Consider the following 56,854-nt stretch of genomic DNA (forward strand, 5'->3'; position numbering starts at 1 on the left):
CATCCGACCGTAAAACGGTGCTGCCCCGAGAATTAACGCGGGTAACGCAGCCGTTGGTCCTAAGAAGGAACCGACGATGATTTTCGTAATCGGGATCAATAAGATCAATAGAATGATGAACGGAATTGACCGGAAAATATTGACTAAAAAGCTGAGCACGGAATACAGCGCACGATTCTTAAACAGCAATTCTTCGTTTGTCGCATATAACAACAGACCGATCGCCAGTCCAAGGACAAACGTTGCGAGTCCTGCAACGGCCGTCATATAAACGGTGCTGCCGGTTGCTTCCCAGACCATATCCCAATCCACATCTGCAAAAAATGTACTCATCGGTGATCCACCTCCACTTCAACGTCACTCGCTTGAAGTTTGGCGATGACCATTTGTGCTTCCTCTTCCGAACCGAGCAACTGAATGAACAGCGTTCCGAGTGCTCCGTCCTGCGTCTGTCCGACGTTTCCGCCGATGATATTGAATAATAAGTTCGAATCTTTCATGACTTCGGCAAGGATCGGACTTTCCGCCGTCGAACCGACGAACGTCAGCTGGACGATTTTCCCGGTCGGATACCGCTCGCGTAATTTCGCAAACGTCAATTCGTTTTCAGACGGTGACGTCAATTGTTTGACGAACTCTTTTGTCATCGCCTGTTTCGGGTGACGGAATACTTCAGCAACCGGTCCCTGTTCGACGATTTTCCCGGCTTCCATGACGGCTACCCGGTGACAGATTTTTTGAATGACATGCATCTCGTGTGTGATCAAGACGATGGTCAGTTTCAATTTTTTGTTGATGTCGACGAGCAACTCTAAGATCGAGTCCGTCGTCTTCGGATCCAGTGCACTTGTCGCTTCGTCACAGAGTAAGACGTCCGGATTTGATGCCAGTGCCCGGGCAATCCCGACCCGTTGTTTTTGTCCGCCTGACAGTTGCGATGGATAAGCCCCTTCGCGTCCGTCGAGTCCGACAAGCTGAATCAGTTCGGCAACCCGTTCTTTACGACGGGCCTTCGGATAACCGCCGAGCTCAAGCGGGAACATGATGTTTTCTTCGACTGTCCGTGACCAAAGCAGATTAAAGTGTTGGAACACCATCGAGACATTTTTACGGACACCCCGTAATTCTTTTGGTTTGAGCGTCGTCATTTCGACACCGTCGATTTGAATCGAGCCGCTCGTCGGTGCCTCAAGCATGTTCAGCAAACGAATCAGTGTTGATTTCCCTGCACCTGAATAACCGATTATTCCAAAAATTTCACCGCGTTCGATTGATAAGTCGACATTGACGACGGCTTCAACCGATCCGCGTTTCGAGCGATAAATCTTTCCTACATCCTGTAAGCGAATCACTACTGTCCCTCCTAAACATAAAAAAAGTGCGCACGTTTTAGAGCAAACGCGCGCACTTTTTCAGTACACAAAACCATTTGCTCTCATCTTGCAGACAAATGTCTGCTGGAATTAGCACCACTTCGGAATAAATTCCGCGGTTGCCGGGTTTCATCGGGCCAGTCCCTCCACCACTCTCGATAAGAGTTATCGGTATTAAGTTATTTTTAATATAATCTGAATATTAGCAGGGGTTATTTTGCTTGTCAAACAGTTTTTTCTGAAACCGGTTGGAGCAGACTGAAAGCACGTGCCAAATCTTCTTTCAAGTCTTCCGCGTCCTCAAGACCTACTGAGATCCGAACGAGACCATCTGTAATTCCGAGTTCTGCGCGACGCTCTGCCGGAATCGACGCATGCGTCATCCGTGCCGGAACGGAGATCAAACTCTCGACCGCTCCAAGACTTTCAGCCAATGTGAAGAAATGTGTCGCTTCGACGAGTTTCTCTGCATTTTCTGCTGAACCGACATCAAAACTGATCATCCCGCCGAAGCCGGTCGCTTGTTTCTGTTGTGTCGCGTGACCCGGATGTGATGTAAGTCCCGGATAGAAGATGTTTGAGACGACGTCCTGTTCCTGTAAGAACTGAACGAGATCGTGTGATGTTTCTTCGATTGCATCCATTCGAATACCAAGCGTCCGTAATCCACGGACGAGCAGGAAGCTGTCCTGCGGTCCAAGAATACCGCCAGTCGAGTTTTGGATGAAGTGAAGATCTTCTCCGAGCTCGTCGCTGTTGACGACGACAAGTCCGGCGACGACGTCCGAATGACCGCCGATGTATTTTGTCGCGCTGTGCAGAACGATATCTGCACCGAGTGCGAGTGGTTGTTGCAAGTAAGGTGTCGCGAATGTGTTATCGACGACGAGTTTCAAGTTGTTGCGTTTCGCGATCTCAGCAACTGCTGCGATATCTGTGACTTTCAACAACGGGTTCGTCGGTGTTTCAACATACAACATTTTCGTGTTGTCTTGGACCGCAGCTTCCGTCGCTGCGAGATCCGTCGTGTCGACGAATGTCACTTGGATGTTGAACTTCGGTAAGACGCGTTGCATCAAACGGAACGTTCCGCCGTAGACGTCATCTGTCATGACGATGTGGTCGCCTGATTCGAGCAGGTTGAACACTGCGTGAATCGCCGCCATCCCTGATCCGAATGCAAAACCGCGTGCGCCGCCTTCAAGATCGGCAATCAGACGTTCGATGCTCGTCCGTGTCGGGTTCGCTGTGCGGGAATACTCATATCCTTCTTTTAACTGACCGATTTTTTCCTGTTTGTATGTGCTTGTTTGATAAATCGGGGGTGTAACGGCACCTGTTGCTCGATCGACGCCTGTTCCTCCATGAATCAATGCTGTCTTTTTACGCATGTGTCTCGTCCACCTTTTCAAAGATTTGTTGGCTTAAATACCGTTCGGCACTGTCCGCGAAGACGGTGACGATGGTACTGCCTGGAAAACGATGTGCCAGATCAAGTGCTGCAACGAGTGCTGCGCCGGCCGAACTGCCGACGAGCAACCCTTCACGGGCCGCCAGTTCATGGACTTTCGTGAAGGCATCATGATCGGAAATCGTATGAATTTCATCAACTAAGTCACGGGAAACGAGACTTGGCCATTTAGCCGTCCCGATGCCTTCCGTCTTATGCGGTCCGGCTGGTCCCCCGTTGAGGACTGAGCCTTCCGGTTCAACGATTGCACCTTTTGTCCCGAGACGTTCTTTTAAATACGCCGCTGTTCCGGCAAACGTTCCGCCTGATCCGCATCCGGCAACAAACCAATCAATCTGATCCAGCTCCGCCATCAGCTCAGGACCGAGTGTCCGCTGATACGTAACCGGATTTTCTTCGTTTTCGAATTGAAGCGGAACATAACTGTTTGGAATCGTTTGTCCGAGTTCTTTGGCTTTATCGATCGCACCTTGCATATCGAGCTCAGTCGGTGTGTTGACGACAGTCGCGCCGAGTGCCCGCATCAACGTCTGTTTCTCCCGGCTGAACTTTTCCGGAACGACACAGATGACTTGAAGGTCATATTTTTTAGCGGCGAGCGCCAAACCGATGCCGGTGTTGCCGGCAGTCGGTTCGATGATCGTTCCGCCTCGTGTCACATATCCCTGTTCGATCGCGGCATCAACGAGTTGAATGCCCAGGCGGTCTTTGACGCTGCCCCCAGGGTTCATCCATTCGAGCTTCGCCAAAATCCGCGTACCAGCAGGCAAATCGAATGAAGTAATCTCGTAGAGCGGCGTATTTCCGACGAGGTCGCGGACTGATTTCGCGATCATCCGAAGACGATGTCCCATTCATCACGACCGGCAAGCATTTTCTCGGCATAGTGCTTCGCTCCTTTAAGGTCGTGGGCGCTTGCGAATCCGCATTGGACTTCGTTTTGCGCTGGAATTTCTTCTGCTGCTAAGACGTCTTTTAATGTTTTCTCAACGAGTTCGCTCATTTTTTCGACCGAATCGAAGTTCATCATCGCCATGTAGAAACCTGTTTGGCATCCCATCGGCGACACATCGATCACGTCATCCGAGTAGTTACGGATATTTTCAGCGAGCAAGTGCTCGAGTGTGTGCATCGCACGCATCGGCATTTGTTCCACGTTCGGTTGTGTGAAGCGGATGTCGTATTTGACGACTTGGTCGACTTTACCGTCTTTGTAACCGGCAACGCGGATATAAGGTGCTTTGACTTTCGTATGGTCCAGGTTAAAGCTTTCTACGTTCATTTTTTTGAGTGTCATGATTTATTCCCCCATTTTCTCGGCTTCTACGAGCCAGACGAAGTGATTGTATTGCGTAAATGAAACATCGAATCCGCGTGATGCAAAAATCTGTTCCATCACCGGAATCAGTGGATAAAACTCGCGTTCCAAATCTTCGGCGAGTCCGTTAAACCCTTGGGCTTTCGCTTCAGCGATTGTCTGTAAACGCGCCTCTTCCGACACGAACATCGTATCGGCATAGACGATTTTTCCGTCGTGCGGCAAAATCTTCGCCATCAAATCAACGGCTTCTCCCTTTTCCTCATCCGTCAGATGATGAAACGCATAGGTCGAAACAAAACTTTTCGCATGGTCTGCCGTAAACGACAGGAAGTGTCCGTCCTGCACCGGAAGTTCCGGAATCTTGTTGATGAGAATATCCCGCATCTCCGGACTCGGTTCAACGGCAAGGACATGATCATGTCGCTCAAGCAACCGCTGTGTCAGGTTGCCGGTCCCGGCCCCGAACTCAACGACCGGTGAGACAGCTTTCGTTGCGACTGTATCCAATATTTCTTCATAACGACGAAAGACTTCTTTGTACTCCGGATCATGCCCCGTTACCGTGTCGTCGTATGTTGACGCCCACTCTGTAAAAACATCCATAAAACGTACTGTCATGCCTGTTCGTCCTCCGTATCTCTCTTTTAATTCCGACTAATCGGATATGAATTAAAGTAATTTACCTTAATCGCATTGTAGCAGGGAGATTTCCGAATGGCAAGACGACTGCTTTAAATTTTTTGGAAAACAAAAAAAAGGCGTTGCCGGAGAACCGGCAACACGAATAATGTGGTTAGAAATGCCACGAAGGAAAACCCAGCTCTGACACGAACTTCTTCGTTCGTCGTATCAGAGGACGGCGCCTTTTCGACATATCAGTTGAACTGGACTCCCATGACAGATCTCCTGCTCGAATCCCGAATTGTTTCCTTGCGCCGCTTCGTCTTTGGGGGACGACTTAAGGGGAGACAACCAAACAATGGAGGATTTTTTTGAACGGTTCTGGAATGAAAAGCAACAGCCAACTCATATCTCTGCCAGACTTCCTATAAAAGCATTTCTAGAAGTTGATATGAATATACCATTCATAATTTAGCATTGTCAATGAATTATTGTAAATATTCCGACAATTTAGCGTAAAGAGAAATCTCGGATCGATTCCTCTTCTTACTCAGCACAAAACGCAAAGACATTTTGAACCGATTGAAACGCATAAAGCCTTGATACGACTTGATTTTCTTCAATCTTTAACAATGCCGGCACACTCATGACCTGCGCCTGCTCTAAAAATTCCGGAATGAAGTTTCCGTTTGCCTGCATGATCCATTCTTCGTCTTTTGTCGCTTCGACGACCGCAAGCATCCGACTAGCGATGGCACACGTCCCACACATCGGTGCATAGACATACAAAAAACCGTTTTCCGGGACTTCTGTGACTTCTTTCATCCGTTCCATTCCCCCTCTGTTTTGTCTTATCTTGTGCCAGTATACAGAAAAAAAGACGACGAGGAAACGATTGCGTTTCCTTGCCGTCTTTTCGGTAAGTATTACTCGTTGATCATTGATTTGTAAGCAGCTGCATCCATCAACGCTTCTACTTGGGCATCATCTTCGATCTCGATATCGACCATCCATGCACCTTCGAATGGTGATTCGTTGACGAGTTCCGGGGAATCAGACAGTGACTCATTGATAGCAACGACTTTCCCTGAAATCGGTGCGTACAATTCAGATACCGTTTTGACCGATTCAACTGAACCGAACGGCTCGTTGGCAGAAATCGTATCGCCGACTTCCGGTAATTCCACGAAGACGATATCGCCAAGTTCGTGTTGCGCGAAATCCGTAATCCCGATTCGTGCCTTGTTTCCTGTTACTTCGACCCATTCATGCTCTTCCGAATAACGTAGATTGTCTTTGACTTGACTCATTTGCGATTCCCCCTGTGATCTATAGTGGACTAACGCATTCAGTATACCAAATGAACTAGCCTTCTTAATACCATTTTCCTTGATAGAGTTCTTCTTTGAAGCCGATGGTCACGTCTTGCCCGTCCGTGACGATCGGACGCTTCAGCAACATCCCGTCACTTGCGAGCAATTCGTATTGCTCCTGTTCGGAAAGTTCCGGCAAACGGTCCTTGATTCCTTGCGACCGGTACGACTGGCCACTCGTGTTAAAAAACTTCTTCAGCGGTTCGCCGCTCTTTTGATGAAGTTCCCGAATTGTTTCGGCACTCGGTGTCTCGTCGACGATATGCTTGTAGTCGACTTCGACCCCGTTCGTTTCCAGTGCTTTTTTTGCTTTGACACACGTACTGCATTTTGGATAACCGTACATTGTTACCATTTTTTCATCACCTCTGACTTCAGATTAGCAGATGCATCAGTTTCGTTTCAAGCGCGCCAATGCAGCATCAATTTGATCTTGATGGTGGTGGTCATGGGCAATGAAGGATTCGACAAACGCTTTCGGCTGAAATGTCCCTTCATACGTCCGCTCATACTGTTCGTCCGTCAGCCGGTCGAGGAGCGTGACCAGTTCCCGGCGTACACCGATGGCTTTTTTCAATAAGGCGAGAGCATCGATATGATGGGCATATTCGACCGCGAGGCGGTTGAACTCATCATAGTCGGTTTGAACAAGCGTCAATCGTTCATCCGGTAACTTCGAGACGGCATGATCGAGATAATACCGGTCCCACAGGAACAGATGACTGACACATTCCTGAACGGTCCATTTATTGACGGCAAGCGGTAATTCCCATTCTTCCCCGGAAAGCCGTTCGAGTGATTTGTAATAGTCGATGGCAAACTGGAGTTCTGTCAATTCGTGTCGCATGTTTGCTCCCTCCTTCAAAGAAAAAATTCGCCCTTACAGAGATTTTCCCTGCAAAGGCGAATCAGTAAACCTGACTTAGACCGTATATTTATTTGATTCGATCAAACGTTTCGCAATCTGGCGTTTCGTTCCGATCGAATTGATCGGTTGGTACCGGCTGAACTTCTTCAATGCCGACAGCAGCATCCGGAGTTCATCTCCGCTTGCAGCAGCATAAAGCGTTTCTTTTGCGTCACGCTCGACGCCTTCGAATGCTTGTTGTGCGAAGACTTCCGTATAACGGATTTTCAATTCGTTTTTCTCGACGCCTTTCGCGGCAATCGCTTTTTCCGTCCGGACGATTGCTGACTCAAGCGCATAAATCGCACTCATGATGTCCGCTGTGTTCGCAAGGATTTCCTGTTCGCCCTGCAATTTGTCCTGATATTTCTGGACCGCTGTTCCGGCCGTCAACAGGAAGATTTTTTTCATCATCGCGAGCAGATGACGTTCGCGGTCAAGCGGCTCCGATCCGACTTCTGTTGGCATGAAGCTCATGACTTCCTGTTGCAGACGTTGTGCTTCTGCGAGGAGCGGCAAGTCGCCTTTCATCGCTTTCTTCAGCAACGTGCCCGGTACGAGCAGACGGTTGATTTCGTTTGTTCCTTCGAAGATACGGTTAATCCGTGAATCACGGTACATGTTCTCGACTTCGTATTCCGCCATGAAGCCGTAACCGCCGTGAATCTGGACCGCTTCATCGATGACGTAATCAAATGTCTCGGACGCAAAGACTTTATTCATCGAACATTCAATCGCGTATTCCGCGATGGCATCCGCAATTTTCTTGCCGTCTTTGCTTTCTTCGTCCGACAACTGATCGAGGCTGTCCTGGAATAGACCGCCTGTCCGGTAAACCGAACTTTCCATCGCATACGTCTGCGCTGCCATCGTTGCCAGTTTTTCCTGGATCAACGGGAACGAACTGATTGGTGTCTTGAACTGTTTACGTTCGTTTGAGTACTGAACCGCGAGATCAATCGCCCGTTTCGATGATCCGACCGCACCGACCGCAAGTTTGTAACGACCAACGTTGAGGATATTGAAGGCGATGACGTGACCACGGCCGATTTCTCCGAGGACGTTATCAACCGGTACTTCCGCGTCTTCAAGAATCAACGTCCGCGTCGACGATCCTTTAATTCCCATCTTTTGTTCTTCGAGTCCTGTCGAGACACCCGGATACGAACCTTCGACGAGGAAAGCCGTGAATTTGTCACCGTCGATTTTCGCGTAGACGACAAACAGACTGGCGAAACCGGCATTCGTGATCCATTGTTTTTCCCCGTTCAGGATGTAGTGCGTGCCGGCTTCGTTCAGGACAGCCGTCGTTTTTGCACCGAGTGCATCCGAGCCTGAGCCCGGTTCAGTCAACGCGTAAGATGCGATCCACTCACCGGAAGAGAGTTTCGGCAGGTACTTATGCTTTTGTTCTTCGTTCCCGAAGAAGACGATCGGCAAGGAACCGATTCCGACGTGCGCCCCATAACTGAGGGCAAACGAACGACCGCGGGCAAATTTCTCCGTGATGATCGACGACGAAATCTTGTCCATCTGATAACCGCCGTAGGCTTCCGGTACATCCGCACCGAGCAGACCGAGCTCACCGGCTTCACGCAGTAAACCGACCGACAGCTCGAACTCATGTTTTTCGATCCGGTCAAGAACCGGGACAACACGGTCTTCGACGAACTTCGCCGTCATGTCACCGACCATTTTGTGTTCTTCCGAGAAATCCTCCGGTGTAAAGAGACGTTCCGGTGCCAACTCGTCTAATACAAAACTTCCACCTTTGATTAATTCGTTTGTCGTTTGGCTCATTGTCCTGTTCCTCCTTCAACTAGTTCGAATACGCCGGCTGCACCCATTCCGCCGCCGATACACATCGAGACGACACCATATTGTATGTTCCGTCGTTTCATTTCATGCAAGAGTGTTAATGTCAGTTTCGTTCCGGTACATCCGAGCGGATGACCGAGCGCAATCGCGCCGCCGTTGACGTTGACGATTTCTTCGTTCAGTCCGAGTTCCCGGATGACACCGAGCGACTGGGAAGCAAATGCTTCGTTCAACTCGATCAATCCGACGTCTTCGAGCGTAATACCGGCGAGTTCCAGTGCCTTCGGAATCGCGACGACCGGTCCGATTCCCATGACTTCCGGACGGACACCGCCGACTGCAAACGATTTGAACTTTCCGAGAATCGGCAGACCCTGGCGTTCCGCTTCTTCGCGTTCCATGATCAGCACAGCGGCTGCACCGTCTGACGTCTGCGACGAGTTGCCGGCTGTGACACTGCCGCCGAGGCGGAAGGCCGGACGGAGCTTCGCCAGTCCTTCCGGTGATGAATCAGCGCGGACACCTTCGTCATGTTCAACGACCCAGGTCTTTTCTTCAATCTTCAACTCATCGTTGACATACTGTTCCGTGACCGTCACCGGCACGATTTCGTCGACGAATTTGCCGGACGCAATCGCAGCGGCTGCTTTTTGATGGCTTTTTAAAGCAAAGGCATCCTGATCTTCGCGGGAGACGTGATACGTCGTGGCGACTTGTTCCGCCGTGTGCCCCATGCTCATATAATATTCCGGTTCTGTCTCGACGATTGACGGATTCGGCCGGACGACATGACCCGGCATCGGGATCTGGCTCATCGATTCGAGTCCGCCGGCGATGACGGCCGTTGCTTGACCCGTCATGATTTTCATCGAGGCATCGGCAATCGACTGGAGACCGGACGAGCAGTACCGGTTGATCGTAATCGCCGGTACTTCGTGCGACAGTCCGCCGAGGACGGAGGCGTAACGGGCAATGTTCATCCCCTGCTCCGCTTCCGGTAAGGCACATCCGAGAATGACATCATCAATCGCTCCCGTATAATTCGCGCGTTTCAGCGTTTCCTTGATGGCGATGCCTGCGAGTTCATCAGAACGCATTGATTTAAATGATCCTTTTTTTGCTTTGCCGACCGGTGTTCGTGCACCGGCGACGATTACTGCTTCCTTCATTCGAATCCCCCCAGTCATCAGTTACGAAGCGGCTTGCCTTTGACAAGCATATGTTGCATCCGTTGTTGTGTTTTCAGTTCGCCGATCAAACTCAGGAACGCTTCCCGTTCGATATCGAGCATGTACTGCTCATCGACGTGTGTGCCAAACGAGACGTTTCCGCCGGCAATGACGTGTGCGAGTTTGCTGGCAATTTTTAAATCGTGTTCCGAGATATAACCGCCGTAGAACATTTCACGGGTCGCGAGTTCAAGCGTCGCTTTCCCGGCGCGCCCGACGACCGGAATCTTCGCATGGGCCGGTGCCGTATAACCGGTCCGGTCGAGCTCAAGGACCAGTTGTTTTGCATCAAACGTCAGGTGGTCACGGTTCATCGAAATCTGATCGACGTTCCGGACATAACCGAGTTCCCGTGCTTCAAAGGCTGATTTCGAGACTTTCGCCATCGCGACGTTCTCAAACGTTTTCTGTGCCGCTTTTTCAAGATTGACAAGTCCGTCCGGTGTGTTCTCGAGCAGACGACGATAGGTATTGACGTTTCCGCCGCCTCCCGGAATCAGACCGACACCGACTTCGACGAGTCCCATGTAGGTTTCAAGACCAGCCTGCATCCGGGCTGCCGGAAGTGAAATCTCCGTTCCGCCGCCAAGTGTCATCCCTTGCGGCGCGACGACGATCGGACGGGACGCGTAACGGATTTTTTGAATCGACTGCTGGAACTTGTTGATGATCCAGTCGAGTTCGAACCAGTTCTCATCTTCCGCTTCCATCAGCATCATCGCGAGGTTCGCCCCGACGCAGAAGTTTTTGCCATCGTTGGCGATGACCAGTCCGCGGTGATTTTTTTCAACGAGATCAATCGACTGCTCGATCATCTGCATGATGTCGACGCCGATCGCATTACTCTTCGACGTAAATTCGAGGACCGCCACATCGTCTCCGAGATCCATCAGACGGGCACCGTTGTTTTCAAGGAGAACACCGTTTGATTTGCGGACGTCGCGTAATCGGATTTCCTTCGGATTGACGGTACTGCCGACGTATTCTTGCGTCTTGGCATCGTAAAACTGACCGTCTTCGTTATAGAAGCTCGTCACGCCTGCTGCCAGCATTTCATCCACCCAGGAAGGAACGTTATAGCCGTCCTGTTTCATCTTCGCGACTGTCTTCTCGACACCGAGTGCATCCCATGTCTCGAACGGTCCCATCTTCCAGCCAAAGCCCCATTTCATCGCTTCATCAATCGCTTTGATATCGTCCGCAATCTCGTGTGTCAATTGCGCCGAGTAGAGCAATGTTTTCGCATGTATCGGCCACAGTAAGGCACCGACACGGTCTTTTGCAAAGACGACGGCTTTCAGTTTATTTTTTGCGCCCGGAAGAGCTTTTGCCTGACCAATCGACGGTTCGGTAAGCGCTTTCTTTTCGACGTATTCAAAAGTTGCCAGATCGAGTTCGAGAATCTGCTTGCCGGCTTTTTTATAGAAGCCTTGACCCGACTTCGCCCCGAGTGATCCTTCGTCAACCAACCGTTTCATTTCCGCCGGTACGGCAAACGTCTCTTTTTCCGCTCCGTCCGGTAACTGGTCATAGACGTTGTTTGCGACATGAACGAATGTGTCGATCCCGACGACATCAAGTGTCCGGAACGTTGCCGAGCTTGGACGACCGAGCAATGGTCCGGTGACGGAATCGACCTCCCCGATCGAGTACCCGCCTTTTTTCATCTCATCCATCGTAACGAGCAGACCGTATGTCCCGATCCGGTTACCGATGAAGTTTGGTGTATCTTTTGCGATGACGACCCCTTTACCGAGACGCTCTTCGGCAAACTGTTTCATGAACTGGACGACTTCCGGATTCGTATCACGTGTCGGAATCAGTTCAAGCAGCTTCAAGTAACGTGGCGGGTTAAAGAAGTGCGTGCCGAGGAACCGGGAATTAAACGACTCCGACCGTCCTTCGCGCATCGCTTCAATCGAGATCCCCGATGTGTTGGAACTGACGATCGCATCTTCACGTAAAAACGGTTCAATTGTCGCAAACAGTTGTTGTTTGACATCCAATCGTTCAACGATGACTTCAATCACCCAGTCGGCTTCTTTGAGACGGTCGAGGTCGTCTTCGAGATTTCCGACTTCAATTAACTCGATCAATTGTTTGGAAGCGAGTGGTGCCGGATTTTGTTTCAGCAGCTTTTGCCGGTTGTCGCGGGCAATTCGTGAGCGGACTGCTGCATCATTCAGCGTCAATCCTTGTTTCGTTTCCTGCGCCGTTAATTCTTTTGGTACGATATCAAGCATCAATGTCCGGATTCCCGCGTTCGCGAGGTGTGCGGCAATCCCTGCCCCCATGACCCCTGAACCGATAATGACGGCGAATTGAATATGTTTCGTCGTGTGTACTGTGGTCGGCTGACCGATTTGACTCGCCATGATAGACCCCCTGATTCGTAATTGAATGAACAACCATTCATTATTCTGACAAAAAAAGAAGCCGTCCGTTTTTCCACTGCTTCCTTCTACATCTCCATCATAAATGAATTATCATTCAGTAGCAATAAAAATTCAGCTTTTGGTCAAATTTTCCTGTTACACTGAAATCAAAAGGGGGAGTTCTCATGAAATCGACTGAACAATTATGGGATCAACAAGCGACGGACTGGGCCGACCGGTCGGAAATGATGTGGACGTCAGGCAGCCGAAAAACGATCATTCCGTTTTTAACATCGGTCATCGCGTCCGGCAAGTTACTCGATTTAGGATGCGGCGACGGCGCCGCCTGCCGGTTGCTCGCGGAGGCGTTTCAAGTGACGGGTCTTGATCTGTCGGAAGAGATGATCCGGATCGCCCGTGCCAAATCACCGGCACTCGATTTCGTCGTTGGAACCGGTGAAGCGTTGCCGTTTGCGGATAATACGTTTGACGTCGTCCTTGCCGTCAATTCGCTCGAATGGTCGACGCGTCCCGTCACCGTCCTGAAAGAAATCAGCCGGGTCGCCCCGCTCGTCATTATCAGTCTGCTTGGACCGACGGCTGCACCACGGGCATTGTCCTACCATCGCCTGCACGGGGAAGAGGCACCGATGGGCAATACGATGATGCCGTGGGAACTCGTCCAACTGGCAGACGAACTCGGATGGACGTTGCTTGAGGAAGCTGTCATTCAAAAAGAAGGTGCCGTCATGACCGGTCATCGATTGCTCGATCAGGCTCATGCGTTTTCCTGTTTATTTGCGTTTCAGACAAGTAATTAAAAATCATGTCCTTATAACAGACGATTGTCCACTCGCTTTTCTCGGGTGGGACGCAAGCCTCGCCCATCTAACGATGACCGGGTCTTGCCTGTCCCTGACAGAAGCAAGCTTCCTTTTCCCGTAGAAGTCGAGTGGACACGTCTGTTTTTATTTACTGATATTGCTGATGAATTTGGAACAACAAGTGTTCGATCCGTTCCGGAAGATCCGACGTCTTGTCCTGCCACTTCAAACGGAAATAAAAGGCTTGTAACAACTGTTTAGTGTTCCGGAGCAGATTAAATCGTTCCTCGCTCCATGTCACCGGTACATCGAGCCAGGGTTTCACGGCCGACTCCAATCCTGCAAAAAATATCTCGTCTGAAATGCCATGCTCCCGTGCCACCATCCAAGCGGAAATCACACGCTCGTGCTCTTCATCGATAAAATGATATCCAGGCGTTGTCAAAATTTCGATCAAGCGGATGATTGCCGGCTGTTGTTCTGCCACTCGACAGCGGGGATGAGCCAACCAGACCTGGTACACATCCGAAATATGGGCAATGCTGTGGGCCCAACCGTAGGATGGCACCTGCCCCCTAAAATCGGTTTCGTTGTTCAGATACATCAACAGCTGATCCGAAAGTTGTTCATAAGTTATCTCATCCAGTTGTGGTGCTGCAGCGTCTTTTTCCAGTACAACGGCAAGGAGCAGTGCTGAGAAGGACCGGGTGAACACGGCCGTCTCGTCCGAAGTCTTCAAGTGATAAAACAATCCGTCCGGACTGAGGACAAACGACACCATCCGTTTGGCAGATGCCGCTGGAAATGTTTCTGACATGATCCATTCCGCAAGCCGTGAAAAGATCAGTTCATCCCGAAGGACCGGGTCCAAACTGCCGATATGAGACAACATCTGTTCTAGCAATTCCTCCGAAATCACTGTGTTCTCTTGTTGCAATTGCTCTTTCAACTGCTGTTCCGTTACGTACATGACCAGACCTCCTATGTAATATATGTAGTAAGTGAAGAAAGATTTGCTTCCCGTGACTCCTACGGGGAAAAACGCGGTTTTTGTGCTGTCAGAGACAGGCGAGACCCGGCTCGTTGATCCCACGGGTCAAAGAGTCGCGACTTGCGTCTCGCCCGAGGAAAGCACGGGAAGAGAAAAATCTTTCAAACGATAAAACAAAAGAGGCTGGGACATAACTAGCTGGCTTTTAAAGAAAATAAGGGATTGCCATCGTCACGATGTGCAATCCCTTATTTTTTTCATCACCTCTTGTTAAAATGCCCCTCGGGCAATACTTTGGGTGAGCCACTTTCTCAGATTTACTGCCATAAGGATGAAGCCAAGCTCACGTTTCACCTTTGCTTTTCCTCTTACGGAAAAACGAGTGAAACGCAAATTAGCCTTCAGATTCCCAAAAACTGGTTCTACGTCTATCTTACGTTTCGCGTAGATTTTCCAGGTTTTTTGATCTGAAAGCAGATCCTTTACCTGTTCCTTTTGCTCTTCCCACGAAACGTTTACTCGGACTTGGCGATGACGACCCTTCTCTGCCTTGGTACAGAGGGATCGAAGCGGGCAGTCATCACAACTCTCACTTTCGTACACCTTGAAATCGCGGGTAAAACCATATCGATCCGTTCTCTTAGACATGTAACGGAACGTCACGTTCTGCCCGTTCGGGCACACAAAGTGATCGGTCGTTTCATCGTAGGACCAGTTGGCGAGATTAAAAGGATCATCACGCCATTTTCGCGTCTTCTCTTTTTGAAACATCGTATAGGGAACGAGCGGAATGCGCCCTCGGCGCATCAGAATCTCCTGATAATTTTCTTGGCTTCCATAGCCGGCGTCCGCAACGATATGTTCCGGTAAAGTAAGATACGAGGAAACCTCATCTAAAAATGGGATTAACGTGCGGGCATCGGTCGGATTAGGATAGACATCATAAGCGAGGGTATATTGACCTTCGGTCGCAATCTGCACGTTGTACCCCGGCTTGAGTTGTCCATTTTGCATATGATCTTCCTTCATCCGCATAAACGTCGCATCCGTATCCGTCTTCGAATAGCTGTTCCGTCCATCGAACGTTTCCTTTTGGACGGCATACTTCCTTTTTCTTTCCACGAACTCAGCGAACTTTTTTCGGAAAAGATGGGGTTGCTTTCGTTCGGAACGAAGCCGTTTTCTCTCCTGCGTATCTGAACTTGCCTCGATTTCTTGATTGATAGAAGCGATTCGTTCCTCCAAAACATCACCGATGTGCTCGAGTTCAGGAAGGGTCAGTTCGTCTGGACTTTCCCGTTCAATCTCCGGTAAGATTTCTTGTGCGACGAGTTCTTCATAGAGAAGATTAGACTTTTCAACGAGCGACGCACTATATCGCTCGACGGATTTTCGCCAGACGAACGTATATCGATTCGCATTCGCTTCTAGTTTCGTACCATCAATGAAGATCGCTTCTTCCTTAATTTCTCCCATCTCGACGAGATGGCAACGGAAGGTGACGAACGCCTGCTTCAGGATAGGTGTGACTGCCGGGTGCACTCGAAAGCGATTGATCGTACGATAGCTCGGTTCATTCCCTTGAGCGAGCCACATCATACGCAGGCTGTCTTGAAGGAGTCCTTCGATCTTCCGACCAGAGAAGACCGATTGCGTATAGGCGCATAAAATGATCTTCATCATCATGCGTGGATGATAGGCGGGGCAGCCTGTCGTTCGAGTAAAAGGTTCAAAGGCATCGTCGGGAATGGACTCGACAAGATGATGAACGGCGAATGCGATATCGTTTTCTTGAAGACGAATTTCTAAATCTAAAGGCAGAACCAGCTGGTTCATGGTATAATTTTTAAACATAAGGACACCTCCGATGGTTATGGTTTGGTCACTTTAACTTTATCAGAGGCAGTCCTTATTTGTTTACTTAAAATCGGTTTTTCATCATAGAAGAAGGCCCTCGAAACGAAAAACGTTTCGAGGGCCTTCTCATTTATAAAACTGAGTTATGTCCCAGCCTCTTCATTTCTCTATTATTCGTTATTATCCTTTAACCATTCCTTTAAGAACAAACGCCACGTTTGCCGGACGTTCCGCTAAGCGGCGCATGAAATAGCCATACCAGTCACGGCCGTAAGGGACGTAAACACGGACTTTATAGCCGAGCTTCACGAGTTCAAGCTGACGTTCGACGCGGATGCCGTACAGCATCTGGAATTCGAACTTGTCGTTGCCGATGCCGTTTTCTTTTGCATAACGGATGATCTGTTCAATCATCGCGTCGTCATGCGTTGCGACCGCGGCATAGTTACCGAGTGACAGTTGAAGTTTTACGAGTTTGATGTAATTGTGGTCCACATCTTCTTTTTCCGGGAAAGCAACCGTTGCCGGCTCTTTATAGGCCCCTTTAACGATCCGCAAATTCGTCTCGAATCGTCCGACACGTTTGATGTCGTCTTCCGAACGGTACAGGTACGACTGGATGACCGTTCCGATGTTATCAAAGGATTGACGCAATTCTTCAAACAATTGGATCGTTTTTTCACAACGCGGCTCGTCTTCCATATCGATCGTCACGAAGACACCGACTTCTTTCGCCCGTGTCAAAATTCGTTCCATGTTCGAGCGAATCAATTCGTCCGAGATATCAAGACCAAGTGACGTCAGTTTCAGTGAAAGTTGCGAGTCTAATTTCTCTTCCGCAATCATTTCCACTGCACGAATACATTCCTGCGTCATCATTTCCGCTTCCGCAACCGTCGAGATGAATTCACCGAGGTGATCCATCGTGACGCATAATCCCTTGGAGTTCAAATCCTGAATTGCCCGTTTTGAAGCTTCAAGTGAGTCCCCTGCGACAAAGCGCCCTGCGCCGAACTTCAAGCCGTACCGTTTTGCCAGACCATTCAATGTCTTATTTTGCGATAAGAAGATAAAACCATCCCGTAATACTCGTTCCATCACTCATTACTCCCCCTAAATAAATGCTAGGCTGTTTTACCGTGTCGGTTCACATCTCTGCATTCATATTATGACATAAAGCGCTTACATGTGCTCGATGTTTTGTTTTTTTCGTAGTTTTCGTTGGGCAAAAAAACCGACGATGAAAAAGAACAGGTACAAGAAAATCGCAAAGAAAAATTGCCAGGAAAACGGATTGCGCAGGCTCGCCCCGATATTGTTGTAAACGAAAGCTCCCGGAATGATGCCGAGGTAACTGGCGAGCGCAAACTGACGGAATTTAATTTTCGACAGACCGGACGCATAACTGATCGCGTCAAACGGAAACAGCGGAATGAGTCGAACTATTAAGACGACGAAGAATCCATTCGTGGCAATCCGTTCATCAAGAATCGTCAACTTACCGGTTCCGATGATCTTTTCGATGCCGCGCCGACCGAGCAGACGGGCAATCCAAAAACTTAGCAAACTGCCGGTCCCTGCCCCGATGACATCAAGAATCGTTCCAATCCACGGACCGTATGTATAACCACCAAACACCGTCAGCAGACTCGCCGGGAAAAAGACGAGCGGACGGATCGTATACGCCAATATGTACAGCAACATGCCGAAAGCGCCCTGCTGACGAATCCAGTCAGACAAGGCCTGAATATCAAACTGCTCCATCATTCCCGATAAACGGAAATACAGGAGCAGTCCGGCACCCATCAGCATGTAGAGGGTAAACGGGAGCCAGTCCCGTAACTTTAAGTTTTTCAAGACAGCGGCGCCGGTGCCGGAGCAACGTAGTAGAAAATCGATAAGAAAATCAGGACGCTGCCGGCAAGGACGAACAGATGCCAAATCGCATGATTGTAAGGCAAGCGGGCCCAGACGTAAAAGATGACGCCAAGTGAATAGGCGAGACCACCACCAAGCAGAAGTAAAAACCCTTGTAATCCGAGTGCTTCATACATCGGCTTGATCGCAAACAGACAACACCAGCCAAGAATCAGGTACGAAGCATTGGAAATCCAGACATGTTTACCGGTCGAATACAGTTTCCAGATGATACCGAGTATCCCGACACCCCAAACGATCCCGAGCAATGTCCAACCGAGCGGACCCCGTAACGTAATCAGGGCGAACGGTGTATAACTGCCGGCAATCAATAAGTAAATGCCCGCATGATCAAGAATTTGTAATACTTTATTGGCTTTCGTATGCATAAGCGAATGCATCAACGTCGAGAACAGATACAACAAAATCATCGTCGCCCCAAAGATACTGACGGCGGTGATGTTCCAGGCACTGCCTGACTTCGTTGCCTGCAAAATCAACATGACAAGCGCGACGATACTGAAGATGACACCGAGCCCGTGCGTGATGGCACTGGCCACTTCTTCTTTCAGCGAGTCGCCTTTGGCAAGCAACTCCTCAATCGTTTCTTTCGACTGGTCTTTAATCGTTTTCGTAATTTCTTTTTTTGTAACCAATACAACACCTGCTTTCTGAACAAACCTGCTATGTTCTTGATTATACGCCCGCTTTCTACTAAATGCCTATCAAAATGTTCTGACGATTTATTGACAGTTTCCTTTCGTATTTTCCCGCTTTTTGCATAAAAAAACTCTACATCCTGTTTTCAGAATGTAGAGTCGGTCATTACCACTGCTCAATGTCCGGACGATCCTTAAAGGTCGACTTCGTTCCGTGACGTTCGTTCAGAACTGCTTCGACGTCCGCAAATGAGACGCCGCGGTCCGCGAGAAGCACAGTCAGGTGATACAGCAGATCTGCCGTCTCTTCAGCCAGTGTATCGTCGCCCGCGAGGACGACTTCAAACGCTTCTTCGCCAAACTTCTTGGCAATTTTTTCACGCCCGGCTTTAACCAGGTAGTTCGTATAAGACGCCTCATCTTGCGACGCGATTTTTTCTTTTACTGTACGTTCGAGTTCATGTAGCATGCGGCACCTCCACTTCTGTATAGAAACATGTCCGATTGCCGGTATGGCACGTCGGTCCGTTCGCTTTGACGGTAATCAATAAGCTGTCCTGGTCACAATCAATCCACATACGGCGCAATTCAAGCGTATGTCCGCTCGTCTCGCCCTTCGTCCAAAGACGGTTCTTCGTCCGCGAGAAAAACGTGACGAGTCCGGTCGCAAGCGTCTTGTCGTAAGCCGCCTGATCCATGAAACCGACCATCAGGACATCGTTTGTCGTTTCATCCAAGATGACAGCCGCGACGAGTCCCTTTGAAAAATTCAATTCGATCATCGGACGTCGACTCCTCTCGCCTTCAAGTAGTCTTTTGTCTCCGGCATCGTATAGGTCGCTTCGTGGAAAATCGATGCTGCCAGCGCCGCATCGGCTCCCGCTTCGAGACCTTCCGCCAAGTGTTCGAGTGTCCCGACCCCACCGGAGGCGATCAACGGCACATTGACGACTTCGCGTAAACGTTGGATCAATTCCAAATCGTAGCCGTCTTTTGTTCCGTCTGCATCCATCGACGTGACGAGCAATTCACCGGCTCCGAGCGATACCGCTTCCTTCGCCCATTCGATCGCATCCCGTCCGACGGCTTGTGTACCGCCGTGCGAGAAGACGCCCCACGAATCACCGGTCCGCTTGGCGTCGATCGCGACGACCGTTGCCTGAACACCAAACAAGCGGCTGATGTCTTGAATCAGTTGCGGGTTCTGTAACGCCGACGAATTGAGGGAGACTTTATCGGCACCGGCGCGGATCAATCGTTTCGCGTCTTCCAGCGTCTTGATACCGCCGCCGACCGTAAACGGCATGTAGATGACTTCCGCCACCCGCTCGACGATATCGAGCATCGTGTCGCGTCCTTCTTGCGTTGCCGAGATATCAAGTAACACCAGCTCATCGGCACCTTGTTCGTAATAGTATTTCGCGACGGCGACGGGATCTCCGAGGTCGCGCAGATTTTGAAACTTCACGCCTTTGACGACGCGCCCCTCCTTGACATCGAGGCAAGGAATGATCCGTTTCATCAACATACGCGAAGCACCTCTTTCAACGACAACGAACCGTCGAGCAAGGCACGGCCAATGACGGCACCGTCCATCCCGATCTCTTTTAAGCGGGCGACGTCTTCGACCGTCGTCACACCACCGGACGCAATCAGTTCAACGCCGTCCCGTTTTAAGCGGTCGAGTCCGTCAACATCCGGTCCCTGCATCATCCCATCGCGGGAAATGTCCGTGTATAAAAAGGTCTTAATGCCTTTTTGAATCAAGTGTTCGATCGCCCGTTCGAGCGTCCAGTCACTCGCTTCGAGCCAGCCGCGTGTCTGAACGATGCCGTCTTTGGCATCAAGTGCCACAGCCAACTTATCGCCGGCCCGCTCAATCATCTGTTCGAGCAACGCTTCGTCTTCGAGCGCAACCGTGCCGATCAAAATCCGTTCAATCCCGGCGCCAACGTAGGCTTCGACCGTTTCGATGTTGCGGACGCCGCCGCCGGCTTCAACGAACAAACCGGTTTCTTTTTTGATGTCCGCGATCAGGCTCAAGTGAAGTGGTTCACCGGCTTTGGCGCCATCGAGATCAATCAGGTGAATCGCTGTCGCACCGTCTTCTTTAAACCGTCTCGCGATCGTCAACGCATCCCCGAAAAAGGTCTGCTGTTGAAAATCACCTTGTTTGAGCCGGACGGCCTGTCCGCTCATTAAATCGATTGCTGGGTAGAGTTGCATGTCGTCTCTCTCCATTCCTTAAGTAATTTCAATCCGACTTCGCCACTCTTCTCCGGGTGGAACTGCATCCCTGTCACCAAGTCCTTTTGGACGATGGCCGGGACGAGTCGTCCGTATTCGACCGAGTCGACGATCCAGTCCGGTTCACAGACGGCACCGTACGAGTGGACGAAATAAACCGCTTCGCCATGGTTCGTCAACTGGTGCCAGCCCATGTGCGGCAAGCGGACGTCACTCGGTAACTTTTCGACCGTTCCCGGTAAAATACCGAGCCCTTGTGTCTGGCCGTCTTCATCGCTTGATTCAAACAACAGTTGCATCCCGAGACAAATCCCGAGGAATGGTTTTTTCGTCGCTTGTTCCTGTAAGAACTCAATCAATCCCGTCTCTTCTAACCGGGCCATTGCCGGGGCATAGGCACCGACACCCGGTAAGACGAGCGCTTCCGCCTGTCCGAGCAATTCCAGATCACTCGTGACGATGACGGCTTCTCCGAGCTCTTTTAACGCCCGTTCGATGTTGGCGATATTGCCGACACCATAATCTACAATCGCGATCATTGGTCAATCAGTCCTTTCGTCGACGGGACGCCGTCACCGGTTACGGCAACCGCTTGACGGACAGCCCGGCCCAGTGCCTTGAACAGTCCTTCAATCATGTGGTGCGTATTCGAGCCGTAGAGGACTTGGGCATGAATCGTCATCCGGGCACTGCGGGACAAGCCTTGGAAAAACTCTTCCGCCAGTTCCGTATCAAAATCACCGAGCTTCGGATTTTTGAATTCGGCGAGGAAGACCGTATACGGACGACCGCTGAAGTCGAGGACGACCGAGGCAAGCGTCTCGTCCATCGGCACACGCGATTCACCGTACCGTTCGATACCGGCTTTGTCGCCTAACGCTTCCGTTAAGGCAGCTCCGAGAACGATCGCCGTATCTTCAACCGTATGGTGGGCATCGATCCAGAGATCGCCCTTCGCTTCAATCACCAGACCAATCCGGGCCTGGAAGGCAAACAAGGTCAACATGTGATCAAAGAAGCCGACCCCTGTCTTGATTTCAACCGGTCCGCCACTGAGGTCGACCGCCACCTTGATTTCTGATTCTGAACTTACTCGTTCACTTGTCCCACGACGCATTGCAGTTCCTCCTCTACACATTTCTCTAAGATTTCCATCGCTTCCGTCGAGCCGCAACTGACACGGAAGGCTCCGTCAAACAAACGGATCCGCAGTCCGGCGTTGGCACAACGTTCGGTGAAGCGTTCAGCTTCGTCGTATTCAACGTAAACAAAATTCGCAGCACTCGGATACGTTCTGCCGAGCGGTTCGACCAGACGGGCAATCGTGTCCCGGCTCGCGAACGTCTCTTCCAAGACGAGATCCAGCTCCGGCTCGGCCATGATGGCGATTCCGACCGCAGCCGAGAGTCCGGAGACGTTATACGGCGACTTGATTGATTCGACTTCCGCGACGACCTGTTCACTGGCAATCAGGAAGCCGAGTCGCAGGGACGCGAGACCAAACGCTTTCGACAACGTCCGGAGAATGATGGCGTTCGGATACTCGTCGAGCAGACCGACCATCGATTGCTCAAAGGCAAAGTCGATGTAGGCTTCGTCAATCACGACATATTTTCCGCTGTCGAGCAATCGGCGGACATCCGCTTCTTTCCGCAAGATCCCCGACGGATTATGCGGGTGACTGAGGAAGATGATGTTGCCCGGCGCAGCGAGCAGTCCATCGACGTCGAGTGCCATCCCGTCGAGTAGCGGGACTTTACTGAAGTCAGCCCGTGCCCGATTGGCATAAAACTGATACATGACGAAGTCCGGTTGTGAGGCGATGACCGGGGACTCCGGTCCGGCGTAACGGGCACAGAGATAACCAATCAGTTCGTCGGAGCCGTTCCCGGCTACAAGTTGGGTCGGGCGGACACCAGCGTAGGCGCTGTACGATGCTTTCGCTTGGTCGATAACTTCGACCGGATATTCATTGATCGGAAACGTCTCGACGAGTTGTTTGATCGTCTCGATGCCAACCGGGCTGTGTGCTGTAAATCGTTCGTTTTGGTGTAGTCGCATCAGTTCTCCCTCACTTCTATCGCTTGTGCGTGTGCTTCGAGTCCTTCGACCCGGGCGACGGTTTTCGCGGCATTCGCCAGTCGGGCGACCCCTTCACGTGTTGCTTCGAGCATCGTCTGGTGACGTAAGAACGTTCGTGCCGATAAGCCGGACGCAAAGCGGGCCGTTCCGGACGTCGGTAAGACGTGATTTGTTCCGGCGACATAATCGCCGAGTGTTTCCGGTGTTTCGTGCCCGAGGAAAATCATCCCGGCGTGACGGATCAACTTGACGACGTCTTGCGGGTTCGCGACGGCTAGCTCCAAGTGTTCCGCGGCCAAACGGTTGGCTTCGGCAATCGCATCATCGAGTGAAGCGACGAAGACCCCGCCATTTTCCATTGCTCGGCGTGCAATCTCCTGGCGTGGCAACTGTTGCAAGCGGCGTTCGATGTTCGCATCGACGTCCGCTTTCATCGCTTCCGTCGGGACAAAGGCGATCGCGACGGCATCCCGGTCATGTTCCGCCTGGGCAAGTAAATCAGCGGCAATCCGGTCCGGATGGGCCGTCTCATCGGCGATGACGACGACTTCCGACGGTCCGGCGACCGAGTCAATACCGACAATCCCGTAGACTTGACGTTTTGCTTCAGCGACGAACCGGTTCCCCGGTCCGACGATCAAATCGACCGCTTGAATCGATTCCGTACCGAACGTCAAGGCAGCGACGGCTTGCGCCCCACCAATCGTATAGATTTCCGTTACCCCGGCGATTTTTGCGGCGACTAACACTTCCGTACTGAGACCGGTGACCGGCGTCACCATGACAATCCGCTCAACACCGGCGACTTTAGCCGGAATCGCGTTCATCAGGACGGTCGACGGATAACTGGCGGCTCCGCCCGGAACATAAATCCCGACCGAGTCAACCGGAACAAACCGTTGGCGACGGGTGACGTCCGCTTCGACAAGCTCAATGTCGGACGGGAGTTCCTGTTCGTGCCACTCGACGAGTCGAGTCGCCATCAGTTTTAACGAGTCGACCAGATTCGGATCGGCTTGATCAAACGCTTCCTGGATTTTCGTTTCATCCAGGCGGAAGTCGGTTAGATCAACGCGGTCAAATTCACTTGTATATCGACGAACGGCTGCATCGCCGTCGTTTGCCACTTGTTCCAGAATCGACCGGACGGCTTGCTCCGTCTCACGGTCGACACTGAAGTTTTTTGTCGTTGCCATTACCGAGTCACTCCTTCTGTCAGCTGTTCGAGTAATTGAATCACTTCGACGCGTTTGCGTTTCAACGTCCACTCGCTTGTAAAGAATCGGGCGTTGATATCGATGATTTTTTCGTATTCATTCAGACCGTTCGCCCGGAGTGTTTCACCCGTTTCGACGATATCGACGATCGCATCGGCCAGTCCGAGCAATGGTGCCAGTTCAACCGAACCGTTCAGCGGCACGATATCGACATCGACACCCAGTTCACTGAAGTAACGTTTCGCGATGACCGGATATTTGGTCGCAATCCGGACCCGGCGTCCGCCTTCGAACTGCAACGGTTCTTTTGCACAGACCGACATCCGGCAAATCCCGAATGGCAATTCTGCCAGTTCCGACAATTCCTGATCCGATTCGAGCAGGATGTCGCTGCCGGTGATCGCGACGTCGAGGACGCCTTGGGCGACGTACGGAATCAAATCCGACCCTTTCATGAAGACGAATTCATGTTCGCCGCGCTTGACGATCAATTCACGTTCGATCGCCCCCCACGTTTCGACGCCTGCTTCTTTTAAATACCGTTCTGTTGTTTTCGACAGCCGGCCTTTCGTAATCCCAATCCGCATTTAGAGCACCTCCGCGAGTCGTTCGACGGAAAATCCGATCCCGAACGCTTGTTGTTCCTGACCAAATTGTTCGTACAGCCGGTCGTATCGTCCTCCGACCAATACCGGCTCGGTCACACCTTCGATGAAACCGTGAATCGTCACCCCGTCATAGTACGTCTGCAGCCCCATCTGCCCAAAGTCGAGATCGGCATTGACGGCGTCTGCTAAATCGATGACGGCATTTAAGCGGGTTTCGTCGACATACGGCAAAATCTGTTCCGCCCCTTCCCGACCAAATAAGAGCGGGAGTTTGGCGAGCAAGGCATCATCGAGTTCCCGGGCAATCCGTTTCAGTTCGATGACGTTCCGTAACCGCAGCATCTGTGTCACTTGATCCCGCAGATGGTGATCACCGACCCGGGTTTCAATCAAGTGTTCAATCAGTCCGGCGTCGCCGATCGACAACGTCACTTCTTTACCGGTCAATTCTTCGATCAACCGGACACCGAGTTGGATCGCTTCAACCTCGGCAATGACGCCCCGCTCTTCAAAACCGACTTGGAACTTTTCTTCCGGCTGGAAGACCGAACCACTGTAAAAGACGCGTTTATATTGTTCGCGGCCACGCTCACTGAGCGCCCGCGCGACACTTGTCGTAAAATCCATCCGAATTTGTTCCCGACCACCGACTTCTTCAATTAAAGGGGTGATTAATCGGGTATAGTTAGATTGTTCGAGCCCATCCTCGAGTTGGCGGATGACACGTTGCAGGCGTTCAGCTGATTGCCCGACGTAGTCCGTTGCCCCGTCTTTGAGTCGAATCGTAGAAAATGATTGCATGTCGCCACTCCTTTATCTTGTTATCACTGTACCACGCTAAATTATTTAACGATAAGATACCTTTTTTGTGGTTCGATTGTCAATCCTTTTGCCTGTTTTCGTACTGAAAAAAACATATTGGAGGTTTTGTCATGCAATTGATCAAATGGGACGGTCACGTCCACAGCCCGTATTGTCCGCACGGAACAAAGGATCCACTCGAAGCGTATATCGAACGCGCCCTGTTACAAGGTCTCGAACGAATCAGCTTCACCGAGCACGCCCCGCTGCCGGAAGGACTCGTCGATCCGGCACCCGACAACGATTCCGGGATGTCGTTTGCGACAGCCGAACGCTACATCGAAGAACTGAAGACGTTACGCGACACATACAAAAACGATATCGACATCCGGATCGGAATGGAGTTTGATTATTGGGAGCATGACGTTGACGGCACGCGTGATATCATCGCCCGTTATGGTCCCGAGCTGACAGACGGCATCCTGTCGCTGCATTACCTCTGGATCGAGGACCGGTATTACATGGTCGACTTCAGCAAAGAAAGTTTCGGCGAGATCGTCACGGCGACAGGCAGTGTCACGGCGGCTCACGAACGCTATTACGAAGGCATCCAGGCGCTCGTCATGACGAACCTCGGGACGCATCAACCAAAACGCCTTGGTCACCTGACCTTGCCGACAAAGTTCATCCAAGCCTATCCTCTTGAGCAGACGCCGGCGAACTTGGATGAGACGGTCCGGAAAATCCGCCAGGCGGACTTTACGCTTGATCTCAATACGGCAGGACTGCGGAAACCGTTATGCGGTCTTTCCTATCCTTACCCGGAACTCCTACAACTCACGCAGTCTTTAGGCATTCCGCTTGTTTATGGATCCGATGCGCACCTCGCGAAAGACGTCGGGGCTGATTTTGATTTGAAATGGTGAACAGATAATTGTATAAAAAAGAATCGCTCGTTTTCATCTACTCTGTCGGGAGTTACGGAAAACGGGCGATTTTTTTATGTTAGTTAACAGTAAAAAAGACCGGTAAACGCATTAAGCACGTCTACCGGTCTTATGATATCTTCTATTCCAAATTGGCATGTTTGCCGTACATCGTTTTTGAATCAAGTTGTTTCGCCGCCATGATGTGGAGAATCAACGCATCATAGAACAGCAACATCGTTTGCTCAAACAATGATCCCATCGGCTGAACCGTTTCGTCTGTCGTGGCTGTCCGCTCTTTCGGCACTCCCGGCAGCTTGACGGTTAAGTCTGCTAACTTCGCCAGTGTCGAAGTCTGCTCAATCGTGACGACCGCGACGGTTCCACCGATCTGTTTCGCTTTCTCGACGATTGGAACGAGTGTTTTCGTCTCACCGGATCCTGATCCGATGATCAACAAGTCTCCTTCACGCAAGTTCGCGGTGACCGTCTCACCGACGACGTACGAATCAAAGTTCATATGCATCAGACGCATGACAAACGCTTTGCCCATCAAGCCGGAGCGACCGGCTCCAGCGAGAAAGATCCGGTCTGCCTTTAGAACGGCTTCCGCGAGTTGCGTCGTCTCGGCTTGATCAATCGCTTCGACCGTCGACGTCAGCTCTTGTAAAATCGTTTGAATATGTGTCATTTACGCCTCTTGCAGCATCCGACGCATCGTTGACGCTGTTCCTTGTTTGTCGTCTTGTCCGGTAATCCCGCCACCGACGATGATCAGGTCTGGACGCGCTGCGATAACTTCTGGTAATGTTTCCATCTTGATGCCGCCAGCAACTGCTGTTTTGGCGTTTTTGACAACGGATTTGATTGTCGCGAGATCCTCGAACGAGTTTTGACCGACGGCTTGAAGATCGTAACCTGTGTGGACACAGATGTAGTCAACACCGAGTTCATCAAGCTCTTTCGCACGTGTCGCGATATCTTTGACAGCGATCATATCAACCAAAATCTTCTTGCCTGATTTTTTCGCTTCTTCAACGGCACCTTGGATCGACATATCTTCGGCTGCTCCAAGAATTGTCACGATATCGGCACCGTGTGCGACAGCTTGGCTGACTTCATAGCCGGCAGCATCCATGATTTTTAAGTCGGCGAGAACCGTTAAGTTCGGGAATGCCGCTTTCATTTCTTTAACAGCGCGAAGCCCTTCGTTGATGACGACCGGTGTTCCGATTTCAACGATATCCAAGTTTTCTTCACCAATTTCTTTGACTAAAGCGATGGCACCTGCTGTATCTACTAAATCGATTGCTAATTGTAATTTCATGATCTATCTCTCCCATTCTTCTCTCTATTTTATGGATCCTGGCACTTCCTTCTGACGTTCGTGAAGGAACATGACTAAATATAATCCTCATAGACGAACTTGGGAAGTACGCACTTTTAATTTACATAGTGCGGTTTTTCATACATAGTGCGGAAAAGTATACTGTCGATGACAAGAGGGCTATACTGAAAAAGGAGGTGGGACGATGCCACATTTTGAAGACCGACAGTTTAATTGTGAGAAGGAATTGACCCTATCGATCATCGGAGGGAAATGGAAGATGCTGATTCTTTGGCACCTTGGTAAAGAAGGTACAAAACGTTTCGGAGAGCTGAAAAGTCTGATGCCCGGCATTACGCAACGGATGCTCGTCAATCAATTACGGGAGCTGGAAGACCACCATATCATTCACCGGGAAGTCTATCCGGTCGTTCCGCCGAAGGTCGAATATTCATTGACGCCACACGGCCACAGTCTGATGCCGATTTTAGATGCGATGTACGACTGGGGTAAGGATTATGCAAAAAATGTCCTCGAAGTCGAGTTCGAACAACAAAAATTATCACAATAAAAAAGATGCTCGTCTGTCCCGTCTCAATCTGAGAGGAGGCAACCGAGCATCTTTTTTTAGACTTCTTCTGCTGTAAATATTTTCGACATCGCCAGTTCATCTACGTACTCGCCATCAATAAACAGCGAGGCAATCCTCGTGCCTTCGATGTTGAAACCAAACTTATGATAAAGCTCGATTGCCCGCAGGTTATCTTTCCGGACCGTCAGTTCGAGCCGGACAAGCCCGGCTTCAACGGCAAACGCATCGACTGCTTCAAGTAATCCGGCACCTAGCCCTTGACCGGTATAGGCATCAAGCAAGCCGATGACGAGGTTTGCCCGGTGGCGGATTCGACTTGGTTTTCCACCGACGACCAACACATAGCCGACGAGTTGTTCATCGACATCGACAACGAAGATATCTGAATTCGCGGCCTGACCAAATCGTTCAATGAACGCTTCCGCCTGCTCCGTCGACATGCTGCGTTCTTCCGGTTCGTACAACATATACTTCGTTTCCCGATCAATCCGTCGCATCAAATCCGATAAGGCCTTTCCGTCCATCAAGGTGGCACGTCGTATCATAGATGTCAGCTCCTTATATCTCGAATTTGATACTCAAAATCTAGTATTAGCTATGATATTAATCAAAAACATACTATTTTTGAAAATAATTTAAGCACTTATTATTTACTACGTTTTAAAAAAGAACTATATTCTAATATTGGAGCGTTAGTTCTGGATAAAAGCATTTTTGAGGCTACCGCTTTTAATATATCATCATGATAACTAGAGTCTTTTTTAAAATAATTACTTACACTAGTAACAGTATTAGCTGATAATAAAACGTTATATCTTTCTTCAATAATAATTGTTAATTCCATAATAAGTTCTTTAATTTTCAAATCTAGATCATCATTTTTATAATTTGAGATAAATTTTCCGTATTCAAAAGCAGAATCACTAAGAACATTTGGATCATCTATTGCTTCTTTAAAACTCAATATATCTTGATTTTGTAATCGATATAAAACTCCAATCAATGCAATCAAAATAAAATTTCCATTCTTCAAAATATCTTTTGCATTTCCTTCTAACTCTCCACCATCTTTTTTCATTTCATCAGAAATTCTTTTAAAGCGATTATAAAAATCAATAAGATCAACAATAAAAGCTAATTTTTCAGGAGTACGTGTATAATTTTTTTTAAAAATTGAAGCATACACACTTGCGCTTTCAAACATCAATTTTTTATTTGAACGAGCAGTACCAGGTCTCTGCATAACAAAAGAGAGAATTAATTGGCCAAACTCTTCATTTTTAATTTTAATTTTTGTACTTTTTGCTTTTTCTCCCCTCTTAATTTGAAAATCAATTTCGTAAATATTTAAATCTCTTCTTAAATTTATCATTTCAGGAGTATTTGATTTTAAGTCACTTGCTTTAATGGGTTTTTGAGAATTAGTTGTTTCTGCAATTTTAGTAAAAAATTGATCGATACTATTAACTTGTGCTTTCTTTTGATAAACAATTTTACAAGGGATAAAAAATTCTTGTTTATTAGAACCTTTATATTCCCCAAGACGATTTGTTGTTTGCCCCCCATTAACAATAGAAAAATCATAAAAAGTAATTTTATCTCCATCAAAAGATAGATCTTCTGCTGCTATGATTAGACCATTATTATAAAACCAAAAGTTCTCTCTATCCTTATCCAATGTTTCATTTATACCTTTATCAACTAGTTTATGGGATATAAACTTTCTTATGTTCATATCAAATAAGCCTTTATCTTTAAACTGTTCATACATACTAATAACAGAATTAGAACTAAGATTTACCATTACACCATAATTATCTTGTGATTCGTATTCTAAATAGTTTCCGGTTTTATCAATAGATCCTTTAAACTCTTTTACCTTCGAAGTTGTATCTTGGATATTTGATATTTGTGAATTTAATAATTTTATATCAGTAATCTTTATCATATCTTCCAAATGATTAATTGGAGAATTTTTTAATTTTCGTTCGAAGTTTTTTATATCAAAATTCCCCAAATAAAAAACATGATATTCAATTTGACCATTATCAGTAAGTCGATCAAGATTCTCCCTTAAAACTCTTTTTAATTTACTACTGTAGGCTCCAGTATTGTAATTTTTAAAAGCCTCTACTGTTGTGGACATTTTTCTAACTTCATCTAAAATTTCGTCTGAAGATATACTTGAAGTTTTACACTGAACTAATGATAATACTTCATCTTCTTCATCGTAATATATTAAATCTATTCCTCCATCGTTGGTACCATTAGTAAGGTGATCGTCTAGGTTCGAAACTATCGAACTAATATTCTTTTCTTTATAAAAAATATATTGTAGAGCAAGTATTTCAAATGCTTTTTCTCTATTAATTTTATCTTCCCCAAAAAAACTCATAATTTGGTTAAGTTCATTTTGATAATTCCCCATTTTAATCTCCCCTATATTTTAATAAACACTCAAATTCTTTTTTATGAAAATAAATGTATTTAACATTACACTTTGCTTTTTGCTACTTTTTCCGAATAAATTATGTAAATAAAAATCCCCTTGTAACACAAGGGGATTTCTTGTTAAAAATCTTTCAGGGTATGGAGACGGTGGGAGTCGAACCCACGTCCGAAGGCATCGTATACTTAAGCTTCTACGTGTGTAGTCAATTTATTGGGATCTCGTCGTCAGGCTGCCAATTGACAGGCGTCCGTCCGACCAGTCTGATTCCATCTCTTCTCTTTCCCTCCAGACGGAAGGGTCCAAGCGTAGCCTGTTTAAAGTGAGACCCTAGAAATCAGCCGACCAGGCGACGGCTGCTAGGATCCGTAGTAGCTATTAAGCTGCTGCGAGTTGTGTGTTAGTTTTGCCAGTTATGGCTGATGCGTTTTAACGAGGCCGACCCCTCGACACGCCACAGAAGACCGAACTACCCCCGTCGAATCCGTAACGTCCCCAAGATATAAATTGGGGCTTTCCGAATACTATTATAATAGCAGAAAAGTGTTACGGGTTCAATACTTTTGCTTGTCGCGTAATGCACGGTCGATATCGCGTTTTGCATCCTTCTTCTTCAGATCGTCGCGTTTGTCGAATTTCTTCTTCCCGCGGCCGAGTCCGATCAGACATTTCGCGTAACCGTTCTTGATGTAAATCTTTAGCGGCACGATCGTGTAACCGTCGCGCGAGACCGATCCCATCAAGGTCGCGATCTGTTTTTTGTGCAGTAACAGTTTCCGCGGACGGAGTTGTTCGTGGTTGTACCGGTTCCCCTGTTCGAAGTGGGCGATGTTCGAGTTCCAGAGAATCGCTTCCCCGCCGTCAAAACGGACGAACGCGTCGCCGATACTGATTTTTCCTTTACGGACCGATTTGATTTCCGTTCCCGTCAAGACGAGACCCGCTTCGATCGTATCTTCAATCGCATAATCAAACGACGCCCGTTTGTTGTTGGCTAATACTTTTGAACTTGTACCTTTTGGCATCTCTCTTCCACCACATTTCTAAACAGAAGCGCTTATTTGCGCTTCCGTTTTTTATTCGAGACCGCTTTATGGAACGGCGGTTTATCCTTCTTGTCCTTCAGCGCGAAGCCTTTGCCTTTCGACTGGTCCTTCGGCTTACTCGGACGCTTCGACTTCCCGCGACGGTCGTCTTTCTTATCGTCGCGTTTTTGTCCCGGACGGCCGCCGCTTGAACGGATCGTCTTCGACTCAAAGCGTTTTTTCGGTTGGCGTTCCGGCATGCCGACGACTGCGAAGTCGATCGTCTTCTCATCGATGTTGACACCGGTGACTTTGATCTCAACGACGTCACCGATCCGGAACTGTTGTTTCGTCCGTTCGCCCATCAATTGATAGTTCGCTTCGTCGTAGCGGTAGAAGTCATCTGTCATCGCCTGGATGTGGACAAGTCCTTCGATCGTATTCGGTAACTCGACGAACATCCCGAAGTTGGTCACTCCGCTGACGACCCCTTCAAACGTTTCGCCGATGTGTTGTTCCATGTACTCGGCTTTCTTCAGCGCATTCGTTTCCCGCTCGGCATCGACGGCACGGCGTTCCCGTTTTGAAGCGTGATCGGCGATTTCCGGCAGAATCGCAGAGTAACGGTCCTGTGTCTTTTGCGATTTATCATTAAAGATGATGTACTCGCGCAGGAGACGGTGGACCATCAAGTCCGGATACCGGCGGATTGGTGACGTGAAGTGCGTATAGAAATCGGTCGACAGACCAAAGTGACCAATCGGTTCGACGTCATATTTCGCTTGTTGGAGCGACCGTAACATGACCGTACTGACGACGGCTTCTTCCGGTTCGCCTTCAACGGCGTTCAGAATCGATTGCAACGTCTTCGGTGCGACCGATTCGCCTTTGCGTTCAACGTTGATCCCGAAGTTGGCGATGAACTTGAAGAACGTATCGAGACGTTCTGCTTTCGGCTCATCGTGAATCCGGTACATGAACGGCAGTTTTTGGTGTTGGACGTGCTCCGCCACCGTTTCGTTGGCGGCGAGCATGAACTCTTCAATCAGTTTTTCAGCAACCGACCGTTCGCGCAGGATGATTTCGCTTGTCTTGCCTTCTTCGTTGACGAGGACTTTCGCTTCCGGGAAGTCGAAGTTGATCGCACCACGGCGTGAGCGGCGTTCGCGGAGAATCGCAGCCAGTTCCGCCATCTGATCGAAGTTCGCGACGAGATCATGATATTTTGCAATCACTTCTTCATCTTCGCGTTCGATGATTTTACGGACATCGGTATACGTCATCCGTTCCACCGTCTTGATGACACTCTGTAAAATCTCATGGTTGACGACAACCCCGTTTTGATCGATTTCCATGATACAGCTGAGTGTCAACCGATCAACGTGCGGGTTGAGTGAACAGATTCCGTTTGACAGACGGTGCGGAATCATCGGAATGACCCGGTCCACGAGATAAACACTCGTTCCGCGTTCGCGTGCTTCTTCATCAAGCGGTGAATCTTCCTTAACGTAATGTGAGACGTCGGCGATGTGAACACCGAGCTCATAGTTCCCGTTCGACAGTTTCTTGACGTGAACGGCATCATCCAAGTCTTTTGCGTCCGCACCGTCAATCGTGACCGTCACTTCATTGCGTAAGTCGACGCGACCGACAAGATCCTTCTCATCGATTTGATCGGGAATGTTATTCGCTTCCGCAATCGCTGCGTCCGAGAAGTCGACATTGATGCCGTGCTTGTGGACGATCGACAGGATATCGACACCCGGATCGTTTTTATGCCCGATGATTTGCAGGACTTTAGCAGTTCCGGCGTAACGGCCGTCCGGATACTTCGTGATCCGTGCGAGGACTTTATGGCCGTCGACGGCACCAAGCGTATCTTCGTTGGCGACGACCGGTAGGAACGTCAGCTTCGAATCATCCGGCTCGATGTAGGCGATCGACTCAATCCGTCCTTTTGGACTGACGAACGTTCCGACGAAATCAGCCGGTCCGCGTGAGAGAATCTTCAGCAGCTTGCCTTCGCGACGGTCTCCGCCGTTTGATTCGGCAAACACTTTGACGAGGACACGGTCGCCGTTATAGACGTTGCCGAGTTCCGGTGCCGGCAGGAAGATATCGCCTGCTGAACCGTCCTCCGGTGAAACGAATCCGAATCCGCGTTGGTGGACCGAGATTTTCCCGGCGACTTGCCCGATTTGCGCCAGTGTCCCGTATTTGTTCGAACGGGTCCGTGCGATGAGTGCTTCATCTTCCAGCTCATTTAATGTCCGGATCAGTTCCTTGAACTGTGCCGTATCTGTTAATTCCAGTTTTTTCGTTAATTGATCAATCGACAACGGACGTTCTTCCGCCGCGATGACCTCTAGTATTCGTTCACGTAATTCCAACGTGACACCTCCAATTAGTGGCTCCAGTTCAAGCCGTCCAGAAATTCATGGATATCTTGGTGGAGCGTTTCTTTTTCTTTGTCGAGCGTAATGACATGACCTGAGTTCTCATACCAGATCAAATCTTTTTGTAAGGCACTGACACCGTCGTGAATGATGTTCGCTGAATCGGTGTTGATCATGTGATCATTGCGGGCCTGGATGACAAGCGTCGGTGCGTAGACATCTTCGAGTGAATCGCGTGTGTCTTTCAGCAAGGCCTGTAAATCCTTTAAGGTCGGCATCGGTTCGAACACTGCCATCTCCTGCTCGATTTCTTCCGCCGATTTTCCTTCTCGCTTTTTAAATTCTCTTGCATACTCCGTGACTCCTGCATACATGACCTCTTCACTTTTAATGTAAGCCGGCGCACACATCGGAATGACCGCTTTGACCGGACGGTGCATCGAAAGTCGAAGCGACATGACTCCGCCGAGCGACAGTCCGCAGACCGCAATCTCGTCATATCCTTTGGCTTTTAATTCTTCATAGCCGTCGAGAACATCTTGCCACCAGTCGGCTGGCCCGGTCTTCGTCAGCTCTTCGGGTGGGGCAGCGTGCCCCTTATATTGTGGTGCGAGTGAAGTATATCCGTGTTTTTGCAAGTAACGTCCGAGCATCCGAACATCGGCGCTCGATCCGGTAAAGCCGTGTAACAACAGAACAGCCCGGTTGCCGCCTTCAAAAAAGAATGGTTTCGGTAATGTGATTTTCATAAAATGATTCCCCCTCTAACTCTATACCCCAAAATGAAAATTTAGAAATCGAGAAATACGAAAAAACGACAGCGCGATCGGACGGCTGTCGTTTCAGTACTCACTTATAAAAAGCGACGAGTAACGCCAAAATAAAGAATAATGCCCCTAAGATAGACGCTACACGGTTTAGGACCGCATCCAAGCCACGGGCTTTTTGGCGACCAAATAATTGTTCTGCTCCACCTGTCAGTGCTCCGAGTCCAGCCGTACGGCCCGACATCAAGAGAACGACGATGATGAGAAGAACGGAAACGACGATGAGGCCGACAAGAGCCACGTTATGAATGATCATCGATGATCCTCCTTCAGTAATATACGCTTCTTTCATTATAGAGAAAAACAACTACGGGAACAAGGTATAGATTCATTAAGTTCATCTTACCTTCAAAAAAACACCAGCCGGCTGACAAAATCAGACGGCTGGCAGTGATGCTTATTGTTTGATGAGATCAAGTTCGACCGGAATGTTCTTGTCGACTTTCTCGCCTTTTAAGTGTTTGATTGCTGTATCGATGCCCATTTTACCGATTTCTGCCGGTTTCTGAGCAACGGTTCCTGCCATTTTACCGTCTTTGACGGCTTTGACGGCATCGTCTGTTGCGTCAAATCCGATGACTTTGACATCTTCCATGCCCGCTGCTTTCAACGCTTCAACCGCACCGAGTGCCATTTCGTCGTTGTGTGCGAAGACAGCTTTGATGTCTTTGTTATTTTGAAGAATATTTTCCATGACCGAAAGACCTTTCGCCCGGTCAAAGTTTGCTGATTGTTTCGCCACGACGTCAAGTTTACCGTCGACTGCTGCGTGGAATCCTTCGCCGCGGTCACGAGTAGCAGAAGCACCTGGAATTCCTTCAAGTTCAACGACTTTCGCTTTGTCCCCAACGAGTTCGATCATGTATTCACCGGCTTGTTTTCCACCTGCGACGTTATCCGACGCGATGTGCGCGATGACGTCACCAGCTTCTGCGTTACGGTCAACTGTGATGACCGGGATGTCAGCATCGTTTGCTGTCTGAACCGCTGCACCGACTGCTGCTGAATCTGTTGGATTGATCAGGATGAGATCGACTTTTTTCTGAATCATATCTTCGATGTCACTGGCTTGTTTCGCCGCATCATCTTGTGCATCTGCGACTTGAAGTGTTGCGCCTTGTGCTTTTGCTTCTTTTTCCGCGCCGTCTTTCAGTGAAACGAAGAACGGGTTGTTGAGTGTCGAAATTGACAGACCGATCTTAAAGTCTTTTGTTTTCTTTTCCTTTTCCGTGTCACTGCCCGGTTGTTCCGTCGAACAAGCCGCTGCGAAGACCATTAACGCCATCATGACAAGTGCGAGTAATTTTTTCATATCAATATCCTCCTTTTGGATGGTAAATCACGTAGTTTGTTTCCGGTCCGCGAGTACGGCGAACAGGATGACGAGCCCTTTGACGACAAGCTGGAAGAACGACGACACACCAAGCAGGTTAAGTCCGTTGTTCAGTGTCCCGATGATCAACGCTCCGATTAATGTTCCGACAATCCAACCGCGTCCACCGGATAAGCTCGTTCCGCCGAGCACGACGGCTGCAATGGCATCAAGCTCATACGATGTTCCGGCCGTCGGTTGCGCCGAGTTCAGACGCGACGTCAGGATGATGCCGGCGAGTGCTGCCATTAAACCAGACAGCGCGTAAATCATAATCTTCACTTTGTTGACTTGAATCCCCATCAGTTTTGCTGCTTCTTCGTTACCGCCGATGGCATAGGTGTAACGCCCAAACGTCGTTTTCTTCAGGATGAAGTAAAGGACTGCAAAGGCGATCAACATCGTCACGACCGGAACCGGGAAGATCCAGAAGTAGCCGCGTCCGAATAATTCGAACCAGCCGCCCTGGCTGAGTCCCGTGATCGGTTTCCCGTCCGTGTAGACGAGTGTCAGACCACGGAAGATTGTCATCGTCGCGAGAGTCGCGATGAATGGTGCGACTTTCCCGAGTGAGATGACCATTCCGTTTAACGCGCCCATGATCGCCCCGACAATCAAGCCGGCGAGGACCGCAAGAATCGCTGACGTTCCGTCGGTCATCAGACCGGCGACGAACGCGGATGACAAGGCAAGAATCGAGCCGACCGACAAATCAATTCCACCCGTCAGGATGACGAACGTCATTCCGAAGGCAATCAAGGCGTTGATCGAAACTTGGCGTAAGATGTTAAATAAGTTATTAAGCGTTAAAAAGTCAGGTTCCATGATCGAAACGACGAGAATGATGGCGAACAGTCCGGCGAGCGGACCCAGCTTTTGACCAATCCCGAGTCGTCTCGGTTTCTTTTCTGTCAGTTTCCCTTGCATCAATTCCATGTCATTGTCCTCCTGTCGCAAGCGTCATGATACTCTCTTGCGTTGCCTCTTCTTGATTGAGCATGCCGCTCATCTGTCCTTCGCGCATTACATACACGCGGTCACTCATGCCGAGAATTTCCGGCAGATCCGAGCTGATCATGATGATCGCGACACCCGTTGCGGCGAGTTCATTCATAATCATATAAATCTCTTTTTTCGCCCCGACGTCGACACCGCGTGTCGGTTCGTCGAGAATCAGGACATCCGGTTTCGTACCGAGCCATTTCGCAAGGACGACCTTCTGCTGGTTTCCGCCGGACAAAGATTTTGCCGGCTGGTCCATCGAGCTGTGACGGACGGATAACGACTTCAGGTACCCTTCCGCGAATTGCCGCTCCGACTGATCAGAGATGACACCGGACTTCGATAACGACCGGATTGTCGGAAGCGAGATGTTTTCCCGGAGTGAAAAGTCGAGGAATAAACCTTCGCCTTTGCGGTCCTCCGTCAAGAAACCGAGTCCCTGTTTGATCGCGTCATGCGGTGATTTGATTTTGATGGTTTTACCGTTCAAGCTGATTGTTCCGGCTTTCATCCGGTCGACCCCGAACAAGCCGCGCATGACTTCTGTCCGTCCGGCCCCCATCAATCCGGAAAAACCGACGATTTCCCCGGCCCGGACAGAGAACGAAACATCTTCGAACCGTTTTCCGGTTGCGCCGGTGACTTCGAGGACCGTCTGACCGAGCGTCACTTGCCGCTCGGGATACCGTTCCCCCATCTCACGTCCGACCATTTCACGGACGATCTGTTCAAACGAAGTATCGTCAATCCGGTGCGTCGAGACGGAGACGCCGTCCCGTAAGACCGTGATCCGGTCACACAGTTCAAAAATCTCTTCCATCCGGTGCGAGATATAAACGATTGAGACTCCCTGCTCGCGTAAGGCCGTTGCGACACTGAACAGAGCGCGGATTTCGCGTTCCGTCAAAGCGGCCGTCGGCTCATCCATGATGATAACCTTCGCGTCCGTCATCAAGGCTTTGGCGATTTCAATCATCTGCTGTTGTCCGACTGATAACGTCCGGGCGAGCTGATTGACGTCCATGAAGACGTTCAGTTCCGCCAGCTCCCGTTCAGCAAGCCGTTTCATTTCCGCCTGTTTCAGGACACCGAAGCGGGACTTCAGTTCCCGTCCGAGAAACAGATTTTCCGTGACCGTTAAATCCGGCAGAATGTTCAGCTCCTGGTGAATGAAGGCAATCCCCGCTTCTTCCGCCAGTTTCGGATTTTTGTATTGCTGTTCGACGCCGTCGACAAGAATCGTTCCTTGATCCGCTTTATGAACACCGGTCAGAATTTTCATCAAGGTCGATTTTCCGGCACCGTTTTCTCCCATCAAGGCATGAATCTCACCGGTCGCGAGGGTGAAGTCGACTCCCTTCAAGACGGGAACGGGACCAAACGCTTTTGTGATACCTGTCATCTCAATTTGCATCGTACTTCCTCCCCTTAAAAAATGACGCCGGCGTGTAAGATGACGTTCGCATACGGTGTCGCTTCACCCGTCCGGATGATGACTTTCGCCTGCTTCGTCAATTCCTTGAATGCTTCGTGCGACACATAGTCTTGCGGTACGTCGAGTTTCGTCACGGCCTCGAGTGCAACCGGATTAGCTTCTTTGATTTCTGTCGCCAGTGTCACCTGTTCGACGGCCATATCGTCGGCAACGATCCGAACGACATCGACGAACGATGGTGTTCCGAGTTCAAGTGCCAAATCAATCCGTGCTACACCGGCCGGAATCGGCAGACCGCAGTCGGCAATGACAATCGTATCGGTATGACCGAGATCAGCTAAGACTTTACTGATCTGACTGTTTAAAATACCATGTCGTTTCATGCTTCAACCTCCATCTGTTCACGTGTCGGCATCCCGCCTTGTGCGCCAAGCGCGCGGACGGACATACCGGCTGCTTTATTGGCAAAGCGAATCGCTTCCGTCAATGTTGCCCCTTCGGTCAGGCTGACCGCGAGTGCACCGTTGAACGTATCACCGGCACCTGTCGTATCGACGACGTCCGTCTTGATCGCAGGGACCGTTACGATAGCCTCGCCGTCATAAAAACGGGCGCCCCGGCTTCCTTCCGTCACGATTAATTTATTCGGGTATTGCGTTAACCAGTGTTCGAGCGGTTGCTGTTGTCCGAAAATCAATCCGCATTCATGTTCGTTTGGTGTCAAATATGTCACATCTGCGAGTAACTCGTCGTCAAGGACGATGGCTGGCGCCGGATTCAAGACGACGGGAATCCCGTGTGTCTTACCGTAACGCGCCACCTGTTTGACGGTCGCGAGCGGAATTTCGAGCTGTAACAAAATCATGTCTGCCTGACCAAGCAGGCTGTCGAGCTGACTTTCATCATAAACGACCGCTAAGTTTGCCGACTGGACGACGACAATCGAGTTGTCACCTTCTGCGAGCGTGATGTGGGCCGTTCCGGTCCGTTCATCCGCAATCGTCTGCAGATGGGTCGTCCCGACGTGCTCCGTCTCGAAGTTCTGACGAATCGCCACGCCGTTCGCATCGTCGCCGACACAGCCGACCATTTCGACGTGACCGCCGAGGCGGGCAATCGCAACTGCCTGGTTCGCCCCCTTGCCTCCCGGTACCGTATGGAAAGCAGATCCGATGACCGTTTCGCCTGCTGACGGACGACGATCGCTTTCGACGACTAAGTCCATCGAGATACTTCCGACTACACTGATTTGTTTCATAACTGTTCATCCTTCCGCTTCGTTGTTTCCCGTTCAATGACTTCGACCATCAATTCGTGATGGACGGCTGCAATCTCGTTTCCTTCAATCCGTTGAATCAACAGCTTCGCTGCCAGCTCGCCCATCTGATAAATCGGTTGGGCAATGGTCGTCAGTGGCGGCGAAATCATCTGACCGAGTTCAATTCCGTCATAGCCGATGATTTGTAATTGTTCCGGAATCGCGATTCCCCGCTCCGCTGCAACCTGGATCGTCGCCGCTGCGATGACATCGTTTGCTGCGAAAATCCCGTTGCAGTCGTAATGGTCAAATAAGTAGTTGGCCGCTCCGAGTGCTCCCTGGAAATGAAACGGCGACTCGATGCTTGCGACCAGATGTTTACCGGCGATTTCTTCAAATCCGTCACGCCGCTTGCGGATCGTCGGTAACTTCGAAGGACCGCTGATGACGACCAGTTCGGTTGCCCCGTGATCAAGTAAAAACTGGGCGGCTTTTTTTCCGCCATCATGCCCGTTTGAGGTCACTGTCGGAATCGCTCCCTGTAACACACGGTCCAGGGCGACGATCGGTACTTCAAGTTTTTCGTAGTTCGGATTGTTCGAATAGTTGGTCGTAATGATCAATCCGTCAACATGCATCGCTTCGAGCGATTGAATATATTCTTGTTCTTTCTGAAACTGTTCGTCTGTGTTACACAAAATCACCTGAAATCCGTGTTGATGTGCCATATCTTCCACAGCACGTGCCAGTTGCGGAAAAAACGGGTTTGTGATGTCAGGTACGATCAAACCAATCAATCCGGATCGTTTTTGAAACAACGACCGGGCGACCCGGTTTGGTCGGTAGTCCAGCTGCTTAATCGCTTGCAGGACGGCTGTTCTTGCTTTTTCGCTGACGTATCCTTTTTCATTCATGACACGCGATACCGTCGCGACGGATACATTGGCCACTTTCGCTACTTCCCGGATGGTCGACATGTTCGCCACCTCTTTCTTTTGATAACGCTTACAATATGTATCATATTGTGTAACCGGTTACACATCAATCCTTTTTACGAAAATATATTTTATTTTTTTCGGAGTACAACAAAAAAAGTCCGGATAAACGTTGCAGCAGAACGTTTGTCAGGACTTTTTCGAATGATTCGGATGGCGTTTCTCATAAAACCGGCGAAACAATGCTATCAGAAATGCTAGAATCGCGAGTGGCTCCAGCAAATAAATCAGTAAAAATGTAATATCAATGATGGCATCTTCCGGATTATAGCGAAGAATATAGATAGCTCCCGGTAACAAAGCAATCAGACCCGTCACTCCAAGGAGTGTACCGAGGATCATACTTTGGCGTGAGAAGCGGCTCGTGATTTGATACAGTCCGATAAAGAAGATCAGTTCTGTAAAATAGATGATGCGCAACTGAATATCGTCCATCATGGGGTCCAGACCCAAAAACAAGTAACGAAACAGCATCTCCATCCCCCCTTACCTCTTTCTGTACCCGGTTATCCGCTCCCTTAATGCCCTGATTCCAGTTTATCTGCATATCCTATCTGACTTTAGGGAATAGCTTGATAGTGACAGTACTTTTAGAAAGTTGGGGGTTCGTATGAAAGAAGATCATTCGATGAAAGTCGTCAGTTGTTTAAACGATTTTTTTCAACGGAACGAAGAACCACTACAGGTCGACTTATTACGAGGCCTTCCGCCCGTCGTATTATTATTAAAAGATGAGGCCAAACGGTCTTTTACAGCGGAAGAAAATCTTCATGACGAATTGCTCAGTGACATTAAACGATTGGTCCAGGAATGTCTGGATCCCCAGACATTACGTGAACTCGATATCGATGTCGATTTACCCGAGTTCTTCGTCACGCGTGCTCCACTCTACTCGGCACATCATTACCTCGTTACGTTTATCGAGGATTGATTTTACACATTTCATTTTACGATCACGGGATTCGACAAGACGTCGGATCTCGTTTTTTGTGTGTATTAAAAAACATTCATTCGCTCGCTTTTCTAGGGCGGAACGCGAGCCGCGGATTTCTTTCAGATCTCCGGGTCTCGCCTGTTCCTGACGGAAGCGTCGCTTCCTTTTCCCTTAGAAGTCGAGCGATGAATGTTTTTCTATGCACCTGTTATCACGAAATACGCAACAAAAAAACAGCCCTCCGCAATCGGAAGGCTGTCGACTCAAATAATATATCGATGCTTAATTTTCAAATTCAAGAATCGCTTCGATTTCTGCCTCGACTTCTTTATTGACCATCTGCGAACGTTTTTTTCTCAATTCAAGATCCATTTCCTGATCAATGAACTCGTTCGTATGCTTATCAAAGCAGCTGTAGCAGATTGGGTAAAAGTCTTTTTCTTCTGTCTTCAAAGAATTGAATTCCCACGTGTTCAGTTCCAAATAACTGACTTGGTTCTTCGTTTCTTTTCCGCATATTTCACACGTCATGTTTTTAGTGCTCCCTTCCTTATGCATCAATCTTTGCTTTTGCTTCTTGACGATCCTTAATCCGTTTCAAACGTCCGTGATATTTCATGATGTTCGCTTGTGACTGTTTCGCTTCTTCGGTCGTAGGTTGCAGGTTCTCAATATCCCAGTATTTCACGACGACATCTAATACTTGGTCAAAGTATTGGAGTGGTCCGTAATTTGTATCAATCGCAATCGTCTTCATACGCTCAGTAAAGTCCGGCATGACTGCACCCGGCATTGAGAAATTGATGATGACGTCTTCAAAGAACACGATGAAGTTCGGATCGAGTTCAAGGTGCGCTTTCACCGTATCGCGGTAGAACGCATAGTGAAGGGCTTCGTCTTTTGCTAAACGGCGAAGTAGTGTCGCCAAATCTTTGTCGTGTGCGCCGGCCACTCGCGCTACGTTGTTATAGAAAACGAGTGTCGCAAGCTCTTGCAACGACGTATACGCCATAGTCGCCAATGGATTCGTAAAGTCCGGGAACCAGCCGCTTTCAACGACGCGTCTTCTTAACTGATGCAACCGTGTCGGATTGACGTTTCGGGTCACGAGTAAATACGTTTCCAGTAAGCTCGAGTGCTGGTCTTCTTCCGCTGTCCATGTGCGGACGAAATCATTGATGACCTCCATCGAGTTTTTAAACGTATAATCCAAGTGCGATGTATACCAAGGTAAGTTGACTTCTGTCAGTAAGGCCGTTTCGACTGCAACGATGACACCTTCCGGAAGCGTAACTTGGCTCTCTTCCCAAGGAACCCGCTTAAACGACATCGCCTTGTCCCATGGAATGAATTCGTGATAACTCCAGTCAATATTGGCTGAGCGCTCCTTATGTAATCGATACAACTCTTTAATGCGTGGTTCTAAACGTATATCTAAATCTGAATTTAACATGATCATTTCTCCTTTAGATGTTTTTTGAACCTTCATTCGTTCAAATGTAGTTAAGCCTTATAATGATTGTGCTTAAACTTATTTATAACTATAACATTTTAATGACCAGGTAGTAAAAGAAAGGTCCTGTAAATTTGATTTTTTTAACGGTTAGAACGAAGTCGGCTAATTGTAATCGATCGAAACCGGCGTTTTACATTTTGGTGTGAACTCCTCTTCTATTACTGAATCCAACATCCATACAAAAAACCTCCTATTCATATGAATAGGAGGCCTCGGCTGTACAGTGAATGTACAACACACTTTAAATCATCAACCCGAAATTACTTCTTGAGGTTGTAGAATGATTTGATTCCGTCGTAGACAGCAACGTCTGAAAGCATGTCTTCGATGCGGAGAAGTTGGTTGTATTTCGCGATACGGTCTGTACGTGAAAGTGAACCCGTTTTGATTTGACCAGCGTTTGTCGCAACAGCGATGTCAGCGATTGTTGAATCTTCTGTTTCACCAGAACGGTGAGAAACGACTGCTGTGTAACCAGCTTTTTTCGCCATTTCGATTGCGTCGAATGTTTCAGTCAACGTACCGATTTGGTTAACTTTGATGAGGATCGAGTTCGCGATGCCTTTTTCGATACCTTCAGCAAGCTTCTCTGTGTTTGTTACGAATAAGTCATCACCAACGAGTTGGACTTTGTGTCCGATACGATCTGTGAGAAGTTTGTGGCCATCCCAGTCGTTTTCGTCACAGCCATCTTCGATTGAGATGATTGGGTATTTGTCGACGAGTTGTGCGTAGAACTCAACAAGCTCTTCTGTTGAAAGGACTTTGCCTTCGCCAGCGAGGTTGTATTTTCCAGCTGCTTTGTCGTAGAACTCAGAAGAAGCGACGTCCATCGCGAGGTAAACATCTTCACCTGCTTTGTAGCCAGCTTTTTCGATTGCTTCAAGGATAACTGTGATTGCTTCTTCATTTGATTTCAAGTTTGGAGCGAATCCACCCTCGTCACCAACTGCTGTGTTAAGACCCATTCCGCTAAGAACTGATTTCAACGCGTGGAAGATTTCAGCACCCATACGAAGAGCTTCTTTGAATGTTGGAGCTCCAACAGGCATGATCATGAACTCTTGGAAGTCAACGTTGTTGTCAGCGTGTGATCCACCGTTGATGATGTTCATCATTGGAGTTGGCAATGTTTTCGCGTTGAATCCACCAAGGTACGTGTAAAGTGGAAGACCAAGCTCATCTGCAGCAGCACGTGCAGCAGCCATAGAAACACCAAGGATTGCGTTAGCGCCGAAGTTACCTTTGTTTTTCGTACCGTCGAGGTCGATCATTTTTTTGTCGATTCCTGCTTGGTCGAAGACATCGTAACCGATGATTTCAGGTGCGATTTTTTCGTTGACGTTATCAACTGCTTTTAAGACACCTTTACCGAGGTAACGTGATTTGTCGCCGTCACGAAGTTCAACTGCTTCGTGCTCACCAGTAGATGCGCCTGATGGGACGAGTGCGCGACCGAAGCCGCCGTCTTCTGTATAAACTTCTACTTCTACCGTTGGGTTACCGCGTGAGTCGAGAATCTCGCGTGCATAAATCTCTGTAATCATTGACATTTAAATTCGCTCCTTTTTGTTTGAGAAAGATTAGTTTGTGTTGTGACAGAAACCGGTTCATCGATTGACGGGATTATTTCTTTAATACAATCGATTTCCCAGTCATTTCTGCCGGTTGATCTGCTCCGAGTAAATCGAGAACAGTTGGTGCCAAGTCAGCCAGTGCGCCAGTCAATGGTTTAAGGAGTTCAACGTCCTCAACCGTGACGATACATGGAACAGGCTCCGTTGTGTGCGCCGTCATCTTGCTGCCGTCCGGATTGAGGACTTTGTCCGCATTTCCGTGGTCAGCTGTGATGATGGCTGCACCGCCTTTGCTAAGAATCAAGTCAACGACTTCTCCTAAGCATTTATCCACCGCTTCGATTGCCTTCTTCGTCGGCTCAAGCATACCTGAGTGACCGACCATGTCAGGGTTTGCGAAGTTGAGGATGATCGCGTCATGTTTGTCCGAGTTGATTGCGTCAACGAGTGCTTCTGTGACTTCATAGACACTCATTTCCGGTTTCAAGTCGTATGTCGCGACTTTTGGAGACGGGATCAAGATACGATCTTCGCCTTCGTACGGTTCTTCACGTTGACCGTTAAAGAAGAACGTGACGTGCGGGTACTTCTCAGTTTCCGCAATCCGCAATTGTTTAAGGCCTTGTTTCGATAACGTTTCACCGAGTGTGTTTTTGATGTCTTCCGGTGGGAAGACGATGTCCGTATCAATTGCATCCGAGTACTTCGTCATCGAGACGAGCAGCAGGTTCTTCGGTGCATTGTCCGGCAATTCAAAACCGGTAAAGCCGGCTTTTTCTTTATACGTCTTGGCGAGCTGAATCGCACGGTCCGGACGGTAGTTGAAGAACATGATTGCATCGTTATCGTGGATCGGTGCTACTGGAGTACCGTCTTCCTGCACGACTACGGTTGGTTCAATGAACTCATCTGTTACGTCTGTTTTGTACGAAGCTTCGACCATCGCGATTGGGTCTTTTGTTGTCGGACCGTCTGCGAACGTAATGACGTCATAGACTTTCTTGACGCGTTCCCAGCGGTTGTCGCGGTCCATCGCATAATAACGACCGGAGACACTTGCGAATTGACCGACGTTTAGTTCATCCATCTTCGCTTGTACATCACGAAGGAAACCGGCACCTGATTGCGGATCGCAATCGCGGCCATCCGTGAAGGCATGAAGATAAACTTTTTCAATTTCGTGAAGTTTTGCGAATTCAAGCACGGCATACAAATGGTTGATGTGACTGTGGATTCCACCGTCAGAAACCAAACCGAAGATATGAAGGGCTGAACCGTATTTCTTCACGTGACCTGCCGCATCGTTCATCGCTTGACGCGAGAAGAACGAGCGATCCTTAATGGCATTGTTGATTCGGGATAGCGATTGATAGACGACGCGACCTGCTCCGATGTTCAAATGACCCACTTCTGAGTTCCCCATTTGACCTTCAGGCAAACCGACGTATTCTCCTTTCGCATTCAACAACGTATGCGGGTACTGTTCCCAGTACCGGTCGAAGTTCGGTTTGTTTGCTGCCGTGACAGCATTTCCGAACTCCTCGTCACGCATACCGAAACCATCAAGGATGATCAGTGCGACTGGACGTTTTTTCATTTAAATCGCCTCCAACAGTTTGAGGAACGATCCTGTCTCAAGACTTGCGCCACCAACTAAAGCACCGTCGATGTCAGGCTGAGCCATATATTCTTTGATGTTGTCCGGTTTGACACTGCCGCCGTACTGGATACGGACTGCTTCTGCAGCTTCCGTACCGAATTCAGCTGCGATGACATCGCGAACGAATTTACAAGAATCTTGCGCGTCTTGCTCTGTTGCTGATTTTCCTGTTCCGATTGCCCAGACAGGCTCATACGCAACAACAAGGTTTTTGACTTGATCGACTGTCAAACCTTTAAGGCTGTTCGTTGTTTGTTCACGGATCACTGATTCGAATTTTCCGCCTTCGCGTTCTTCGAGTGTTTCACCGACACAAACGATTGGCACGAGACCATGCTCGAATGCTTTTTTCGTTTTGCTGTTGATGAACGCATCTGTTTCTCCGAAGTACTCACGACGTTCTGAGTGACCGAGGACGACGTATGTTACGCCAAGTTCTTTGAGCATCACTGGGCTGATTTCACCTGTGAATGCGCCGCTCTCTTGGTCGTACATGTTTTGAGCGCCGATTTTCAGGTCCGTTCCAGCTGTCGCTTCTGTCAAGTGTGCAAGGAATACAGACGGTGCACAGACAGCCGCGTCGACTTTCGAAGAAGCGGGTACAGTTCCTTTGACTTCCTCAGCGAATGCCACAGCATCCTTGAGGGTAAGATTCATTTTCCAGTTACCTGCGATAATTGGTTTACGCATTGAAAACACTCCCTTGTGAACTTTAGATTACTTGTCGTTAAGCGCTTCGACACCTGGAAGAGCTTTTCCTTCCATGAACTCGAGGCTTGCGCCGCCACCAGTTGAAATGTGACTCATTTTATCTGCAAGACCAAACTTCTCAGCCGCTGCAGCAGAATCTCCACCACCGATGATCGAGTATGCATCGCTGTCCGCTAACGCTTGAGCGACACCTTTTGTTCCGTTTGCATATTTATCAAGTTCGAACACACCCATTGGTCCATTCCAGACAACGAGTTTCGAGTTCTTGATTGCTTCTGCATACAGTTCAACTGTTTTTGGACCGATATCGAGTGACATGTGATCCGCTGGGATCTCTGTGATGTCACGTGGTCCAACATATGTTTCTTCTCCGAATTCCTTCGTGATGACACAGTCGACCGGCATCAAGAGTTTCACGCCTTTGTCTTCTGCTTTCTTCATGAATTCCTTCGCTTGGTCGATTTTGTCGACTTCGAGAAGTGAAGTACCGACTTCGATACCACGAGCTTTGAGGAACGTATAAGATAATCCTCCACCGATGATCAACGTATCGACGATATCAAGCAGGTGATCGATGACGCCGATTTTGTCAGCGACTTTCGAACCGCCGATGATCGCTGTAAACGGACGATCCGGGTTTGAGAGGGCTTTACCGAGAACTTGAAGTTCTTTTTCAATCAACAAACCGGCAACAGCTGTATCGACGTGATGTGCGATACCTTCTGTTGACGCGTGTGCACGGTGGGCTGCACCGAATGCATCGTTGACGAAGATGTCTGCAAGTTTCGCAAATCCTTCTGCAAGTTCAGGATCGTTTTTCGTTTCGCCTGGGTAGAAACGAACGTTTTCAAGAACGATGACGTCTCCTTCTTCAAGCTTGCTGACCGCTTCTTCAGCGACCGGGCCGTATGCTTCTTCAACGAGCTTGATGTCTTTACCAAGCAGTTCGCTGAGGCGTGCTACGACTGGTGCAAGTGAGAACTCAGGGTTCTTCTCGCCTTTTGGACGTCCCATGTGGCTCGCGAGGATGACTTTTGCTCCGCCTTCAACCAAGTGTTTGATTGTTGGAAGGGCTGCACGGATCCGTGTGTCATCTGTGATTTTGCCGTCTTCAAGCGGTACGTTGAAGTCCACACGTGTAAACACGCGTTTTCCTTTTACATCGATATCGCGAATTGATTTCTTATTCATACATTCGTCCTCCGTCTCTTACGTATAGTGAGGGGCTGAAACGCCCCTCCAGACTTTTTTTCCGCAATAAGAGCGGAGACTGTATCGTTTCCGCTCTTATTCAATTGCTATTTAATTGCTCGAATTACTTAGCGATTTGTGCGAAGTGTTTGAGTGTACGAACGAGTTGGCTAGTGTAAGACATTTCGTTGTCATACCAAGCAACTGTTTTAACGAGTTGTTTGTCGCCGACTGTAACGACTTTCGTTTGTGTTGCATCGAAGAGTGATCCGTAAGAGATACCAACGATATCAGAAGAAACGATTTCGTCTTCAGTGTAACCGTAAGATTCGTTAGCAGCTGCTTTCATTGCTGCGTTAACTTCTTCAACTGTTACTTTCTTCTCGAGAACTGTTGTGAGCTCAGTGAGTGAACCTGTAGCGACTGGTACACGTTGTGCTGCACCGTCAAGTTTACCTTGAAGTTCTGGAAGAACAAGACCGATTGCTTTAGCAGCACCAGTTGAGTTAGGAACGATGTTAGCTGCCGCTGCACGTGCACGACGGAAGTCACCTTTAGGGTGTGGAGCGTCGAGTGTGTTTTGGTCGCCAGTGTAAGCGTGAATTGTTGTCATGAGACCTTGAACGATTCCGTACTGATCTTGAAGAACTTTAGCCATAGGCGCGAGACAGTTTGTAGTACATGAAGCACCAGAGATAACTGTTTCAGTTCCGTCAAGGATTTCGTGGTTCGTGTTGAAGACAACTGTTTTCATGTCGCCAGTAGCAGGTGCTGAGATAACGACTTTTTTAGCGCCGGCTTTTAAGTGAAGCTCAGCTTTTTCTTTGTCTGTGAAGAAACCAGTACATTCGAGAACGATGTCAACACCAAGCTCGCCCCATGGGAGTTCTTCTGGGTTGCGGTTAGCAAGTGTTTTGATTTCTTTACCGTTAACGAGGAAGTAACCGTCATGAACTTCAACTTCTCCGTCGAAACGACCTTGAGTCGTATCATATTTCAAGAGGTGTGCAAGCATTTTAGTGTCTGTAAGGTCATTGATTGCGACTACTTCGATTCCGTCAAACTGAAGAATTTGACGAAGTGCCAAACGTCCGATACGTCCAAATCCATTAATACCAACTTTTACTGCCATGATAATTTTCCTCCTTTTAATGTAAAGCGAGTTATCTATTATTCAAAAGGGGGCTACCCTTTCAAAATCGTTGTTGCTGCCCCTTCATCCGTAATCAGGATGATATCCGGGGACTGTTTGACATACGCGTTGATTGCTTCCGCTTTGGAATGTCCGCCGGCGACGACGATGACGTGTTCGACTTTTTTTAAGTCGTCGAGCTGAAGACCAACCGTCTTCACCCGGTGCACAATCTTTCCGTCCCGATCGAAGTAATAACCAAATGCTTCCGCTACCGCATGTTCCTGTTCAAGCTGTTCCAGTAATTCGGTCGAAGCGCGACGGCGTTTTGCCATCGTTTTTGCCTCACCAATTCCATGTACCACGATTGAGGCATCTTTAATCATTTGTAACACATTTTTAATGCTTGGCTCTTCCACCATTTTCACAAACGTTTCCTTGCTGACCATGTCTGGAATGTGCAGTAAGTGATAATCACTTTGTGCACGGGATGCCATCCGTGAGCAGACCGTATTCGCTTGTAATTCAAGGGTTTCACCTAAGCCGCCACGTGCCGGGACGAATGTCATCGGACGGTTTTCCTTATCGGGCGACATCATCGCCGCGACGGAAGCCATCGTCGTACCTCCTGTGACTGCAATCGTGTTGTGTACAGATGAAGAAAGTTCTCGTTTCAAACGTGCGACCGTCGCACGTCCCATATCGCGTTGCACCCAGAAGGTTTGATCCGAATCTCCCGGTACGATGACGACATCCCGGACACCCAGTTTTTCCTTTAAGGCTTTCGCCATATCGGAAATCCCGGCCAGTTCTGCCATCACACTGTGCATACTTCGTAAGACGATCCGCCCTTCATCCGTCAAAGACATTCCCTGTGTCGCCACTTCGAGCAACCCTTGCTCTTTCAGGAAGTCTACTTCCCGGCGTAACACCCGTTCCGTCAAGCCAAGGCTTGTCGCCAGGGTCCGCCGGCCGATCGGCTGCATGAGCCGGACATAATGAAGGATGTCGTAACGTGTCTGCATTTCTTCGATCAGATCAGGCACGATTCGCTTTTGGATCTGTACTAACTGCCGAATCATGTATTCCCGCTCCTCTCAAATTGCTGGACACTTTACGTCCCGCGTGTCATATCTTGTCCCACTTGGTACATCCTCATCATAACAGCCCTCGTACAAGGATTCAAGCCTCGCCCTTTAAGTTTTTTCAAGTAAGCGGTTTCTTATCGCCTCTGTCTCAAATTTGCCATAACTCCAAATTTCAGACTGATGCATGACGACAGGAATTTCATATAAAAATCGGAGACTGAGCGCCGCATCTTCTTCAATGTTCACTTCTTCGAATGTCCAATCGGGAAATTCATCGAGCACGAAATCAAGTAAGAAGGCGGCTTCCTCACATAGCGTACATCCGGGACGTGAATACAGTGTTAAGGTCGTGTGTTCTTTTGATGGCATCATTCATTCGCCTCTCGTCGTTTCGTCATGTCAGACCGGGTCAGGTTCAGACCTGCCCGGTACTTTGCGACGGTCCGCCGGGCGACTTGGATGCCTTCCCGTTCGAGACGGTCGGCAATCTGCTGATCGGACAGCGGTCCGGTTGCTTCCCGGATCAGTTGCGCCATTCGGGCCTTGATTAAAAAGCTCGATGTGCCGCTTTGCGTCTTCGAGACGAAAAAATTTTCAAGTTCGAGCGTTCCATGGATCGTCCGAATTGTTTTGTGGACGATTGCCCGACCAACCGTCGACGGATGGTATCCCGTTTGTTCGGCTACCTCTTTTTTCGTCAACGGTTCCAAATGCAGCTCTCCTTTGAACCAACGTATTTGCCGCTCCACGATGACATCGAGGATTGCATGCAACGTGTTACGCCGTCGTTCATAAGCGCTGAGAAACGGTTTTGCTTCCGCAAGATCCGTCCAGGACGTATCGATTGGTAAGGAAGACCACTGGATTTGCACCTGACCGTCCAGGCAAATGATATCGGCCTCCGGTATCGTCATGGTCGTCGATACCGGTAAGACCGGTGTCTTCGGCAACCGTTCCATTTGTTGCTTCATCTGTCGCCGCTCTGTTTCGTCATCCAGTACGGCTTTTAACGGCTGTCCGTCCGACAGTGCAGTAAGCAAATCAATCAAACGGTTATCCTCGAGCTCGATGGCATGCAACAAGCGACACTCTGCTTCCGAGCGTGCCGCAATTCCCGTTGGTTCACATTGCTGGAGCAGTTGCCGTGCCTGTTTGATGATCGTCTCCTCACTGTCGAGCAAGGTCGCCAGTCGTGCGTCTGTCGTTCTGAGTAATCCATCCGCGTCTAAGTACATGATGAGTTGTTCCGCCATATATCTTATTTCCTGTCTGACCGATTCTAAACGTATTTGCTGAAGAAGTTCCGCTTCAAACGAATCAATCCGGTCTGCAACCTGCTCTAAATCCGGCGGAATCATTTTTCTTCCATTATGTTCGTTTCGTCCGGCACGACGGATGATCCGGTACAGCCGCTCCTCGAGTTCCGCCTGCGTTTCTTCCAAAACCGTCAATTGATACAACTGGGCTGCCGACATCACAAGACGTTGCGCTTGTTCCTGCCTTTGTTCCATCTGCTCACCTCCCGTTTCCTCGTTTAATTTGATTCCACTTTCATTATATAGGAAGGATACCGCTTCAATCGTCTCTTACGTTTTGACAAAAAATCGATAAACTCACAAATCTGGTATTGCTTTTCTGAAAAAATGTCGGTATACTATTAATTGTTCAGTACAAACATGCACCCGTAGCTCAGGGGATAGAGCACTGGTTTCCGGTACCAGGTGTCGGGAGTTCAAATCTCTCCGGGTGTACCATACTTGAATCTTCAGGCAATGCCGTTTACGGTATTGCCTTTTTTCTATATTGATATGTTTAACAGGAACTGTTTCAGGAAAAATACATAAAACCTACAGCGTATCTTTTGACCAATATTGACCAAAGGATTATGATAAGGACAAGTCGAATATGTGCTACATACCAACCATAAGGAGGCAAAGACTATGTTAATTCCAACAGTCATCGAACAAACCAACCGCGGGGAACGTGCTTACGATATCTATTCACGTTTGCTCAAAGACCGAATCATCCTTCTCGGGAGCGCGATTGACGACAACGTCGCCAACTCAGTCGTTGCCCAGTTACTTTTCCTAGCAGCAGAAGATCCAGATAAAGAAATCTCACTTTACATCAACAGCCCGGGTGGCTCAATCACAGCAGGTATGGCGATTTACGATACAATGAACTTCATCAAACCACAAGTTTCAACGATTTGTATCGGAATGGCTGCTTCAATGGGTGCATTCTTGCTTCAAGCCGGCGCTAAAGGAAAACGTTTCGCTCTTCCTAACGCTGAAATCATGATTCACCAACCACTCGGTGGTACACAAGGTCAAGCATCGGATATCAAAATCCATGCGGAACGTATCATCAAAATGCGTGAGCACCTCAACAAAATTATGGCTGAAAACACAGGACAGCCACTTGAAGTCATCGAGCGTGATACAGAGCGCGATAACTTCATGTCGGCTCAAGCAGCAGCTGACTACGGTTTAATCGACCGCGTCATGGAACGTGCGTAATCTTCACCTGACCGTCTTCGCAATTTGCGAGGACGGTTTTTTTGTGCACAAAAAAAGACCTCCGTCCGTTGCCCACTCCTCTCGGAACAGACACAGAACAGAGATCCCTGTTGTTTAGTCGATCAAATCTGTGATATCAGACACGATATCATGGTTTTCGCGAATCAATGTGTAGATTCCGTTCGCATGTGGTGAAAGTTCTTCTTCCGCCTGCAATTGCTTCAGGAACAACGATGTCGCAAATGCGACGAGCGTACTTTTTGGCACACCGATCGTTTTCGCTTTTTTCGTAAGCACTTCATCAAACTTCGCATCAACTGTCAGCGAAATACGTTTTTTCTCATTAGCCATTTCAAAAACTCCTTAATTCGAACATTTAGTTGCATCGACTATATATTATAGTAGACTATGGTTCATCTCGCAAGTTACTCCCTAAAGAGCACCGGTCATCGATTCCCCGTTTCGGATTTTATCCGCGATTTGATCAATCTTGCGCAATCGATGATTGATCCCGGATTTCGAGATGGAACCGCTCTCGACCATCTCACCGAGCTCCTGTAACGTCACGTCCTGATGTGTGACCCGCAAGATGGCGATTTCTTTTAATTTATCCGGCAAAACGTCGAGTCCGACCGTCCGTTCCAGAAACTTGATGTTCTCGACCTGGCGCAGTGCCGCCCCGACCGTTTTGTTGAGGTTTGCCGTCTCACAGTTGACGAGTCGGTTGACCGAATTCCGCATGTCTTTTAAAATCCGGACATCTTCAAACCGTAACATCGAATACGTCGCTCCGACGAGTTTGAGAAAATCAGAAATCTTCTCACTTTCCTTGATGTAGAGAATATGTCCTTTTTTCCGTTCGATCGCTTTTGCATTCAAATCAAACTGATTCGTCAGGCTGCGCAAGGCGGCATTATGTTCTTCGTACAGACTGAAGATTTCCAGATGGTACGAAGACGTCGCCGGATTGTTTAACGATCCGCCGGCCAAAAAGGCGCCGCGTAAGTACGCCCGGGCACGCCGTTCGTCCTTGAGGATTGAATCGCTGATTGAACGGATCATCGTAAACCCTTCCCCTAAAATCCCGAGGTCCTGTAAAATCTTATCCGCCTGTTGTTTAACACGGACGATGTAGACATTATTTTTCTTCAAACGCATTTTTTTCCGGACCAGTAAATCCAGATGGACAGCATACGCCCGTTTGAGCAAGGAATAAATACGGCGGGCAATCGATGCGTTTTCCGTCGAGATATCCAGTGTCAGTCCACGTCCGAGTCCGAATGAGATCGCTCCGTTCATCCGTGCCAAGGCGGCAAGTTCCGCCTTCATTTCATGATCGGTGATGGCGATTTGTGTTAATTCTTTTTTGACTTCTGATGCAAAACTCACGTCAATTCCTCCTTCCCTTCGAACTGACGCACACGTCGGATGGATAGAACTTTCCGCATGACCAGGCTTGCAACGGCATCTGAGTCATGACGGATGAAGTGGTGGTTATAGTCCACGATATCGTCCGCGAGTACTTCAATTCCAGCTTCTTCAAAACTCGATTCATCATAGGTCACGATGTCAGCATGATCTTTTTGGTACTTCCGCAGGTAACTGACATCAATCGATTCGTTGTTGACGATAATCGTATCGATGACCCCTTTGCCGAGGAACTTCTCCAGGACATTCAGGTGATCGTTTGCCGTAAAGGCTGTCGTCTCACCCGGCTGCGTCATGACGTTACAAATATAGACGACCGGTGCGAGTGCCTGCTTGATCGCGTCCCGGATTTCTTCAATCAGAACGTTCGGAATGACACTTGTGTAGAGACTGCCAGGACCAAGGACGATGACGTCGGCATCGAGAATCGCCTGAATCGCTTCCGGAACCGGACGGACATTCTCTTCTTCAAGGAAAATCCGTTCGATGACTTTACCGACTTTCGGAATCAAGGACTCCCCTTTGACGATCGTTCCGTCCTCAAACTCGGCACATAACGTAATCGTCCGCTCAGTTGCCGGATAGACTTTTCCTTCAGCATTCAACAACTGTCCCATGACACCGATCGCTTCGACGAATGATCCGTTACAGAGTTGCGTCGCTGCCGTCAGCATTAAATTCCCGAGCGAATGTCCGTGCAGACCTTCCCCCGTCTCAAAGCGGTACTGCATGATCCGGTCCATCAACGTCTCCGATTTCGAGAGCGAGACGATGACGTTTCGGATGTCGCCCGGCGGTAACATATTAAACTCCGTCCGTAGACGGCCCGAGCTTCCGCCGTCATCCGCGACGGTGACGATGGCCGTGATATCAAGCGGGTAATGTTTTAATCCGCGCAAAAGAGTCGATAGGCCCGTTCCCCCGCCGACAGCGACGACTTTTCGTTCCCATTTCATTACTTCTCCTCCTTCGCGTGCACGTAATCCCGATGATTCGTCACGATATGGTATTGATTCTTGAACTCTTTGCTGATTGCTTCGGCAAACGTGATCGACCGGTGTTTGCCGCCGGTACAACCGAGTGCCACGACAAGCTGTGATTTTCCTTCCCGTTCGTACTGGGGAATCAGGAATTCGAGCATATCGACGAGCTTTTTATAAAACAGCTTCGCTTCGGGCCACTGCATGACGTACGACGAGACTTCGAGATCAAGTCCCGTTTTCGGACGGAGTTCCGGAATATAAAACGGGTTCGGCAGGAAACGTAAATCGAAGACGAGATCAGCGTCGAGCGGCAGACCGTGCTTAAATCCGAACGACATGACATTGACGGTGAACGGAATCCGTTCCCCTTCCGTAAACTCTTTTAAGATCCGTTCCTTTAAGGCAAGCGGTTTGATGTCACTCGTATCCATCAGCAACTGGGCTTTATCGCGGAATCCTTCGAGCAACGTCCGTTCCCGCTCGATACCGATTAACGGAGACGCGGTCGGTGCGAGCGGATGCGACCGGCGGGATTCTTTGTACCGGCGGACGAGTACGTCATTACGGGCATCGAGATACAGCATCCGGATTTGCAGATTCGTTTTCTTCAAATCTTCATAGACGACAAAGAAGCTGTCAATGAAATCACGAGCCCGTGTATCGATGGCGACGGCGATTTTCGGACGCACCTGCCCAATGACTTCGATCAATTGCGGCAGTAACGTCGGCGGTAAATTGTCGACACAAAAATAGCCCAAGTCTTCAAAGCTATTCATTGCGACCGTTTTGCCGGCGCCGCTCATTCCTGTAATGATGACCA

Annotated in this window: 60 protein-coding genes, 1 tRNA gene, 1 other RNA gene, 1 pseudogene and 1 riboswitch (2 of these 64 cut by a window edge); of the genes and pseudogenes, 6 read left to right on the forward strand and 57 right to left on the reverse strand. The window is 49.0% G+C overall.

Going from position 1 to position 56,854, the window contains the following annotated elements; genetic code table 11:
• From R7V76_RS01705 to R7V76_RS01765, 13 genes are all read right to left on the reverse strand, one after another.
• Positions 1-333, reverse strand: the 5' portion of a protein-coding gene (locus R7V76_RS01705; RefSeq protein ID WP_318091052.1) for a methionine ABC transporter permease. It extends 333 nt beyond the left edge of the window; the window shows 333 of its 666 coding nt (coding positions 1-333); its start codon is at positions 331-333; its stop codon lies beyond the left edge, outside the window.
• Positions 330-1,352 carry a methionine ABC transporter ATP-binding protein gene (locus R7V76_RS01710; protein WP_318091053.1) on the reverse strand — a complete coding sequence of 341 codons (1,023 nt, stop codon included), beginning with the start codon at positions 1,350-1,352 and terminating at the stop codon, positions 330-332. The genes R7V76_RS01705 and R7V76_RS01710 overlap by 4 nt, the downstream gene beginning before the upstream one ends.
• An 80-nt stretch (positions 1,353-1,432) precedes the next feature.
• A riboswitch (SAM riboswitch) is annotated at positions 1,433-1,538 on the reverse strand.
• Positions 1,539-1,597: 59 nt separating this feature from the next.
• On the reverse strand, positions 1,598-2,764 hold the full coding sequence (locus tag R7V76_RS01715; protein WP_318091054.1) for a bifunctional cystathionine gamma-lyase/homocysteine desulfhydrase: 1,167 nt from the start codon (positions 2,762-2,764) through the stop codon (positions 1,598-1,600).
• Positions 2,757-3,680, reverse strand: a complete 924-nt coding sequence (locus R7V76_RS01720; RefSeq protein WP_318091172.1) for a PLP-dependent cysteine synthase family protein — start codon at positions 3,678-3,680, stop codon at positions 2,757-2,759. Before R7V76_RS01720 ends, R7V76_RS01715 begins: the two co-directional genes overlap by 8 nt.
• Positions 3,677-4,141 (reverse strand): S-ribosylhomocysteine lyase, encoded by a 465-nt coding sequence (locus tag R7V76_RS01725; RefSeq protein WP_114595157.1) that lies wholly within the window; start codon positions 4,139-4,141, stop codon positions 3,677-3,679. The genes R7V76_RS01720 and R7V76_RS01725 overlap by 4 nt, the downstream gene beginning before the upstream one ends.
• Before the next feature lie 3 nt (positions 4,142-4,144).
• Complete coding sequence (locus R7V76_RS01730; RefSeq protein ID WP_214766175.1) at positions 4,145-4,783, reverse strand: class I SAM-dependent methyltransferase; 639 nt, start codon at positions 4,781-4,783, stop codon at positions 4,145-4,147.
• 549 nt (positions 4,784-5,332) lie between these two features.
• Positions 5,333-5,611 (reverse strand): thioredoxin family protein, encoded by a 279-nt coding sequence (locus tag R7V76_RS01735; RefSeq protein ID WP_114595155.1) that lies wholly within the window; start codon positions 5,609-5,611, stop codon positions 5,333-5,335.
• Positions 5,612-5,712: 101 nt separating this feature from the next.
• A complete protein-coding gene (gene gcvH / locus R7V76_RS01740; protein ID WP_114595154.1) occupies positions 5,713-6,096 on the reverse strand; it encodes a glycine cleavage system protein GcvH in 384 nt (127 codons plus the stop codon).
• Positions 6,097-6,160: 64 nt separating this feature from the next.
• The gene (locus R7V76_RS01745) at positions 6,161-6,514 is read right to left on the reverse strand and encodes an arsenate reductase family protein (protein WP_012371216.1); all 354 of its coding nucleotides are present in this window, start codon (positions 6,512-6,514) and stop codon (positions 6,161-6,163) included.
• Between the two features lie 36 nt (positions 6,515-6,550).
• Entirely contained in the window at positions 6,551-7,006 is a 456-nt protein-coding gene (locus R7V76_RS01750) for a DinB family protein (protein WP_318091055.1), read from the reverse strand.
• 75 nt (positions 7,007-7,081) lie between these two features.
• On the reverse strand, positions 7,082-8,866 hold the full coding sequence (locus tag R7V76_RS01755; RefSeq protein ID WP_131502163.1) for an acyl-CoA dehydrogenase family protein: 1,785 nt from the start codon (positions 8,864-8,866) through the stop codon (positions 7,082-7,084).
• Positions 8,863-10,053, reverse strand: a complete 1,191-nt coding sequence (locus R7V76_RS01760) for an acetyl-CoA C-acetyltransferase (RefSeq protein ID WP_318091056.1) — start codon at positions 10,051-10,053, stop codon at positions 8,863-8,865. The genes R7V76_RS01755 and R7V76_RS01760 overlap by 4 nt, the downstream gene beginning before the upstream one ends.
• A gap of 17 nt (positions 10,054-10,070) precedes the next feature.
• Positions 10,071-12,488 carry a 3-hydroxyacyl-CoA dehydrogenase/enoyl-CoA hydratase family protein gene (locus tag R7V76_RS01765; protein WP_318091057.1) on the reverse strand — a complete coding sequence of 806 codons (2,418 nt, stop codon included), beginning with the start codon at positions 12,486-12,488 and terminating at the stop codon, positions 10,071-10,073.
• A 185-nt stretch (positions 12,489-12,673) separates the two neighbouring features.
• On the opposite strand from R7V76_RS01765, the gene R7V76_RS01770 reads away from it, so the two are divergent.
• On the forward strand, positions 12,674-13,309 hold the full coding sequence (locus R7V76_RS01770; protein ID WP_318091058.1) for a class I SAM-dependent methyltransferase: 636 nt from the start codon (positions 12,674-12,676) through the stop codon (positions 13,307-13,309).
• Between the two features lie 151 nt (positions 13,310-13,460).
• On the opposite strand, the gene R7V76_RS01775 is transcribed toward R7V76_RS01770, so the two are convergent.
• From R7V76_RS01775 to R7V76_RS01845, 14 genes and pseudogenes are all read right to left on the reverse strand, one after another.
• Positions 13,461-14,282: a DUF2785 domain-containing protein gene (locus R7V76_RS01775; protein ID WP_318091059.1), complete on the reverse strand. Its 822-nt coding sequence runs from the start codon at positions 14,280-14,282 to the stop codon at positions 13,461-13,463.
• Positions 14,283-14,573: 291 nt separating this feature from the next.
• Positions 14,574-16,157 (reverse strand): IS1182 family transposase, encoded by a 1,584-nt coding sequence (locus R7V76_RS01780; protein WP_318091060.1) that lies wholly within the window; start codon positions 16,155-16,157, stop codon positions 14,574-14,576.
• Positions 16,158-16,340: 183 nt separating this feature from the next.
• Positions 16,341-17,258: a proline dehydrogenase family protein gene (locus R7V76_RS01785; RefSeq protein WP_012371222.1), complete on the reverse strand. Its 918-nt coding sequence runs from the start codon at positions 17,256-17,258 to the stop codon at positions 16,341-16,343.
• Positions 17,259-17,342: 84 nt separating this feature from the next.
• Entirely contained in the window at positions 17,343-18,017 is a 675-nt protein-coding gene (locus R7V76_RS01790) for a TVP38/TMEM64 family protein (RefSeq protein WP_318091061.1), read from the reverse strand.
• Positions 18,014-18,679 carry a PAQR family membrane homeostasis protein TrhA gene (trhA, locus tag R7V76_RS01795; RefSeq protein WP_041262008.1) on the reverse strand — a complete coding sequence of 222 codons (666 nt, stop codon included), beginning with the start codon at positions 18,677-18,679 and terminating at the stop codon, positions 18,014-18,016. The genes R7V76_RS01790 and trhA overlap by 4 nt, the downstream gene beginning before the upstream one ends.
• 223 nt (positions 18,680-18,902) lie before the next feature.
• Positions 18,903-19,518: pseudogene (hisIE, locus tag R7V76_RS16730) on the reverse strand (bifunctional phosphoribosyl-AMP cyclohydrolase/phosphoribosyl-ATP diphosphatase HisIE).
• A complete protein-coding gene (gene hisF, locus R7V76_RS01810; RefSeq protein WP_026827613.1) occupies positions 19,515-20,264 on the reverse strand; it encodes an imidazole glycerol phosphate synthase subunit HisF in 750 nt (249 codons plus the stop codon). The pseudogene hisIE and the gene hisF overlap by 4 nt, the downstream one beginning before the upstream one ends.
• Complete coding sequence (gene hisA / locus R7V76_RS01815; RefSeq protein WP_318091063.1) at positions 20,258-20,962, reverse strand: 1-(5-phosphoribosyl)-5-[(5-phosphoribosylamino)methylideneamino]imidazole-4-carboxamide isomerase; 705 nt, start codon at positions 20,960-20,962, stop codon at positions 20,258-20,260. The genes hisF and hisA overlap by 7 nt, the downstream gene beginning before the upstream one ends.
• Positions 20,935-21,522: an imidazole glycerol phosphate synthase subunit HisH gene (gene hisH, locus R7V76_RS01820; protein WP_028105794.1), complete on the reverse strand. Its 588-nt coding sequence runs from the start codon at positions 21,520-21,522 to the stop codon at positions 20,935-20,937. Before hisH ends, hisA begins: the two co-directional genes overlap by 28 nt.
• Complete coding sequence (gene hisB / locus R7V76_RS01825; RefSeq protein ID WP_012371230.1) at positions 21,519-22,100, reverse strand: imidazoleglycerol-phosphate dehydratase HisB; 582 nt, start codon at positions 22,098-22,100, stop codon at positions 21,519-21,521. The genes hisH and hisB overlap by 4 nt, the downstream gene beginning before the upstream one ends.
• Entirely contained in the window at positions 22,073-23,044 is a 972-nt protein-coding gene (locus R7V76_RS01830; protein WP_318091064.1) for a pyridoxal phosphate-dependent aminotransferase, read from the reverse strand. The genes hisB and R7V76_RS01830 overlap by 28 nt, the downstream gene beginning before the upstream one ends.
• A complete protein-coding gene (gene hisD / locus R7V76_RS01835) occupies positions 23,044-24,261 on the reverse strand; it encodes a histidinol dehydrogenase (protein WP_318091065.1) in 1,218 nt (405 codons plus the stop codon). The genes R7V76_RS01830 and hisD overlap by 1 nt, the downstream gene beginning before the upstream one ends.
• Positions 24,261-24,869 carry an ATP phosphoribosyltransferase gene (hisG, locus tag R7V76_RS01840; RefSeq protein ID WP_012371233.1) on the reverse strand — a complete coding sequence of 203 codons (609 nt, stop codon included), beginning with the start codon at positions 24,867-24,869 and terminating at the stop codon, positions 24,261-24,263. Before hisG ends, hisD begins: the two co-directional genes overlap by 1 nt.
• A complete protein-coding gene (locus R7V76_RS01845) occupies positions 24,870-25,691 on the reverse strand; it encodes an ATP phosphoribosyltransferase regulatory subunit (protein WP_026827608.1) in 822 nt (273 codons plus the stop codon).
• A 131-nt stretch (positions 25,692-25,822) separates the two neighbouring features.
• On the opposite strand from R7V76_RS01845, the gene hisJ reads away from it, so the two are divergent.
• A complete protein-coding gene (hisJ, locus tag R7V76_RS01850) occupies positions 25,823-26,617 on the forward strand; it encodes a histidinol-phosphatase HisJ (protein WP_188004649.1) in 795 nt (264 codons plus the stop codon).
• A gap of 142 nt (positions 26,618-26,759) precedes the next feature.
• Here the strand turns inward: hisJ and hxlB are convergent, their stop codons facing one another.
• Positions 26,760-27,308 carry a 6-phospho-3-hexuloisomerase gene (hxlB, locus tag R7V76_RS01855; protein ID WP_318091066.1) on the reverse strand — a complete coding sequence of 183 codons (549 nt, stop codon included), beginning with the start codon at positions 27,306-27,308 and terminating at the stop codon, positions 26,760-26,762.
• Complete coding sequence (gene hxlA / locus R7V76_RS01860) at positions 27,309-27,944, reverse strand: 3-hexulose-6-phosphate synthase (RefSeq protein ID WP_026827605.1); 636 nt, start codon at positions 27,942-27,944, stop codon at positions 27,309-27,311.
• Positions 27,945-28,149: 205 nt separating this feature from the next.
• On the opposite strand from hxlA, the gene R7V76_RS01865 reads away from it, so the two are divergent.
• The gene (locus R7V76_RS01865; protein WP_026827604.1) at positions 28,150-28,515 is read left to right on the forward strand and encodes a winged helix-turn-helix transcriptional regulator; all 366 of its coding nucleotides are present in this window, start codon (positions 28,150-28,152) and stop codon (positions 28,513-28,515) included.
• Between the two features lie 56 nt (positions 28,516-28,571).
• Here R7V76_RS01865 and R7V76_RS01870 read toward each other — a convergent pair whose 3' ends face one another.
• The 14 genes from R7V76_RS01870 to R7V76_RS01935 all read right to left on the reverse strand — a co-directional run bounded on the left by R7V76_RS01870 (position 28,572) and on the right by R7V76_RS01935 (position 41,769).
• Entirely contained in the window at positions 28,572-29,081 is a 510-nt protein-coding gene (locus tag R7V76_RS01870) for a GNAT family N-acetyltransferase (RefSeq protein ID WP_147510501.1), read from the reverse strand.
• Positions 29,082-29,182: 101 nt separating this feature from the next.
• The gene (locus R7V76_RS01875; RefSeq protein ID WP_318091067.1) at positions 29,183-30,964 is read right to left on the reverse strand and encodes an AIPR family protein; all 1,782 of its coding nucleotides are present in this window, start codon (positions 30,962-30,964) and stop codon (positions 29,183-29,185) included.
• A 159-nt stretch (positions 30,965-31,123) separates the two neighbouring features.
• Positions 31,124-31,482, reverse strand: a transfer-messenger RNA (tmRNA) gene (gene ssrA, locus R7V76_RS01880).
• A gap of 57 nt (positions 31,483-31,539) precedes the next feature.
• Positions 31,540-32,010: an SsrA-binding protein SmpB gene (gene smpB, locus R7V76_RS01885; RefSeq protein ID WP_012371245.1), complete on the reverse strand. Its 471-nt coding sequence runs from the start codon at positions 32,008-32,010 to the stop codon at positions 31,540-31,542.
• Positions 32,011-32,042: 32 nt separating this feature from the next.
• Complete coding sequence (rnr, locus tag R7V76_RS01890; RefSeq protein WP_318091068.1) at positions 32,043-34,400, reverse strand: ribonuclease R; 2,358 nt, start codon at positions 34,398-34,400, stop codon at positions 32,043-32,045.
• Between the two features lie 14 nt (positions 34,401-34,414).
• Positions 34,415-35,155 carry an alpha/beta hydrolase gene (locus tag R7V76_RS01895; protein WP_214766212.1) on the reverse strand — a complete coding sequence of 247 codons (741 nt, stop codon included), beginning with the start codon at positions 35,153-35,155 and terminating at the stop codon, positions 34,415-34,417.
• A 100-nt stretch (positions 35,156-35,255) separates the two neighbouring features.
• Positions 35,256-35,489 carry a preprotein translocase subunit SecG gene (gene secG / locus R7V76_RS01900; RefSeq protein WP_012371248.1) on the reverse strand — a complete coding sequence of 78 codons (234 nt, stop codon included), beginning with the start codon at positions 35,487-35,489 and terminating at the stop codon, positions 35,256-35,258.
• Positions 35,490-35,630: 141 nt separating this feature from the next.
• Positions 35,631-36,545: a ribose ABC transporter substrate-binding protein RbsB gene (gene rbsB / locus R7V76_RS01905; RefSeq protein ID WP_214766214.1), complete on the reverse strand. Its 915-nt coding sequence runs from the start codon at positions 36,543-36,545 to the stop codon at positions 35,631-35,633.
• A 27-nt stretch (positions 36,546-36,572) separates the two neighbouring features.
• A complete protein-coding gene (gene rbsC, locus R7V76_RS01910; RefSeq protein WP_012371250.1) occupies positions 36,573-37,541 on the reverse strand; it encodes a ribose ABC transporter permease in 969 nt (322 codons plus the stop codon).
• Between the two features lies 1 nt (position 37,542).
• Positions 37,543-39,021 carry a sugar ABC transporter ATP-binding protein gene (locus R7V76_RS01915; protein WP_318091069.1) on the reverse strand — a complete coding sequence of 493 codons (1,479 nt, stop codon included), beginning with the start codon at positions 39,019-39,021 and terminating at the stop codon, positions 37,543-37,545.
• A gap of 14 nt (positions 39,022-39,035) precedes the next feature.
• Entirely contained in the window at positions 39,036-39,425 is a 390-nt protein-coding gene (gene rbsD, locus R7V76_RS01920; protein ID WP_318091070.1) for a D-ribose pyranase, read from the reverse strand.
• Positions 39,422-40,300, reverse strand: a complete 879-nt coding sequence (rbsK, locus tag R7V76_RS01925) for a ribokinase (RefSeq protein WP_318091071.1) — start codon at positions 40,298-40,300, stop codon at positions 39,422-39,424. The genes rbsD and rbsK overlap by 4 nt, the downstream gene beginning before the upstream one ends.
• Complete coding sequence (locus tag R7V76_RS01930) at positions 40,297-41,277, reverse strand: LacI family DNA-binding transcriptional regulator (RefSeq protein WP_188004657.1); 981 nt, start codon at positions 41,275-41,277, stop codon at positions 40,297-40,299. The genes rbsK and R7V76_RS01930 overlap by 4 nt, the downstream gene beginning before the upstream one ends.
• A gap of 147 nt (positions 41,278-41,424) precedes the next feature.
• Positions 41,425-41,769, reverse strand: coding sequence for a hypothetical protein (locus R7V76_RS01935; RefSeq protein ID WP_318091072.1), 345 nt, complete (start codon positions 41,767-41,769; stop codon positions 41,425-41,427).
• A gap of 136 nt (positions 41,770-41,905) precedes the next feature.
• Here R7V76_RS01935 and R7V76_RS01940 point away from each other — a divergent pair, with 136 nt between their 5' ends.
• Positions 41,906-42,226, forward strand: a complete 321-nt coding sequence (locus tag R7V76_RS01940; RefSeq protein WP_290827566.1) for a hypothetical protein — start codon at positions 41,906-41,908, stop codon at positions 42,224-42,226.
• Between the two features lie 285 nt (positions 42,227-42,511).
• Here R7V76_RS01940 and R7V76_RS01945 read toward each other — a convergent pair whose 3' ends face one another.
• From R7V76_RS01945 to R7V76_RS01990, 10 genes are all read right to left on the reverse strand, one after another.
• A complete protein-coding gene (locus tag R7V76_RS01945; RefSeq protein WP_318091073.1) occupies positions 42,512-42,760 on the reverse strand; it encodes a hypothetical protein in 249 nt (82 codons plus the stop codon).
• Between the two features lie 19 nt (positions 42,761-42,779).
• Positions 42,780-43,682 (reverse strand): acyl-ACP desaturase, encoded by a 903-nt coding sequence (locus tag R7V76_RS01950; protein WP_318091074.1) that lies wholly within the window; start codon positions 43,680-43,682, stop codon positions 42,780-42,782.
• Between the two features lie 323 nt (positions 43,683-44,005).
• Positions 44,006-45,298: a phosphopyruvate hydratase gene (gene eno, locus R7V76_RS01955; protein ID WP_290827571.1), complete on the reverse strand. Its 1,293-nt coding sequence runs from the start codon at positions 45,296-45,298 to the stop codon at positions 44,006-44,008.
• Between the two features lie 73 nt (positions 45,299-45,371).
• Positions 45,372-46,919 carry a 2,3-bisphosphoglycerate-independent phosphoglycerate mutase gene (gene gpmI / locus R7V76_RS01960; protein WP_318091075.1) on the reverse strand — a complete coding sequence of 516 codons (1,548 nt, stop codon included), beginning with the start codon at positions 46,917-46,919 and terminating at the stop codon, positions 45,372-45,374.
• Entirely contained in the window at positions 46,920-47,672 is a 753-nt protein-coding gene (tpiA, locus tag R7V76_RS01965) for a triose-phosphate isomerase (protein WP_012371261.1), read from the reverse strand. It lies immediately after the preceding gene.
• 27 nt (positions 47,673-47,699) lie between these two features.
• Complete coding sequence (locus R7V76_RS01970) at positions 47,700-48,884, reverse strand: phosphoglycerate kinase (protein ID WP_318091079.1); 1,185 nt, start codon at positions 48,882-48,884, stop codon at positions 47,700-47,702.
• A 124-nt stretch (positions 48,885-49,008) separates the two neighbouring features.
• Complete coding sequence (gene gap, locus R7V76_RS01975) at positions 49,009-50,016, reverse strand: type I glyceraldehyde-3-phosphate dehydrogenase (RefSeq protein ID WP_114595122.1); 1,008 nt, start codon at positions 50,014-50,016, stop codon at positions 49,009-49,011.
• A gap of 53 nt (positions 50,017-50,069) precedes the next feature.
• Positions 50,070-51,098 carry a sugar-binding transcriptional regulator gene (locus R7V76_RS01980; protein WP_318091080.1) on the reverse strand — a complete coding sequence of 343 codons (1,029 nt, stop codon included), beginning with the start codon at positions 51,096-51,098 and terminating at the stop codon, positions 50,070-50,072.
• Between the two features lie 114 nt (positions 51,099-51,212).
• Positions 51,213-51,476, reverse strand: coding sequence for a glutaredoxin family protein (locus R7V76_RS01985; protein WP_290827582.1), 264 nt, complete (start codon positions 51,474-51,476; stop codon positions 51,213-51,215).
• A complete protein-coding gene (locus tag R7V76_RS01990) occupies positions 51,473-52,615 on the reverse strand; it encodes an RNA polymerase factor sigma-54 (protein WP_318091081.1) in 1,143 nt (380 codons plus the stop codon). The genes R7V76_RS01985 and R7V76_RS01990 overlap by 4 nt, the downstream gene beginning before the upstream one ends.
• Positions 52,616-52,782: 167 nt before the next feature.
• Between R7V76_RS01990 and R7V76_RS01995 the strand changes: the two genes are divergently transcribed.
• A tRNA-Arg gene (locus R7V76_RS01995) sits at positions 52,783-52,858 on the forward strand.
• Positions 52,859-53,011: 153 nt separating this feature from the next.
• Positions 53,012-53,623 (forward strand): ATP-dependent Clp endopeptidase proteolytic subunit ClpP, encoded by a 612-nt coding sequence (gene clpP, locus R7V76_RS02000; RefSeq protein WP_255412930.1) that lies wholly within the window; start codon positions 53,012-53,014, stop codon positions 53,621-53,623.
• Positions 53,624-53,737: 114 nt separating this feature from the next.
• Here clpP and R7V76_RS02005 read toward each other — a convergent pair whose 3' ends face one another.
• From R7V76_RS02005 to rapZ, 4 genes are all read right to left on the reverse strand, one after another.
• Entirely contained in the window at positions 53,738-53,974 is a 237-nt protein-coding gene (locus tag R7V76_RS02005) for a hypothetical protein (RefSeq protein WP_012371268.1), read from the reverse strand.
• 81 nt (positions 53,975-54,055) lie between these two features.
• Positions 54,056-55,012, reverse strand: a complete 957-nt coding sequence (gene whiA / locus R7V76_RS02010) for a DNA-binding protein WhiA (RefSeq protein ID WP_012371269.1) — start codon at positions 55,010-55,012, stop codon at positions 54,056-54,058.
• Positions 55,009-56,007, reverse strand: a complete 999-nt coding sequence (locus R7V76_RS02015; protein ID WP_318091083.1) for a gluconeogenesis factor YvcK family protein — start codon at positions 56,005-56,007, stop codon at positions 55,009-55,011. The genes whiA and R7V76_RS02015 overlap by 4 nt, the downstream gene beginning before the upstream one ends.
• A protein-coding gene (rapZ, locus tag R7V76_RS02020) for an RNase adapter RapZ (RefSeq protein ID WP_012371271.1) crosses the window boundary here: on the reverse strand, positions 56,007-56,854 show its 3' portion. It continues 22 nt past the right edge of the window; 848 of the gene's 870 nt are visible here — the last part of the coding sequence; the start codon falls outside the window, past its right edge — the gene reads right to left on this strand; its stop codon occupies positions 56,007-56,009. The genes R7V76_RS02015 and rapZ overlap by 1 nt, the downstream gene beginning before the upstream one ends.

Source organism: Exiguobacterium artemiae, assembly GCF_033342815.1.
Lineage (GTDB): Bacteria > Bacillota > Bacilli > Exiguobacteriales > Exiguobacteriaceae > Exiguobacterium_A > Exiguobacterium_A artemiae_A.

What these genes read in the sequence shown, in the direction of transcription:
- rbsK (WP_318091071.1), bottom strand. Translation starts at nt 40,300, where the DNA reads ATGAAACAAATCAGTGTAGTCGGAAGTATCTCGATGGACTTAGTCGTC.
- hisA (WP_318091063.1), bottom strand. Translation starts at nt 20,962, where the DNA reads ATGCAACTCTACCCAGCAATCGATTTAATGAGCGGACAGGCCGTCCGG.
- R7V76_RS01730 (WP_214766175.1), bottom strand. Translation starts at nt 4,783, where the DNA reads ATGACAGTACGTTTTATGGATGTTTTTACAGAGTGGGCGTCAACATAC.
- R7V76_RS01930 (WP_188004657.1), bottom strand. Translation starts at nt 41,277, where the DNA reads ATGTCGACCATCCGGGAAGTAGCGAAAGTGGCCAATGTATCCGTCGCG.
- R7V76_RS01875 (WP_318091067.1), bottom strand. Translation starts at nt 30,964, where the DNA reads ATGGGGAATTATCAAAATGAACTTAACCAAATTATGAGTTTTTTTGGG.
- rbsD (WP_318091070.1), bottom strand. Translation starts at nt 39,425, where the DNA reads ATGAAACGACATGGTATTTTAAACAGTCAGATCAGTAAAGTCTTAGCT.
- R7V76_RS01785 (WP_012371222.1), bottom strand. Translation starts at nt 17,258, where the DNA reads ATGGAACGAGTATTACGGGATGGTTTTATCTTCTTATCGCAAAATAAG.
- R7V76_RS01760 (WP_318091056.1), bottom strand. Translation starts at nt 10,053, where the DNA reads ATGAAGGAAGCAGTAATCGTCGCCGGTGCACGAACACCGGTCGGCAAA.
- R7V76_RS01745 (WP_012371216.1), bottom strand. Translation starts at nt 6,514, where the DNA reads ATGGTAACAATGTACGGTTATCCAAAATGCAGTACGTGTGTCAAAGCA.
- hxlA (WP_026827605.1), bottom strand. Translation starts at nt 27,944, where the DNA reads ATGAAATTACAATTAGCAATCGATTTAGTAGATACAGCAGGTGCCATC.
- R7V76_RS01780 (WP_318091060.1), bottom strand. Translation starts at nt 16,157, where the DNA reads ATGTTTAAAAATTATACCATGAACCAGCTGGTTCTGCCTTTAGATTTA.
- R7V76_RS01750 (WP_318091055.1), bottom strand. Translation starts at nt 7,006, where the DNA reads ATGCGACACGAATTGACAGAACTCCAGTTTGCCATCGACTATTACAAA.
- R7V76_RS01755 (WP_131502163.1), bottom strand. Translation starts at nt 8,866, where the DNA reads ATGAGCCAAACGACAAACGAATTAATCAAAGGTGGAAGTTTTGTATTA.
- R7V76_RS01985 (WP_290827582.1), bottom strand. Translation starts at nt 51,476, where the DNA reads ATGATGCCATCAAAAGAACACACGACCTTAACACTGTATTCACGTCCC.
- R7V76_RS02015 (WP_318091083.1), bottom strand. Translation starts at nt 56,007, where the DNA reads ATGAAATGGGAACGAAAAGTCGTCGCTGTCGGCGGGGGAACGGGCCTA.
- rbsB (WP_214766214.1), bottom strand. Translation starts at nt 36,545, where the DNA reads ATGAAAAAATTACTCGCACTTGTCATGATGGCGTTAATGGTCTTCGCA.
- R7V76_RS02005 (WP_012371268.1), bottom strand. Translation starts at nt 53,974, where the DNA reads ATGGCTAATGAGAAAAAACGTATTTCGCTGACAGTTGATGCGAAGTTT.
- R7V76_RS01980 (WP_318091080.1), bottom strand. Translation starts at nt 51,098, where the DNA reads ATGATTCGGCAGTTAGTACAGATCCAAAAGCGAATCGTGCCTGATCTG.
- gpmI (WP_318091075.1), bottom strand. Translation starts at nt 46,919, where the DNA reads ATGAAAAAACGTCCAGTCGCACTGATCATCCTTGATGGTTTCGGTATG.
- R7V76_RS01830 (WP_318091064.1), bottom strand. Translation starts at nt 23,044, where the DNA reads ATGCGACTACACCAAAACGAACGATTTACAGCACACAGCCCGGTTGGC.
- R7V76_RS01725 (WP_114595157.1), bottom strand. Translation starts at nt 4,141, where the DNA reads ATGACACTCAAAAAAATGAACGTAGAAAGCTTTAACCTGGACCATACG.
- R7V76_RS01940 (WP_290827566.1), top strand. Translation starts at nt 41,906, where the DNA reads ATGAAAGAAGATCATTCGATGAAAGTCGTCAGTTGTTTAAACGATTTT.
- R7V76_RS01990 (WP_318091081.1), bottom strand. Translation starts at nt 52,615, where the DNA reads ATGGAACAAAGGCAGGAACAAGCGCAACGTCTTGTGATGTCGGCAGCC.
- R7V76_RS01915 (WP_318091069.1), bottom strand. Translation starts at nt 39,021, where the DNA reads ATGCAAATTGAGATGACAGGTATCACAAAAGCGTTTGGTCCCGTTCCC.
- secG (WP_012371248.1), bottom strand. Translation starts at nt 35,489, where the DNA reads ATGATCATTCATAACGTGGCTCTTGTCGGCCTCATCGTCGTTTCCGTT.
- R7V76_RS01765 (WP_318091057.1), bottom strand. Translation starts at nt 12,488, where the DNA reads ATGGCGAGTCAAATCGGTCAGCCGACCACAGTACACACGACGAAACAT.
- R7V76_RS01865 (WP_026827604.1), top strand. Translation starts at nt 28,150, where the DNA reads ATGCCACATTTTGAAGACCGACAGTTTAATTGTGAGAAGGAATTGACC.
- R7V76_RS01935 (WP_318091072.1), bottom strand. Translation starts at nt 41,769, where the DNA reads ATGCTGTTTCGTTACTTGTTTTTGGGTCTGGACCCCATGATGGACGAT.
- R7V76_RS01970 (WP_318091079.1), bottom strand. Translation starts at nt 48,884, where the DNA reads ATGAATAAGAAATCAATTCGCGATATCGATGTAAAAGGAAAACGCGTG.
- hisJ (WP_188004649.1), top strand. Translation starts at nt 25,823, where the DNA reads ATGCAATTGATCAAATGGGACGGTCACGTCCACAGCCCGTATTGTCCG.
- eno (WP_290827571.1), bottom strand. Translation starts at nt 45,298, where the DNA reads ATGTCAATGATTACAGAGATTTATGCACGCGAGATTCTCGACTCACGC.
- gcvH (WP_114595154.1), bottom strand. Translation starts at nt 6,096, where the DNA reads ATGAGTCAAGTCAAAGACAATCTACGTTATTCGGAAGAGCATGAATGG.
- hisD (WP_318091065.1), bottom strand. Translation starts at nt 24,261, where the DNA reads ATGGCAACGACAAAAAACTTCAGTGTCGACCGTGAGACGGAGCAAGCC.
- hisH (WP_028105794.1), bottom strand. Translation starts at nt 21,522, where the DNA reads ATGATCGCGATTGTAGATTATGGTGTCGGCAATATCGCCAACATCGAA.
- R7V76_RS01720 (WP_318091172.1), bottom strand. Translation starts at nt 3,680, where the DNA reads ATGATCGCGAAATCAGTCCGCGACCTCGTCGGAAATACGCCGCTCTAC.
- smpB (WP_012371245.1), bottom strand. Translation starts at nt 32,010, where the DNA reads ATGCCAAAAGGTACAAGTTCAAAAGTATTAGCCAACAACAAACGGGCG.
- R7V76_RS01775 (WP_318091059.1), bottom strand. Translation starts at nt 14,282, where the DNA reads ATGTACGTAACGGAACAGCAGTTGAAAGAGCAATTGCAACAAGAGAAC.
- R7V76_RS01870 (WP_147510501.1), bottom strand. Translation starts at nt 29,081, where the DNA reads ATGATACGACGTGCCACCTTGATGGACGGAAAGGCCTTATCGGATTTG.
- hisF (WP_026827613.1), bottom strand. Translation starts at nt 20,264, where the DNA reads ATGTTGATGAAACGGATCATTCCTTGCCTCGATGTCAAGGAGGGGCGC.
- hisB (WP_012371230.1), bottom strand. Translation starts at nt 22,100, where the DNA reads ATGCGTCGTGGGACAAGTGAACGAGTAAGTTCAGAATCAGAAATCAAG.
- hxlB (WP_318091066.1), bottom strand. Translation starts at nt 27,308, where the DNA reads ATGACACATATTCAAACGATTTTACAAGAGCTGACGTCGACGGTCGAA.
- gap (WP_114595122.1), bottom strand. Translation starts at nt 50,016, where the DNA reads ATGGCAGTAAAAGTTGGTATTAATGGATTTGGACGTATCGGACGTTTG.
- R7V76_RS01945 (WP_318091073.1), bottom strand. Translation starts at nt 42,760, where the DNA reads ATGACGTGTGAAATATGCGGAAAAGAAACGAAGAACCAAGTCAGTTAT.
- R7V76_RS01845 (WP_026827608.1), bottom strand. Translation starts at nt 25,691, where the DNA reads ATGCAATCATTTTCTACGATTCGACTCAAAGACGGGGCAACGGACTAC.
- hisG (WP_012371233.1), bottom strand. Translation starts at nt 24,869, where the DNA reads ATGCGGATTGGGATTACGAAAGGCCGGCTGTCGAAAACAACAGAACGG.
- R7V76_RS01950 (WP_318091074.1), bottom strand. Translation starts at nt 43,682, where the DNA reads ATGTTAAATTCAGATTTAGATATACGTTTAGAACCACGCATTAAAGAG.
- R7V76_RS01895 (WP_214766212.1), bottom strand. Translation starts at nt 35,155, where the DNA reads ATGAAAATCACATTACCGAAACCATTCTTTTTTGAAGGCGGCAACCGG.
- tpiA (WP_012371261.1), bottom strand. Translation starts at nt 47,672, where the DNA reads ATGCGTAAACCAATTATCGCAGGTAACTGGAAAATGAATCTTACCCTC.
- rbsC (WP_012371250.1), bottom strand. Translation starts at nt 37,541, where the DNA reads ATGGAATTGATGCAAGGGAAACTGACAGAAAAGAAACCGAGACGACTC.
- R7V76_RS01735 (WP_114595155.1), bottom strand. Translation starts at nt 5,611, where the DNA reads ATGAAAGAAGTCACAGAAGTCCCGGAAAACGGTTTTTTGTATGTCTAT.
- R7V76_RS01715 (WP_318091054.1), bottom strand. Translation starts at nt 2,764, where the DNA reads ATGCGTAAAAAGACAGCATTGATTCATGGAGGAACAGGCGTCGATCGA.
- R7V76_RS01770 (WP_318091058.1), top strand. Translation starts at nt 12,674, where the DNA reads ATGAAATCGACTGAACAATTATGGGATCAACAAGCGACGGACTGGGCC.